52 protein-coding genes and 5 pseudogenes (2 of these 57 cut by a window edge) are annotated in these 56,492 nt (G+C 60.2%); 25 read left to right on the top strand and 32 right to left on the bottom strand.

The genetic code is table 11. The features are described 5' to 3' along the window. On the top strand, window positions 1–1,202 hold the 3' portion of the coding sequence (locus ISN39_RS31290) for an amidohydrolase family protein (protein WP_194731769.1). The gene continues 16 nt to the left of window position 1, outside the view; 1,202 of the gene's 1,218 nt are visible here — the last part of the coding sequence; its start codon lies beyond the left edge, outside the window; it ends in the stop codon at window positions 1,200–1,202. A 320-nt stretch (window positions 1,203–1,522) separates the two neighbouring features. Here ISN39_RS31290 and ISN39_RS31285 read toward each other — a convergent pair whose 3' ends face one another. The 6 genes from ISN39_RS31285 to ISN39_RS31260 are packed head-to-tail and all read right to left on the bottom strand — an operon-like array spanning window position 1,523 to window position 8,780. Then, window positions 1,523–2,107, bottom strand: a complete 585-nt coding sequence (locus ISN39_RS31285; protein ID WP_194731768.1) for an amino acid synthesis family protein — start codon at window positions 2,105–2,107, stop codon at window positions 1,523–1,525. Beyond that, window positions 2,104–2,688, bottom strand: a complete 585-nt coding sequence (locus ISN39_RS31280; RefSeq protein WP_194731767.1) for an amino acid synthesis family protein — start codon at window positions 2,686–2,688, stop codon at window positions 2,104–2,106. Before ISN39_RS31280 ends, ISN39_RS31285 begins: the two co-directional genes overlap by 4 nt. Beyond that, complete coding sequence (locus ISN39_RS31275) at window positions 2,633–3,592, bottom strand: UPF0280 family protein (RefSeq protein WP_246763481.1); 960 nt, start codon at window positions 3,590–3,592, stop codon at window positions 2,633–2,635. The genes ISN39_RS31280 and ISN39_RS31275 overlap by 56 nt, the downstream gene beginning before the upstream one ends. A gap of 47 nt (window positions 3,593–3,639) precedes the next feature. After that, window positions 3,640–5,133 carry a 6-hydroxynicotinate reductase gene (locus ISN39_RS31270; RefSeq protein WP_194731765.1) on the bottom strand — a complete coding sequence of 498 codons (1,494 nt, stop codon included), beginning with the start codon at window positions 5,131–5,133 and terminating at the stop codon, window positions 3,640–3,642. 12 nt (window positions 5,134–5,145) lie between these two features. Further along, on the bottom strand, window positions 5,146–7,932 hold the full coding sequence (locus ISN39_RS31265) for a molybdopterin cofactor-binding domain-containing protein (RefSeq protein ID WP_194731764.1): 2,787 nt from the start codon (window positions 7,930–7,932) through the stop codon (window positions 5,146–5,148). Further along, a complete protein-coding gene (locus ISN39_RS31260) occupies window positions 7,929–8,780 on the bottom strand; it encodes an FAD binding domain-containing protein (protein WP_194731763.1) in 852 nt (283 codons plus the stop codon). The genes ISN39_RS31265 and ISN39_RS31260 overlap by 4 nt, the downstream gene beginning before the upstream one ends. Window positions 8,781–9,098: 318 nt before the next feature. Between ISN39_RS31260 and ISN39_RS31255 the strand changes: the two genes are divergently transcribed. Continuing rightward, on the top strand, window positions 9,099–9,560 hold the full coding sequence (locus tag ISN39_RS31255; protein WP_246763480.1) for a MarR family transcriptional regulator: 462 nt from the start codon (window positions 9,099–9,101) through the stop codon (window positions 9,558–9,560). Window positions 9,561–9,562: 2 nt separating this feature from the next. Here the strand turns inward: ISN39_RS31255 and ISN39_RS31250 are convergent, their stop codons facing one another. The 5 genes from ISN39_RS31250 to ISN39_RS31230 form a co-directional block, all read right to left on the bottom strand. Then, on the bottom strand, window positions 9,563–10,261 hold the full coding sequence (locus ISN39_RS31250) for an ABC transporter ATP-binding protein (RefSeq protein WP_194731761.1): 699 nt from the start codon (window positions 10,259–10,261) through the stop codon (window positions 9,563–9,565). A 3-nt stretch (window positions 10,262–10,264) separates the two neighbouring features. Further along, entirely contained in the window at window positions 10,265–11,008 is a 744-nt protein-coding gene (locus ISN39_RS31245) for an ABC transporter ATP-binding protein (RefSeq protein ID WP_194731760.1), read from the bottom strand. After that, a complete protein-coding gene (locus ISN39_RS31240; protein ID WP_194731759.1) occupies window positions 10,996–11,958 on the bottom strand; it encodes a branched-chain amino acid ABC transporter permease in 963 nt (320 codons plus the stop codon). The genes ISN39_RS31245 and ISN39_RS31240 overlap by 13 nt, the downstream gene beginning before the upstream one ends. Beyond that, window positions 11,955–12,836, bottom strand: a complete 882-nt coding sequence (locus ISN39_RS31235) for a branched-chain amino acid ABC transporter permease (protein WP_194731758.1) — start codon at window positions 12,834–12,836, stop codon at window positions 11,955–11,957. The genes ISN39_RS31240 and ISN39_RS31235 overlap by 4 nt, the downstream gene beginning before the upstream one ends. A 176-nt stretch (window positions 12,837–13,012) precedes the next feature. Next, a complete protein-coding gene (locus ISN39_RS31230) occupies window positions 13,013–14,326 on the bottom strand; it encodes an ABC transporter substrate-binding protein (protein ID WP_194731757.1) in 1,314 nt (437 codons plus the stop codon). Between the two features lie 911 nt (window positions 14,327–15,237). Here ISN39_RS31230 and ISN39_RS31225 point away from each other — a divergent pair. Continuing rightward, the gene (locus ISN39_RS31225) at window positions 15,238–16,629 is read left to right on the top strand and encodes a hypothetical protein (protein ID WP_194731756.1); all 1,392 of its coding nucleotides are present in this window, start codon (window positions 15,238–15,240) and stop codon (window positions 16,627–16,629) included. A 647-nt stretch (window positions 16,630–17,276) separates the two neighbouring features. Here ISN39_RS31225 and ISN39_RS36960 read toward each other — a convergent pair. Beyond that, window positions 17,277–17,378 (bottom strand): lyase family protein, encoded by a 102-nt coding sequence (locus ISN39_RS36960; protein ID WP_246763514.1) that lies wholly within the window; start codon window positions 17,376–17,378, stop codon window positions 17,277–17,279. A gap of 224 nt (window positions 17,379–17,602) precedes the next feature. Further along, on the bottom strand, window positions 17,603–18,256 hold the full coding sequence (locus ISN39_RS31215; RefSeq protein ID WP_194731991.1) for a TetR family transcriptional regulator: 654 nt from the start codon (window positions 18,254–18,256) through the stop codon (window positions 17,603–17,605). A 289-nt stretch (window positions 18,257–18,545) separates the two neighbouring features. On the opposite strand from ISN39_RS31215, the gene ISN39_RS31210 reads away from it, so the two are divergent. The 6 genes from ISN39_RS31210 to ISN39_RS31185 all read left to right on the top strand — a co-directional run bounded on the left by ISN39_RS31210 (window position 18,546) and on the right by ISN39_RS31185 (window position 25,808). Beyond that, entirely contained in the window at window positions 18,546–19,106 is a 561-nt protein-coding gene (locus ISN39_RS31210) for a TRAP transporter small permease (protein WP_194731755.1), read from the top strand. 10 nt (window positions 19,107–19,116) lie between these two features. After that, window positions 19,117–20,397: a TRAP transporter large permease subunit gene (locus ISN39_RS31205; RefSeq protein WP_194731754.1), complete on the top strand. Its 1,281-nt coding sequence runs from the start codon at window positions 19,117–19,119 to the stop codon at window positions 20,395–20,397. Between the two features lie 77 nt (window positions 20,398–20,474). Next, a complete protein-coding gene (locus ISN39_RS31200; RefSeq protein ID WP_194731753.1) occupies window positions 20,475–21,491 on the top strand; it encodes a TRAP transporter substrate-binding protein in 1,017 nt (338 codons plus the stop codon). A gap of 64 nt (window positions 21,492–21,555) precedes the next feature. Beyond that, entirely contained in the window at window positions 21,556–22,416 is an 861-nt protein-coding gene (locus ISN39_RS31195) for a shikimate dehydrogenase (protein WP_194731752.1), read from the top strand. Window positions 22,417–22,577: 161 nt separating this feature from the next. After that, window positions 22,578–23,645, top strand: a complete 1,068-nt coding sequence (locus ISN39_RS31190) for an IS110 family transposase (RefSeq protein WP_194731751.1) — start codon at window positions 22,578–22,580, stop codon at window positions 23,643–23,645. 273 nt (window positions 23,646–23,918) lie between these two features. Then, window positions 23,919–25,808 carry a sugar phosphate isomerase/epimerase and 4-hydroxyphenylpyruvate domain-containing protein gene (locus ISN39_RS31185; RefSeq protein WP_194731750.1) on the top strand — a complete coding sequence of 630 codons (1,890 nt, stop codon included), beginning with the start codon at window positions 23,919–23,921 and terminating at the stop codon, window positions 25,806–25,808. Between the two features lie 158 nt (window positions 25,809–25,966). Here ISN39_RS31185 and ISN39_RS37710 read toward each other — a convergent pair whose 3' ends face one another. The 4 genes from ISN39_RS37710 to ISN39_RS31170 all read right to left on the bottom strand — a co-directional run bounded on the left by ISN39_RS37710 (window position 25,967) and on the right by ISN39_RS31170 (window position 27,645). After that, window positions 25,967–26,098, bottom strand: a complete 132-nt coding sequence (locus ISN39_RS37710) for a hypothetical protein (RefSeq protein WP_022712966.1) — start codon at window positions 26,096–26,098, stop codon at window positions 25,967–25,969. Continuing rightward, window positions 26,095–26,430, bottom strand: coding sequence for a type II toxin-antitoxin system PemK/MazF family toxin (locus ISN39_RS31180; protein WP_194731749.1), 336 nt, complete (start codon window positions 26,428–26,430; stop codon window positions 26,095–26,097). The genes ISN39_RS37710 and ISN39_RS31180 overlap by 4 nt, the downstream gene beginning before the upstream one ends. Continuing rightward, complete coding sequence (locus ISN39_RS31175) at window positions 26,427–26,726, bottom strand: hypothetical protein (RefSeq protein WP_194731748.1); 300 nt, start codon at window positions 26,724–26,726, stop codon at window positions 26,427–26,429. Before ISN39_RS31175 ends, ISN39_RS31180 begins: the two co-directional genes overlap by 4 nt. A gap of 76 nt (window positions 26,727–26,802) precedes the next feature. Then, window positions 26,803–27,645 (bottom strand): LysR family transcriptional regulator, encoded by an 843-nt coding sequence (locus ISN39_RS31170; protein WP_246763479.1) that lies wholly within the window; start codon window positions 27,643–27,645, stop codon window positions 26,803–26,805. A gap of 83 nt (window positions 27,646–27,728) precedes the next feature. Here ISN39_RS31170 and ISN39_RS31165 point away from each other — a divergent pair. The 5 genes and pseudogenes from ISN39_RS31165 to ISN39_RS31150 form a co-directional block, all read left to right on the top strand. Continuing rightward, window positions 27,729–28,205, top strand: a pseudogene (locus ISN39_RS31165) (alkene reductase); the annotation flags it as partial. 153 nt (window positions 28,206–28,358) lie between these two features. Beyond that, window positions 28,359–29,327 (top strand): SDR family oxidoreductase, encoded by a 969-nt coding sequence (locus tag ISN39_RS31160; protein WP_194731990.1) that lies wholly within the window; start codon window positions 28,359–28,361, stop codon window positions 29,325–29,327. 82 nt (window positions 29,328–29,409) lie between these two features. Next, window positions 29,410–29,802, top strand: coding sequence for a hypothetical protein (locus tag ISN39_RS31155; RefSeq protein WP_194731747.1), 393 nt, complete (start codon window positions 29,410–29,412; stop codon window positions 29,800–29,802). Next, a pseudogene (locus ISN39_RS36955) lies at window positions 29,787–29,927 on the top strand (alpha/beta hydrolase); the annotation flags it as partial. The gene ISN39_RS31155 and the pseudogene ISN39_RS36955, both read left to right, overlap by 16 nt. Before the next feature lie 302 nt (window positions 29,928–30,229). Further along, window positions 30,230–30,863 (top strand): annotated as a pseudogene (locus ISN39_RS31150) (tyrosine-type recombinase/integrase). A 183-nt stretch (window positions 30,864–31,046) separates the two neighbouring features. Here the strand turns inward: ISN39_RS31150 and ISN39_RS31145 are convergent. Next, window positions 31,047–31,781: a phosphotransferase gene (locus ISN39_RS31145; protein ID WP_194731746.1), complete on the bottom strand. Its 735-nt coding sequence runs from the start codon at window positions 31,779–31,781 to the stop codon at window positions 31,047–31,049. A gap of 477 nt (window positions 31,782–32,258) precedes the next feature. Here ISN39_RS31145 and ISN39_RS31140 point away from each other — a divergent pair, with 477 nt between their 5' ends. Continuing rightward, window positions 32,259–32,777, top strand: coding sequence for an AAA family ATPase (locus tag ISN39_RS31140; RefSeq protein ID WP_348652001.1), 519 nt, complete (start codon window positions 32,259–32,261; stop codon window positions 32,775–32,777). Between the two features lie 371 nt (window positions 32,778–33,148). Here ISN39_RS31140 and ISN39_RS31135 read toward each other — a convergent pair whose 3' ends face one another. The 4 genes from ISN39_RS31135 to ISN39_RS31120 all read right to left on the bottom strand — a co-directional run bounded on the left by ISN39_RS31135 (window position 33,149) and on the right by ISN39_RS31120 (window position 35,866). Continuing rightward, complete coding sequence (locus tag ISN39_RS31135; RefSeq protein ID WP_194731744.1) at window positions 33,149–33,934, bottom strand: SDR family oxidoreductase; 786 nt, start codon at window positions 33,932–33,934, stop codon at window positions 33,149–33,151. A 212-nt stretch (window positions 33,935–34,146) separates the two neighbouring features. After that, window positions 34,147–34,773 (bottom strand): class I SAM-dependent methyltransferase, encoded by a 627-nt coding sequence (locus ISN39_RS31130; protein ID WP_194731743.1) that lies wholly within the window; start codon window positions 34,771–34,773, stop codon window positions 34,147–34,149. 249 nt (window positions 34,774–35,022) lie between these two features. Next, window positions 35,023–35,526, bottom strand: a complete 504-nt coding sequence (locus ISN39_RS31125) for an SRPBCC family protein (protein ID WP_194731742.1) — start codon at window positions 35,524–35,526, stop codon at window positions 35,023–35,025. Beyond that, window positions 35,510–35,866: a metalloregulator ArsR/SmtB family transcription factor gene (locus tag ISN39_RS31120; protein WP_194731741.1), complete on the bottom strand. Its 357-nt coding sequence runs from the start codon at window positions 35,864–35,866 to the stop codon at window positions 35,510–35,512. Before ISN39_RS31120 ends, ISN39_RS31125 begins: the two co-directional genes overlap by 17 nt. 261 nt (window positions 35,867–36,127) lie before the next feature. Here ISN39_RS31120 and ISN39_RS31115 point away from each other — a divergent pair. The 3 genes and pseudogenes from ISN39_RS31115 to ISN39_RS31105 all read left to right on the top strand — a co-directional run bounded on the left by ISN39_RS31115 (window position 36,128) and on the right by ISN39_RS31105 (window position 39,223). Then, window positions 36,128–36,759, top strand: a pseudogene (locus tag ISN39_RS31115) (tyrosine-type recombinase/integrase). 255 nt (window positions 36,760–37,014) lie between these two features. After that, a complete protein-coding gene (locus tag ISN39_RS31110; RefSeq protein ID WP_194731740.1) occupies window positions 37,015–38,787 on the top strand; it encodes an adenylate/guanylate cyclase domain-containing protein in 1,773 nt (590 codons plus the stop codon). Between the two features lie 169 nt (window positions 38,788–38,956). Continuing rightward, the gene (locus ISN39_RS31105; RefSeq protein ID WP_194731739.1) at window positions 38,957–39,223 is read left to right on the top strand and encodes a hypothetical protein; all 267 of its coding nucleotides are present in this window, start codon (window positions 38,957–38,959) and stop codon (window positions 39,221–39,223) included. A 400-nt stretch (window positions 39,224–39,623) separates the two neighbouring features. Here the strand turns inward: ISN39_RS31105 and ISN39_RS31100 are convergent, their stop codons facing one another. The 3 genes from ISN39_RS31100 to ISN39_RS31090 form a co-directional block, all read right to left on the bottom strand. Continuing rightward, a complete protein-coding gene (locus ISN39_RS31100) occupies window positions 39,624–40,733 on the bottom strand; it encodes a sulfite oxidase (protein ID WP_239602531.1) in 1,110 nt (369 codons plus the stop codon). 501 nt (window positions 40,734–41,234) lie between these two features. Then, window positions 41,235–41,606, bottom strand: coding sequence for a helix-turn-helix domain-containing protein (locus ISN39_RS31095; protein ID WP_246763477.1), 372 nt, complete (start codon window positions 41,604–41,606; stop codon window positions 41,235–41,237). 214 nt (window positions 41,607–41,820) lie between these two features. Beyond that, window positions 41,821–43,578, bottom strand: coding sequence for an adenylate/guanylate cyclase domain-containing protein (locus tag ISN39_RS31090; protein ID WP_281438329.1), 1,758 nt, complete (start codon window positions 43,576–43,578; stop codon window positions 41,821–41,823). A gap of 553 nt (window positions 43,579–44,131) precedes the next feature. Between ISN39_RS31090 and ISN39_RS31085 the strand changes: the two genes are divergently transcribed. The 3 genes from ISN39_RS31085 to ISN39_RS31075 all read left to right on the top strand — a co-directional run bounded on the left by ISN39_RS31085 (window position 44,132) and on the right by ISN39_RS31075 (window position 46,705). Beyond that, window positions 44,132–44,854: an RNA polymerase sigma factor gene (locus ISN39_RS31085; RefSeq protein ID WP_194731737.1), complete on the top strand. Its 723-nt coding sequence runs from the start codon at window positions 44,132–44,134 to the stop codon at window positions 44,852–44,854. Window positions 44,855–45,114: 260 nt separating this feature from the next. Next, entirely contained in the window at window positions 45,115–45,876 is a 762-nt protein-coding gene (locus ISN39_RS31080; RefSeq protein WP_083636074.1) for a ferritin-like domain-containing protein, read from the top strand. A 643-nt stretch (window positions 45,877–46,519) separates the two neighbouring features. Beyond that, window positions 46,520–46,705, top strand: coding sequence for a hypothetical protein (locus ISN39_RS31075; RefSeq protein ID WP_194731736.1), 186 nt, complete (start codon window positions 46,520–46,522; stop codon window positions 46,703–46,705). Between the two features lie 79 nt (window positions 46,706–46,784). Here ISN39_RS31075 and queE read toward each other — a convergent pair whose 3' ends face one another. Genes queE through queC form a run of 3 tightly spaced genes read right to left on the bottom strand, consistent with a single transcriptional unit; the run spans window position 46,785 to window position 48,585 of the window. Further along, entirely contained in the window at window positions 46,785–47,522 is a 738-nt protein-coding gene (gene queE / locus ISN39_RS31070) for a 7-carboxy-7-deazaguanine synthase QueE (RefSeq protein ID WP_194731735.1), read from the bottom strand. After that, entirely contained in the window at window positions 47,519–47,875 is a 357-nt protein-coding gene (gene queD, locus ISN39_RS31065; RefSeq protein ID WP_074073169.1) for a 6-carboxytetrahydropterin synthase QueD, read from the bottom strand. The genes queE and queD overlap by 4 nt, the downstream gene beginning before the upstream one ends. Further along, window positions 47,875–48,585 (bottom strand): 7-cyano-7-deazaguanine synthase QueC, encoded by a 711-nt coding sequence (gene queC, locus ISN39_RS31060; protein WP_194731734.1) that lies wholly within the window; start codon window positions 48,583–48,585, stop codon window positions 47,875–47,877. Before queC ends, queD begins: the two co-directional genes overlap by 1 nt. Window positions 48,586–48,772: 187 nt before the next feature. Between queC and ISN39_RS31055 the strand changes: the two genes are divergently transcribed. The 3 genes and pseudogenes from ISN39_RS31055 (at window position 48,773) to ISN39_RS31045 (ending at window position 51,601) form a co-directional block, all read left to right on the top strand. Next, window positions 48,773–50,215: an FAD-binding oxidoreductase gene (locus ISN39_RS31055; RefSeq protein ID WP_194731733.1), complete on the top strand. Its 1,443-nt coding sequence runs from the start codon at window positions 48,773–48,775 to the stop codon at window positions 50,213–50,215. Between the two features lie 282 nt (window positions 50,216–50,497). Continuing rightward, window positions 50,498–50,632, top strand: a pseudogene (locus ISN39_RS31050) (AAA family ATPase); the annotation flags it as partial. A 351-nt stretch (window positions 50,633–50,983) separates the two neighbouring features. Beyond that, entirely contained in the window at window positions 50,984–51,601 is a 618-nt protein-coding gene (locus ISN39_RS31045; protein ID WP_194731731.1) for a hypothetical protein, read from the top strand. 628 nt (window positions 51,602–52,229) lie between these two features. Here ISN39_RS31045 and ISN39_RS31040 read toward each other — a convergent pair. Next, entirely contained in the window at window positions 52,230–53,006 is a 777-nt protein-coding gene (locus ISN39_RS31040) for a phosphodiester glycosidase family protein (protein ID WP_194731730.1), read from the bottom strand. A 431-nt stretch (window positions 53,007–53,437) separates the two neighbouring features. Between ISN39_RS31040 and ISN39_RS31035 the strand changes: the two genes are divergently transcribed. Continuing rightward, a complete protein-coding gene (locus ISN39_RS31035) occupies window positions 53,438–53,671 on the top strand; it encodes a hypothetical protein (protein ID WP_194731988.1) in 234 nt (77 codons plus the stop codon). Window positions 53,672–53,753: 82 nt separating this feature from the next. On the opposite strand, the gene ISN39_RS31030 is transcribed toward ISN39_RS31035, so the two are convergent. The 3 genes in view from ISN39_RS31030 to ISN39_RS31020 are tightly spaced (at most 31 nt apart) and all read right to left on the bottom strand, a layout consistent with a single transcriptional unit that may run on beyond the window. Further along, the gene (locus tag ISN39_RS31030) at window positions 53,754–54,824 is read right to left on the bottom strand and encodes an alcohol dehydrogenase family protein (protein WP_194731729.1); all 1,071 of its coding nucleotides are present in this window, start codon (window positions 54,822–54,824) and stop codon (window positions 53,754–53,756) included. A gap of 11 nt (window positions 54,825–54,835) precedes the next feature. After that, window positions 54,836–56,215: an aspartate aminotransferase family protein gene (locus tag ISN39_RS31025; RefSeq protein WP_194731728.1), complete on the bottom strand. Its 1,380-nt coding sequence runs from the start codon at window positions 56,213–56,215 to the stop codon at window positions 54,836–54,838. Window positions 56,216–56,246: 31 nt separating this feature from the next. After that, window positions 56,247–56,492, bottom strand: partial view of an NAD-dependent succinate-semialdehyde dehydrogenase gene (locus ISN39_RS31020; RefSeq protein ID WP_194731727.1) — the final stretch only. Its footprint extends 1,251 nt past the window's final position; only the last 246 of its 1,497 coding nucleotides appear in the window; the start codon falls outside the window, past its right edge — the gene reads right to left on this strand; it ends in the stop codon at window positions 56,247–56,249.

The following is a 56,492-nucleotide window of genomic DNA, read 5'->3' as shown; positions in this document are numbered from 1 at the left end:
GCGGAAACGAAAAGGCTGGCAGGCTGGTCATCAAGAATATCGGCCTGATCCTTTCCGGCAAGATCGAGCAGCCGATCCTCGACGGGGACTGCATCGTTTGCGACGACGGGATTATCACCGCCGTAGGTTATGAGAAGGACATCGACACGGAAGGCGCCAAGACGATCGTCGACGCCAGGGCGACGACAGTCGCCCCCGGGCTCATCGACAGCCACGTCCACCCGGTGATCGGTGACTACACACCGCGCCAGCAGCAACTGAACTGGATCGACTCGACGCTCAACGGCGGTGTAACGACGATGATCTCGGCTGGCGAAGTGCACGCACCCGGCCGTCCGCGCGACATCGTCGGCCTCAAAGCGCATGCGATTGCCTCGCAGCGGTTCTACGAAAATTTCCGCCCCTCAGGGGTCAAGGTTCATGCCGGTGCGCCGGTCATCGAGACGGGCATGGTCGAACAGGATTTCAAGGATCTGGCGGAGGCCGGCGTCAAGCTGCTCGGCGAAGTCGGTCTTGGCAGCGTCAAGGACGCCGCCAATGCCAAGCAGATGGTGGCCTGGGCGCGCAAGTACGGCATCCAGAGCACAATTCACACTGGTGGTCCTTCGATTCCCGGCTCGGGCCTGATCGACAAGGATGTGGTGCTGGAGGCGGATACCGATGTGGTCGGCCATCTGAACGGCGGGCATACGGCGCTGCCGGACGACCAGATCGTCTGCATCTGCGAGCGCTGCATGCGGGGTCTCGAGATCGTTCACAACGGAAACGAGCGTGCAGCGCTGCTGACCGTCAACACGGCGCGTGAACTCAAGAAGCTCGATCAGGTCATTCTCGGCACCGATGGACCGGCGGGTTCCGGCGTGCAGCCGCTCGGCATCCTGCGCATGGTGTCGTTGGTCGCTAGTCTTTCCGACACGCCGGCGGAGGTGGCCTTCTGTTTCGCCACCGGCAATACGGCCCGCCAGCGCAATCTCGACTGCGGCGTCATCGAGCCCGGCAGGACGGCCGACTTCGTCATCATGGACCGGGCCCAGCATGCGCCAGGCGCGACCCTCCTCGAGTCCGTGAAGCTCGGCAACCTGCCCGGGATCGGCATGACAGTCATCGACGGCGTAATCCGGACGCAGCGAAGCCGCAACACGCCGCCGCCCACGGCGGTGCCGGAGATCGTCTTCGGCCGGTATGCCCAGTATGGGGGCTGACTCAGCGTCGGTCTTCAGGCGCACTTAGATCGCCGCAGCGCTTTGAAGTGCCGAGTGGTTCATGAAAGCAGGTGACTTGAGATTGATATTGTCGCATCGCTAGGGAATCCCCGCATTTTGTCTATATTTGGCGCTTGAACCCGGGTGCTCTCCCATACCAGCTTCTCCACACGTCACGATCAGACCACTTCGCACCGTCTTCCCTGTCGAGGCCCCGAGTGAGGAAAGGCGTGGGCGGGTTTTCGCAGGCACGACACCTTAACCTTTTAGATCGTTCACATTTATGATTTTTGGGCGGAATGGATCAAAATCACCGTGATCTAGCGCAGTCCGTCCTTGCCTTCGATCTCGTCCACCTTCAGGCCGCCGACGCGGGCAAAAGGCCGGCCGCTGTCCGTGACGGCGACCGCGACCATGATCTCGTCGGCGCGCGGGGAATCGTTTAGGCTTACCTCCATGCCGTCGAAGTGTGAGCGGACGAAGGCTGCATCCTTGTGGCCGAGGGGTATGTCGAGTGTCTGGCCAGGCCCGCCACGCTTCTTCGACGACGGGACCAGGGCCGCGCCTTTCTCGACGGCGGCGCGAAGCGGCTTGCCCATGGCGGGATGCAGTAGGGCGGCGGCATGTTCCAGCTCGCCGTCCTCGCCGACCATGGCTGCCTTGCCGTAGCTCTCGGCCTCGGAGGGCTCAATGCCCAATGCCACCACACATTTCTCCCCCAGCAGGCCGCCGAGTTCTGCGCCGATATCGATCAGCGGCGTCAGGTCCTCGACATAGCGTCCGGCAAAGGGGTTGCGGATAACCGCAATTGCGGCCGCCTTGCGGGTCGGTGGCGAAACCGTCCGGCCCATTTCAGAATGGGTTTCCTCGAGAAAAACGGCGAGTTTACGGATTTCGGCTTTCATCTCAGTCCATCCTCTCCCTTGATGTCTTCTGCTTTTAGGCCGCCGACGCGGGCGTGAATGCGCCCGCCGGTGGTCATTACCAGCGCCAGTACGATCTCGTTAGCGCGCGGTGCGTCGGCAAGGCCGACCTCCATGGCGTCGAAATGGCTGCGGACATAGGACGCATTGACATGGGTTACCGGAACGTCGAGCCGCGTGCCGGCGGCGCCGACTTTCTTCGTCGAGGGAACGATCGCCTTGGCGTTGCCCAATGCCTCGCGCATGGCATAGCCGCCCGGCACATGCCATAGGGCGCCATGTTCCAGTTCGCCGGCCTGACCGACAATCGCGCCCTTGCCATAGCCCTCGATCGCGTCCGCGTCGCCGCCGAGCGCTTCTATCAGCCGCCTCGCCATGTCGAGGCCGAGAGGCTCCAGATCTTTCATGAAGCCCTGAATATCCTCATGATAGGCGCCCGCGAACGGATTTTCGATAACGGCAAGCACGGCGCCGCGCTTCAGCGGCTTTGCAGGTGGCGTGCCGCCTTCATGGCGGATTTCCTCCACCGCCGTAAGGATTTTCCTGATCTTTGGTTCGGCCATGGCTGACGTGCTCCGTTGCGTTGATTGTGATTCCGGTGGAGTCCTGATCGCACGCCATTGCCAGGCGCCCCTGATCCTGAAGAAAAAGCGCGGCTCTTTCGATGAAACCGAGCGCTATGAAGCGTTCAGCTTCCGCGCCGCCGCGTGACAGGGCTTCCTCGACCTCGTTGGATGCCAGCCTGCCGCAATTGCGGACCACGAGCCTTGTTCCGAGATCGCTGTCGTCGCGGACATCGACGGCGCGGACGCGTTCGATTGCGGGATGGCCGGGAAGATCGACGGCATTGGCGATGAGCGTCGCGGCGGCATCCGCCTCGGCCGCGGTGCGGGCAATGACGGTAACGGATTCGGCAATGCCGAGCGAGAGGCTGCGGCCCCCCCTGCCGCTGGTGGCGATACCGCGGCTCTGGCAGGCGGCCTTCAGCTCGAAATGGCCAAGCGAAACGTTGTCTAGCCGCGCGAGGCGGACGCGGAAGGAGGCGTCACCGTGGAGATGGACAGCGATGTCGCCGCCATTGTTGACGTAGATCCGGGCCGGTCTTTCGACCGGTGAAAAAGCGGCAACCATTGACTCTAGAATCTCCTCCGCGACGGCGCCGGCAACGGCGGCCATCGGTGTTATGAAACGGTATCGCGAAAGCGGCTTCACTGCCGCGACCATCCGTCTGGCGACGCTTCCGCCGGGATCGGACATGTCCGGATCCGCTTCGGCGCGAAGCAGCGGCAGCTCCGACGTCAGCTCCTCAAGCACCGTTTCGAACCTCGCCGTTGCGACGTCGAAGGCACGGGCGCGCATATCTGCCGCGTTGCGACGCAGGCGACCGCCGTCATCGGCGCCGATGACGAGGTCGATCGGGCCGTGCTGCAGATGCAGCCTGCCACCCGATCCGTCTTGATCCGGCAAGTATCTCGCCTGAGGACCCAAGGTTCGTCACTCCGTCGCTATCCGTGTCATGCCTGCCACTTGAAGTTTTGCCTTTCGGTTGGCCAGGGTGCGTCCTGGCGCTGAGCGACCTTGCGTTCCGCCACCTTCAGCGCCTCCTCGATCGGTACGACCGCTTCCATATGGCCGCCGAGCGCACGGTAGTCGTCAAGCCGCATAGTGAATTCGATTGGCGCGACGAGTGCGGGGGTCGGCACGTAGCCGAAGGAATTGGCCGGCATCTGCGTCACGTCTGCCATCACGGTAATGCCGCCGCCGGGCCAGACATAGGCCGGCGCGCCGCCGCACGATACGTAGGTCAGTGCGTCCTTGACCGAGCGGGTGAGCTGCACCGGATTGCGCGTGACCCCTGCGCGCAAGCTGCCTCCGGCGCCGCCCATGAAAAGCACCGAGCAGACGGCCGGCTCGCAATTTTCGGCGATCTGCTCGACCGACAAGCGGATATCGTCCGGCAGGCTCGTCTGGAGAGCGGGCACGAGGTTTTCGTCGAGAATGTAGTAGCCATATTGCTCGCCCGTGGTGGAGACCATCAGGAGGCGCAGGCCGGGATAGGCGGTCTTGGGATCGAACGCGCCGAGGATCGAGAGCGGATCGGAAATGTTGGTGCCGCCCCAGCCGGTGCCGGGCTCTGCCACCTGGAAATAGCGACCCGGGGTTGAACGGCGGCCCTTGATCCTGATGCCGGTCGCTGGGATGTTGAGCACGCGGCCCGCCTGGTGTTCGGAAAGAACGCCGGTGATGTGGTCGTCGACCACGACAACCTCGTCCACATGCCGGGCCCATTGCTTGGCAAACATGCCGATCGTCGCCGAGCCGCAGCCGACGCGCATTCGCTGTTCCTCGACGCCGTTGATGACCGGTGCCGTACCCGCCTTGACGACGATCCCAGCGCCGCCGTCGATCGTCATCGCCACGGCCTCGCCGTTGCAGAGTCGCAGAAGTGCGTCGCAGGTGAGGCGGCCCTCCTTCTTGGTCCCGCCGGTCAGGTGATGGACGCCGCCGAGCGAGAGCATCTGTGAGCCGTATTCTCCGGTCGTGACATGGCCAACCGGCTCGCCTTCAACGCGCACGGCCGAGGTTTCAGGGCCGAGATAGCGGTCGGTATCGATCTTCACCTTGGCGCCGCAATAGCTGAAGATGCCTTCGGTGACGACCGTCACCATGTCGACGCCGCGTTCTTGCTGCGAGACGATGAAAGGGGCAGGCTTGTAGTCCGGGTAGGTGGTGCCGGCGCCGACGGCGGTGACGAAGGAGCGCTTCGCCTGAACAAGATCGCCGTCCCAGTCCTTGTCTTCGGCGCCTGGCAGGAAGGAAACGAGCTGGCCGCCATTGTCCTTCCGGTTCTCGATGATCGTTAGGGGATCGACGCGAATGAGGTCGCCGCCGACATTGGCGTAGCGGTCGCAGGCGCCGGATTTGCCCTCTGAAATGTAACACATCACGGGGCAGGCATCGCAGCGGATCTTGCCGTCGATTGTGCTTTCGATCACTTGTTTGACCATTGGGATTTCCCGTCAGTTCTTCACTACGGTGCGGATCGCCGCCATCACCTTCGCCGGCGTCGCTGGCAGGTGGTGGATGCGCACGCCCGCAGCATCGCGGATTGCGTTGAGGATCGCCGGCGCAGTCGGGATCAGTACATGCTCCCCGAGCCCCTTGGCGCCGTAAGGCCCATGGCCGTCCTCGACCTCGACGATCAGGGTCTCGACGGGCGGAATGTCGCCGAAGGTCGGGATGAGGTAATCGTGCAGGTTCTCGGTGCGTCCCGGAACGAATTCCTCCATCAGCGCAAAACCCACACCCTGAGCGATGCCGCCCTGGATCTGTCCCTCGATCAGCAGCGGGTTGATGGCCCTGCCGACGTCATGGGCGGCGGTGAACTTCCGCAGCTTAACCGTGCCGAGCGCCATGTCGACACTGAGTTCGACCAGTTGCGCGGCATAGCCGAAGACCGCGTAGGGATCGCCCTGGCCGTTCTCGTCGAGCGGTCTTGTCGGCGGGTCGTAGCTTTCCTCGGCCATGAGGACGTAGCCGTCCGCGTCGGCAGGCAGGGCTTCGCCAAGGTGAACCGTCCGGCGCACCTCGCCGTCGGCGAGGCGGATGACGCCGTTGCCGATCTTAATCTCGGCATCGCCCGAGACATTGCCGAGCCTTAGGATCTGTGTTCTCAGCGCTTCGCCACAAAGCCTAGCCGCATTGCCAGAAACATAGGTCTGTCGGGAGGCGGAGGTCTTGCCGGCATCGGGCGTCAGGTCGGTATCCGGGCCGACGAGCATGCAGGCAGAGACAGGCACACCCAGCGTGGTCGCGAAAATCTGGGCGATAACGGTGTTCGAACCCTGGCCGATATCGGTTGCGCCCTGGTGCAGGACGATGGTGCCATCGGCGCGAATGCCGGCTTTGATGATCGAGGGATTGGGCAGCGAGGTGTTGCCGCAGCCGTACCAGCCGGACGCGATGCCGATGCCCCAGCGCAACGGGCTGCCGGAACGCGCGGCTTCGGCGTTGAGATCCTTTGCTTCCGCGACGGCGCGATCCCAGGCCGGTTGCAGGGCCTCCAGACAGGCGCCGATGCCGACGCCCTTGTCGAAGATCTGGCCCGTTACCGTCGGCTGGCCGTTGTCGAGTGCGTTAAGCCGGCGCAGTTCCAGGCGGTCCATGCCAAGCTTCAGCGCCAGTTCGTCGAGCAGGGACTCCTGTGCCACTGCCGCCTGCGGCACGCCGAATCCGCGGAAGGCGCCGGATGGCGGACAGTGCGTGTGGATCGCCCTGCTCCGTGCGCGATAGTTCTCGATGAAGTAGGGGCCGGAGGCGTGCACCGGCACGCGGTTGGCGACCGTCGGCCCCCAGGAGGCATAGGCGCCGGTGTTGAAATCGCCGTTGAACTCAAGCGCAGTGATCTTTCCGTCTCGCGTCGCACCGATGCGGATCGTGATCTCGCTGGGGTGGCGCTTTGTGGTGGACTGCATGGATTCGGTGCGGGAATAGGCCATGCGCACCGGCCGGTTGGTGAGCCAGGCGGCAAGACCGATATAGGGCTGGATGGAAAGATCGAGCTTGGAGCCGAAGCCACCGCCGCAGGCCGAAGGCACCACGCGCACGGCCTCCGGCGACAGCCCCATGATCTCGGCTATGCTGTCGCGGTCCATGAAGGGTGCCTGCGTGCAGCCATAGATTTCCAACCGATTGCCAATGCGGATAGCATAGCCGGCTTCCGGCTCGATATAGGCGTGTTCGACGAAACCGGTTGCAAAATCGCCCTCGATGACGATGTCGGCGGCGGTGAAGCCGGCTTCGACATCCCCACGCTTGACGAAACCGCTGCACATCACGTTGCCCGCGCGGTTCCCGTGGAGGACGGCTGCCTCCGGCAAAAGCGCTTCTGCGACAGTCATTGCCGGCTTGCGCTCTTCCCAGGCGATCGGGAAACACTCGAGATCGAGTGCGGCGATCGCGTTCGCCTCACCGACAACGGCCGCGACGGCCTCGCCCCGGAAGCGCGCGACTCCCTCGGCAAAGACCGGCTGGTCGGCAAAGGGCGGGATGACGCCGAAGCAGTTCTTGCCGGGAATGTCTTTGGCCGTCAGCACCAGCTCAACACCGGGATTGGCGTCGCGCCAGGCCTTCAGATCGCCGAAAGCGAAAGCCGCATGCGGATAAGGCGAGCGGATGACGCGAAGCGACCGCGCATCGTTGGGTGCAACATCATCGCCGAAGGCCTCGTGGCCCATGACCTTTGCAAGCCCGTCGATGCGGGCAATCGCCGCGCCGACGCCGCCCTCGGTTAGCGTTGCGGGTCTTGCGAGCGCGCCGCCGGCATCCAGGATCGCGTCGATGATCTTGCGGTAACCGGTGCAGCGGCACAGCACGCCGCCGAGCGCATCTTGAACAACGGTCTCGTTCAGCTGCGTACAGGAGCGCAGCAGCGCGGTTGCCGTAACGATTATGCCCGGCGTGCAGATGCCGCACTGGGCGGCGCCGTGCCGCTGGAAGGCTTCGGCGAGACCTTTTGCGACCGCATCCGTGTCGACAAGCCCACGCAGCGTCTCGACCGCACGGCCATTGGCCTGCGCCGACGCTGTGGTGCATGAGCAGACGGGCTCGCCGTCGAGTAGTACGGTGCAGGCGCCGCAGTCGCCGGCGTTGCAGCCGATCTTGACGTCCTTGCAGCCGAATTCCTCGCGCAGCGTTTCGGAAAGCCGGCGCGCGGGATGGACATGGGCAGCGACGGCTTCGCCGTCGAGGGTGAAATTAACTGCAACGGCATTCGCCGCGATCTTGGCTTCAGCGATCTGGTTCATGCCGCAAGCTCCCAGGCTGTCGCAAGCGCAGCGCGCAAAGCGCGGCGGAGCAGCTCTGTTGCTGCTTCGAGCCGATAGGCGCGATCGGCGCGGACGTCGTCGATCGGCGAAAGGACGGAAAGGTGGCGCAGTTCGACGACTGACGCCAGGATCTCGCCGTTCATCGGCTGGCCCGCAAGCTCGCTCTCCAGTGCCTTTATGCGGCGGGCGATCGGCGAGCAGGCACCGACGGCGATTCTCGCCCGCGCGACGCGGCCCGACCCGTCGGCTTCGAGCAGAACGGCAACCATGGCGATGGAGATCACCAGATATCTGCGGGCACCGAGCTTGAGGAAGGCGGAAGCGGCGTTCCGGTGCGGCACGAGGATGGCAGTTACCAGTTCGCCGGGGCGCATAACAGTCCTGCGAACGCCCGTTATGAAGGCAGACAATGGAACGGTGCGCCGCCCCTCGCATGAGGCAATTTCGACCTCGGCGTCGAGCGTCAAAAGCGGCGGCACGCCATCGGCGGCCGGTGAAGCGTTGCAGATGTTGCCGCCGATCGTACCGGCGTTCTGAACCTGCAGCGCACCCACTTCGCGAGCGGCAGCCTGCAGGCCATGGAAGAGTGGGGGAAGGTTTGCGCGAGCCACATCGCTCCAGGTGGTGACCGCACCGAGGCGCCAGCCATCGCCTTCCCTTCGGATTGTACGAAGCTCGTCAATACGGGAAATATCGATCAGATCGCGCGTCGCCGGGCGGTCGCGAAGGGCAGGGTAATAGTCGGTGCCGCCGGCTAGCACGTCATGCTGGCCAGATGCGAGAATCGCGACGGCCTCCTCGCAGCTCCGCGGAGTGTAATAGCGCATCTCTGTTCCCAATTTTTTATTTGTATACGAATAAGTATCGGATGACATCCCTACGCTGTCAAGCGCGCTTTTGGAGTGATGCCCCCAAGCTTGACGGGATGAATATGGGCGTTACTACAATGATTTACGCCCTGTGTTACGGCGGATTTCCCGATGGGGCTTTCCTTTGTCACCACGTTGTCGCATAACGTCAAACGGGCAATTCGGCTAAATTCGGAAAATCAGGTGCCGAGGAGACGGTCAATCGCATCGAACGTTGCCCGCAGTTCATTTGTATACAGGCAAAATTTAAGAGAAAAAATGCGAGAAGGCCGAGCCGTGGCGGAGAAGAGAGAAAAAAAAGCAGCGTCGATCGCACCAGAGGCGCCGCGCGACTACGTACTGCACGAACAGATCGGATTTTTTCTCCGCCAGGCGAACCAACGCCACGTGGCGATCTTCGCGAGCCTTATCAACGATAAGCTGACGACGACGCAATGGGCGGCGCTGACCAAGCTCAAGGAAATCCAGCCCTGCTCGCAAAATAGGCTTGGCCGGGAAACAGCGATGGACGCGGCGACCATCAAGGGAGTTGTCGATAGGCTGGTCAAGCGCGGCTTCGTCAGCACCCTGCCGGACAGCAACGACGCGCGCCGGCTCGTCCTGTCGCTGACCGAAGACGGGCTCGAAGCGATCTCGCACAATGTCGTTGCAGCGCTTTCGGTTTCGGAAAAGACGCTGAGCCCGCTGACGGCGGGCGAGCGGCTGATGCTGCTGGAGCTGCTGCGCAAGATCTGCTGAGGTCAGGCGATCCCGACATATCTGTCGAGCAGATGCGGGTTGCCACGAAGCTCGTCGACCGGAACCGTCGCCTGAACCCGGCCGTTCTCCACGAAGGACACGCGATCGGCGACCGACAGCACGGCATCGACGCGCTGCTCGACCAGCAGGATCGCCTTGCCCTGGTCGCGCAGCCTTAGCACCACATCGCGGATGGCGGCGATCATCGAGGGCATCAACCCCTCGGTCGGCTCGTCCAGCATGATCACAGACGGATCGATGCAGAGGGCGCGTGCCGTCGCGAGCATCTGCTGCTCGCCACCGGAAAGCGTTCCCGAGACCTGATTGAGCCGCTCGCGCAAGCGGGGAAAGAAGGTCAGTGCTTGCTCGAGAATATCGCGCGAGGTCTTGCGCGTCATCAGCCCGATCTCGAGATTGTCCCGGACGGTAAGCTCCGAAAAGAGCCGCCGGCCCTGCGGCACGTAGCCGATGCCGTGCCTTGGCACTTCATGAGCGGGAAGGGCATTCAGTTCCGTACCGGCAAGCTTGATGCTGCCGGAACGCGCCGGCAGGAGACCCATGATCGCCTTCAGCGCGGTTGTCTTGCCGGCGCCGTTGCGGCCGAGCAGGCAGAGCACCTCGCCGGCACCGACCGATAGAGAGAAATCCTTCAGCGTCTGGCTGGTGCCGTGATAGACGTTCAGCCCGGTAACAGTCAGCATGGGTCAGGATCCCAGATAGGCCGCCTGCACGGCGGGATTGGCACGGATGACTTCCGGCGTGCCGCTGGCGAGGATCTCGCCAGCGTTGAGCACGGTGATCGTATCGGCAAGCTGCATGACGACGGGCATGTTGTGCTCGATCAGGAGGATCGTCGCAGTTTCCGCGATCTCGCGGACGAGGGCGCAGAAATTCTCGATCTCGCCGTCGGAGAGCCCTTGGGTAGGCTCGTCGAGTATCAGCAGTTTCGGTTCGAGGGCAAGGCCCATCGCGACCTCCAGAAGCCGTTGATGGCCGTAGGAAAGTTCGCCGGCCCTGGCGGCTGCACGATCCTGAAGTCCGACGCGCCGCAGCGCGAAATCGACCCGCTCGGCAATCTGTTCGCTGTGTAGCCGCGCGAATGGCTCTTTCACGCGGCTGAGTGCGCTCTGGGCAGAGAGCGCGACGTTTTCGTAAGCACTGAGTTTCGAGTAGACGCTGGTGATCTGAAACGTATAGGCGATACCCTGGCGTACGCGCTTGAAGGCGGGTTCGCGCGTGATATCGCGGCCGAGGAATTCGACGCTGCCTTTGCTCGGGGCGATACGGCCGGAGAGCAGCGAGACGAAGGTCGTTTTGCCGGCCCCGTTCGGGCCGATGATCGCGCGGATCTCGCCGACCTCCATCTCGAAATCAACATTCTGGACCGCTTTCAGCCCTCCGAAATTCCGACACAGGCCCTTGGTGCTGAGTAACGTCAAGGCAGCCATGATACCCACCTTTCGCGGATGGTCCCGACAATGCCCTTCGGGAAGAACAGCACCAGTGCGATTAGCGCCAGACCGGTTACTAGCAGGTAGGCGGCGGTGTATTCGCTGGCGATATCGATCATGTAGAACATGGCGATGGTGCCGAGCAGCGGCCCGAGAACCGTGCCTGCGCCGCCGAGCAAAGTGAAGAGCAGCGCGTCGATCGAATATTGGATCGAGGCGAAGGACGAGCCGACATAGGCAAAGAGTAGTGCATAGGCCGAGCCTGCCATCGCAGAGAGCGTGCCGGAGATCACCAGCGCCTTCAGCTTGATCCGGAACGTGTCGTAGCCGAGCATTAGGGTGCGCGGCTCGTTTTCGCGGATCGCGATCAATGTGCGGCCGGTCGTTCCGCGAACAATGGCGAAGATGACGACGGTCGTCAGCGTCAGCAGCGCCAGCGCGATATTGTAACGGACGGTGGGATCGGTGAGATCGAAGCTTACGCCGAATAGCTCGAAGCGGCGGGCTGCATCCGGCATCACCAGACCCTCGTCGCCACGGGTATAGGTGGTAAAATAAAGGCTTGCGAGATATGCGACCTGCGCGAACATCATAGTGACGATCATGAAGGCGACGCCGCTGGTTCTCAGCGCGATCAGCCCGATCAGCAGCGATGCGAGAAAGCCCGAGCCAGTGCCGGCAACAAATGCCGCCGGTACGCTCCATCCGAGATGATAGGCCGTGAGCCCCGCACCGTAGAGCCCGGCGGCGAAGAAAAGTGCATGACCAAGGCTGAGCAGCCCCGCATAGCCGAAGAGCAGGTTATAGCCCATGGCAAAGACTGCGAGCACCATTATGCGAGCGATCGCCAGGTGGTGGTAAGCCGGCAGGACGAACTGCAGAACGAAGAGCGACATGATGACAAGCAGATGAAGCCCGGCGGCCTTGATGAAGCTCGGTGATGTCATCGTGCCCTCGCTCCGAAAAGGCCCTCGGGTTTGAAGACGAGGACAAGCGCGACCAACAGCGTCGAGATCATCTTGGCGAGCGTCGGCGAGAAGAAGACGGAGATGACGCCGTCGCTGAGGCCGATGATCAGCGCGGCGATGACCGTGCCGCGCAGGCTCCCGAGGCCGCCGATGATGACGACGATGAAGGAAAGCAGCAGCGGATCGAGACCCATCAGGTAATGCGCCTGCCGGATCGGCACGATCAGTACTGCCGCGATCGCAGCGAGCATGGCGCCGGCGGCGAAGACATAACCGTAGACCTTGCCGACCGGGATCCCGAAGGCCTGCGCCGTTTCGCGATCGAACTGGGTCGCCCGCATGATAAGGCCAAGCCGCGTTTTTGTAAGGATGTACCAGCAGATGCCGAGCAGCGCGATCGCGGCGGCTATGACAAAGAGATTGTAGCCGGAATAGCCGAACCACGGGAACTGGACGCGGAAGAAGAAGGGCGCCTCGACCGGGCGCGCATCCGGGCCATAGGCGATCAGCACCGTCTGCTGGATGACATAGAGCATGCCGATGGTGGCCACGATCGTCGCTTCCGGATCATATTCCAGCCGCTTTAGGATCAGCCGCTCGCAGGCATAGGCGATTGCGCCCACCAAAAGCGGGCTGATGACCAGCGCCAGAAAGAAACCCGCAGCCGGATTGGACGACAAGAGCGATGCGGTCCACCAGGCAATGACGGCGCCCAGCATGTAGAATTCGCCATGCGCGACGTTGACGATGCGCATGACGCCGAAAACCAGGCTCAAGCCGAGAGCCGTCAGGGTCAGTACCGCCGCCTGTAGCAGGCCTTCGAGTGTTGCCAGCAGCAAAAAAGGGCCAAGATCCACGACTATGTCCTCTGCAAGGGTTATGCCAGCGCCTTGCTCGGGAATGCACAAATCCAGCTCCCCGCGCAACGCCGCACGTATGGCCCTCCCGTCGCCTTGCGGCTCGGACCGGACCCGAGCACAATCGGCCGCGACGGGATTGCTCTTAAACTGCCGCGGCCCTTAGCCTTTGGAGGCTAGAGGGACATTTTCGTGTAGTCGGCACTGACTTCGTAGAGCCCGTCCTCGATAGCCGTCCTGTGGACGAGTTCAAGGCGCCCGCCGGTCACCTTGGAAATGTTCTGGTGACCGTAGCACTGGTGGTTCTTGCCGTTGAAGATCTTGTCGCCCTGCGGATGTTCGCGGCCCTCATCGAATTTCTGGATCGCCTCCATGGCCTCGATGAAGCCCTGCTTGTCCTTGGGCGTCTGGCCCTCATAGCCGCTGGCTTCCATCGCCTGCTTGATGGCAAAGAGCGACTCCCAGCAGCCGAACATGTGGGAATAGGTCGAGATGTCCTTGGGATCCGAGGCGCTGGCGCCATTGGCGTCCACGCCGACCATCTCGCGGTAGAACTTGTCGTACTCTGTCTGGTCCTTCTGGGCGTAGCGCGGATTGCCTTCCCAGAAATAGGTGCCTTCCAGGAATTCGAGCTGCGGCGTCGCAAGGTCAACCGCCTCAAGGCTGTCGATGAAGCCGAAGATCTGCGGCCGGGTGGAGCCAAAGAATTGACCGAGCTCCTTGACGAAGGTGAGCACCGCCGGGCCGACCATGACGTGGTAGAGCACTTCGGTGGAGGAGGAGATCTGCGGCAGATAGCGGGTGAAGGAGGATTCGGTCGGAGGGATGGCGATGAGCCCCGCGACCTCGCCGCCCTGCGCCTTGATCGCCTCGGAAAAATAATCGCGGTGATCGTGGCCGAAGGCAAAGTCAGGGAAGATCATTGTGACCTTCTTGCCGAGATTCTTGGAAATCCAGGGCGCCATTGCGATGACCTGCGAACGTACATCGGTAATGCCCGGCTGGAAGACATAGCGATTGAGCTTGCCGGAGGCTACGTGATGGCCCTCCGAGACGACGACATAGGGCATCTTCAGTTCGCCGGCGCGCGGCGCAGATCCGATTACCACATGCGAAAAGAGCGTGCCGTACGCCACGTCGACCTTGTGCTGCGTCGCGAATTTCTCGAGGACTTCGGCGCCGCGCTTGGGATCGGTGCCGTCATCCTCGATGATGACCTCGACCGGTCGGCCGTTGATGCCGCCGCCGTCATTGATTACCTTTACGGCAGCCGCCGTCACGCGCTCATACCAGCGCCCGTAGGAGGCGCCGATGCCGGTACGGTGGAGCTGGAGGCCGATCTTCACCGGCTCTGACGTGCCCGCCTGACTGTAGCGAACGAAGCCGGGCATCGCCTGCAAGGCCAGGCCGGTACCGGCGGTAGCACCCATTCCCTGCAAGACCGAACGTCTGGAGATGCCCTTTTGGGGCTTGATAATGCTGTTGGACATTGTTGGTTCCCCTGTGCTGAAAGCGGACGTCTGCCGTCTGTTTATACCGTGTCAGATCGTTCGTTTGCCAACAAATCACGAGAAAATGTAATTGACAAGGGTCAGGCGTCTGCGCTCCTTCGTGGAGGTTGAACAGCCCGTTAGCATCGCTGACTTCGGGCTCTCGACGATCGTTACGCCCGCCTCGCGCATGGCTGCCCGAGCCGCACAGACCAATACTCCGGCAAGCCGGCCACATGATGCTGGGCTTGCAAGCCCGTACAGGCGGTATCGAGCAACCCGAAATCAGTCGCAAGCTTGGACAACACGGCCTTGCGGGATGCCGCGTTCGCCAATGAGAACCGCCATGCTCAATCGGTGTCTCGCGGTCGTTCTGGCGGAAGGCGAAATGGTTGCCGATCAAGCCTTGCGGATCACGATTTGCTCCTCTCAGGCGTGCCAGCGTGAATTGTCGCGCAGTCAAGGGAGGCAATGATCCGGTGGAGCGCCTGCTCGCCGTAGGGCGATGGGATCATGCGGCAGGCGCAACCGTCGTGGTTGCTGGCAAAGGACGAATGGCTCGCAGGCTGCCGGTCCACGGCGAGAACCACGCTTTTTCATGGCCCCACTAGCTCTTCGAGTTTGAAGACGACCTCATAGCCACCCGCTACCGAAAGATTGCCGCCAGGGCAGATACCGCTCTTAGGGTCGATGACGAGCGGGGCTGATCCGAAGGCCTTGCCGCATGCGCATTTTCGAGGTTCGGCATGGACATTCGCCTCTTATTTGTGTTCGTATGCAAACGATAATCTGCGGGGGCAGGGATGACGATCAGCATTCCTTGGTACACTGGATCCGCCGCGTGCGGGGGCGTTGCGTCGATCCTTCCGGTTTTGCAAAAAAGCACCGCCCTTGCCGCCGGTAGTGTGGCCATGGCCGTCTCAATTGCTTGCCCCGCCTTTGCCCATGGCAGCGAACGCGGTTTCGTCATGCTGCTGCCGACCGGTTATTACCGAACAGGCGGGGCGCTGGCGGTCGCGGCCTCCTTCGTGACGCTCGCCATCCTGCCCGCGGCCTGGTTCAAAGCGCTCACGCGCACTGAGCTGACCTGCGCGCGGCTGCCTCGCGTACCCAGAAATGCCGCCAGTCTCTTCAGTTTCTCGCTGCTCGCGATCCTTTTTGTCGCTGGCCTTGTCGCCACGCCGGATCCGCTGGAAAACCTACTGCCGCTGATGGTCTGGACGGTCTTCTGGGTCGGGTTCACACTTCTGCAGGCGCTTTTCGGCAATCTGTGGCCGTGGCTCAATCCCTGGACGGGGCCACTTGCGGCGCTGAGGAGCATGACGGGCAGCCATCTCGCACGGACGGCGCTCGTCACTATGCCGAAGACCGTAGGCTACCTCCCGGCATTGTTGATGTTCCTATTGATTGCTTGGTACGAACTCGTTTCCCTCGCGCCTGACAATCCGCCGGAACTGGCCATCGGGGCTGCGATCTACTGGCTTTTCAATCTCGTTGCGATGATCGTTTTTGGGCAAGGCGAATGGATGCGGCGGGGAGAGGCGCTGTCGGTCTTCTTCCGCTTTGTCGGCACGGTCGCTCCGTTCTCGGGGCGTCGAAGACAAGGCCGCCGTTGGCTCGTGCTCACATGGCCTGGCCGGCGCTTTGTCGTCGGGCGTCCGCTCTCCGTCAGCGCCACGCTATTCGTTCTTCTGACGCTTGCCACTGTCTCCTTCGACGGGTTTTCGAAGACCTTCACATGGCTTGGATTGATTGGCGTCAATCCGCTCGAATTTCCCGGCCGCAGCGCGATGATGACGGTCAATACGTTCGGGCTTCTGGCCGCATTTGTCGCGCTTGCCGTCGTCTTCTATCTCACGGTATATCTGGGAAACCGCGCTGCAGCTGAGCCCCGCGGGGCGGCACTCGAGGCTTCTGCCGGGCTGTTCGTCGTCTCCATCATTCCAATCTCGATCGCCTTTCACGCTGCCCATTACCTGACGGTGCTGCTTGTCAATGGCCAGTATTTTGCCGCGGCGATATCCGATCCTTTTTCGCTCGGATGGAATTTGTTCGGGACGGCGCATTTGCATCCGACGACATCTTTTCTCAGCAATCTGGAAAGGGTTTCGATCCTCTGGACGGTGCAGACCGTCATCGTGGTGGCGGGACATATCGCCGGCATGATGCTCGCCCACATGGTGGCAATCGAGCACTTCGGCACAACCAAGCGCGCCGTCCGCAGCCAACTTCTTCTCGCAGCAGGGATGATCTTTTATACGGTCTTCGGTTTATGGCTGCTGTCGACGCCAGTGGCAGGATAGAAAAGACAGTGCCCCGTCTCCATCGGCCTTGTTGAGCGCCAACCGCGCGTCGGCGACGTCCAAGGTGAACTTCTCCAACACACCAGACAATCCTTGGGCCAGCGTGTCAGAAGCAGGGTTTTGATTCCGCTCCTCTTAATCGAGGAGGAAACACTCTCATGCGGAGCATGTCGTCTACCTCGAGGTCACGAAGCCCGACTGGGTCGGGCGCGGCGTGCAACGATCAGAGAGCTTTTCCGTCCGTCAGCGGCGCACCTGGATCAGGAGCTTTATATTTAGCGGTCACCGGTTCGAATCCTATCAAGGCCACCAAGTTTATTCGGTCCATTCCGGATAACTGCTTGTGATTTTCCGTTCATACAGATCAAGCAGTTGGTCAAGATAGTCAGCTTTTGGCCTTGCGACCTGCTCTCGTCAGCGTCGCGCGATCTCTTGTCGATCCATGTCCGTTCTACCCGCTAATCTGTCCAAGGGCGCAGACATAATCGCTGACGCGATCATAGGAGGATCGGATCGGCAGGACTGCAGGCTCCAAGTCGAGGATAGCAGCATTTCCACGTCCACTGCCGGGCCCTTATCGCCCATAGCCGCAAATGTTCCGATCGCTCCGCCGAGGCAGGCGACGAAGGACGATCTCAATCGGTCTTTTAGACGTTGACGATCGCGGCGGACCTCTTCGAGCCAGCCGTCACCTTGAACCCGAACGTCATGGGCAAAGCGTGTTGGCCGTGGGTGCGGCCTGCTTGCAACGTGTCCCGATGTTTCGTTGCCAAGCTGTGCGAGCGCGCTTTCGACTCTCGCGAGACTGTCGTCGATAAGCGTTTGCGTCCGCTTCATTTGCAAGGCGGCGCCGGTGTCAAAGATATTCTGCGTCGTTGCACCCCAGTGGACATATCCGGCAGCCGGCTCGCCGCTGAATTCTTCCAGTTGGCGGCAACAATATGGTTGATCGCCGCCGCAAAGCTGGCCGGCGTCAATCCGGCGACGGGCAGGACTTGAGATAGCTTACGACGGCATCGGCGATCATTCCGCGGTGCCGGTCGATTGTCTGGCTTTCCGAGAGATCCCGCCTGAAGATCGTGCCGAAGGTATAGCGGTTCGAGACGCGGAAGAAGCAGAAGGCGCTGATCATCATGTGGACATCGATCGGATCGGCCTTGCGATGAAATACGCCCTGTTCGAAACCACGTTCCAGGATTTTAGCGATCGTCTCTATGACCGAGACGTTGAGGTCGCGGATGGCATCCGAGCGCAGCATATGCGTGGCGTGATGAATGTTCTCGATGCTCACCAGCCGGACGAAATCCGGGTTGGCCTCGTCGTGATCGAAAGTCGTTGCGATGAGCGTGCGTAGCGCTGCTTCCGGCTCAAGGTTCGAAAGCTGAAGGTCAGCTTCCAGCGAGCGGATCTTGCGGTAGGACTGCTCCAGCACGGCGAGATAGAGACCCTCCTTACTGCCGAAATAGTAATAGATCATCCGCTTCGAGGTGCGGGTCTTTTCCGCGATCGCATCGACGCGCGCACCGGCGAGGCCATGGGTTGCGAACTCCTTCGTCGCGACAACGAGAATATCCGCCTGCGTCCGCTGCGGATCGTTCTTTCGTCCGTTTTCAGCCCGCTCCGCCATCTCTCTCACGACCATATTCCCTAAACCGCTGTTTCCAATTGTCAAAACGGAAGCCTGAACGTGGGAGGGCCGCCATTTCATGCGCTCGACGACAAAGTCATATTCACCTTGCACGTCCGTTTCAATAGATCACCGCTTGACATTCGAACTAGTTAGTACATTTTGAAGACAAGGCAACATGTCCCCGGAGGAGGGGGCGCGAGGTCTCCGCTTAGATGCGCGTCCCCGCGCGACTTACGGACGTTGGAAAGATCACTGGATCTGTGAGCCCACGCTTTGGGAGGAGCGAATGACCCGCATCATCGATTTCTATTTTCTCGTGCTGAAGGCGACGATCGCGCTCTTGCTGGCAGGCATGGTCGTGCTCGTCTTCGGCAATGTCGTCCTTCGCTATGCCTTCAATCAGGGCATCACGTCCTCCGAAGAGTTGTCGCGGATGTTCTTCGTCTGGCTGACATTTCTCGGCGCGGTGGTCGCAATGCGCGAGCATGGCCATCTCGGTGTCGATTCAGTGCTGCGGCGCCTGCCACCCACGGCTGCCAGAATGGCTGCACTCGCCGGGCATGCACTGATGCTGCTGGCGACCTGGCTGATGATCAGCGGTGCGTGGACGCAGACCCTGATCAACGTTCATGTGGCAGCGCCAGCAACCGGTATTTCGATGGCATTCTTCTACGGCGCCGGTCTGGCGTTCGGCGTCCCGGCATTTCTCATTCTCTTGTGGGACGCGTTCGCGATCGCCACGGGCCGCATCGATGTCACGACGGTCGAACTTGTCCGCGACAGTGAGGAACAAGTCGCGCTCGAGGATCACGATCCGGCACTTGCCAAGCTCGTGACAAAGCATTGAGGGGCGGGAAATGACTGTATCCATCTTCCTCGGAGCGCTTCTCGGTCCCATGGCGCTTGGGGTGCCCATCGCCTTTGCGCTTATCATCAGCGGCGTTGCGTTGATGATGTATCTTGACATCTTCGATGCGCAGATCGTGGCGCAGAACGTGCTGAACGGCGCCGACAGCTTTCCGCTGATGGCAGTGCCTTTCTTTCTTCTTGCCGGCGAGGTCATGAATACCGGCGGACTTTCTCGCCGCATTGTCGACCTTGCCATGGCGATGGTGGGCCATGTCCGAGGCGGCCTCGGTTTTGTCGCCATCTTCGCCGCCTGTGTCCTTTCGAGTCTTTCCGGGTCGGCCGTTGCCGACGCCGCGGCCCTGGGAGCGCTTCTTTTTCCGATGATGCAGAAGTCCGGACACGACCCGGCGCGCACCGGCGGCCTCCTCGCCTCAGCTTCCGTTATCGGGCCGATCATTCCTCCGTCGATCGGTTTCATCCTCTTCGGCGTGGTCGGCGGCGTTTCGATCACCAAGCTTTTTCTGGCGGGAATTTTCCCGGGGCTTATGATCGCAGCCGCACTCTGTGTGACCTGGTTGATCGTCTCACGAAAGGAGCAGTTCGCACTTCCCCCGAAGCAGAGCGGCGCGGTGCGTCTCAAAGCCTTCATCGACAGCATCTGGGCCCTGATGCTGCCGGTCATCATCATCGTCGGCTTGAAATTCGGCGTCTTCACGCCAACCGAAGCCGGCGTCGTTGCCGCTGTTTATTCGCTTTTCGTCTCGATGGTCATTTATCGCGAACTGCCCCCCGCGAGACTGTTTCATGTCTTTGTGGCGGCCGCGAAGATCACCTCCGTCGTCATGTTCCTGGTTGCCTGTGCGGCGGTTTCCGCCTGGCTGATCACAGTTGCCGACGTGCCCGGCGAGCTCGCGGCCCTGGTCGAACCGCTGATGGACAATCAGACCCTTCTGCTGCTCGCCATCATGGTGCTGATCGTCGTCGTCGGAACCGCCATGGACATGACGCCGACGATCCTGATCATGACGCCGGTGCTGATGCCGATCATCAAGCAGGCGGGCATTGATCCGGTCTATTTCGGCGTGCTTTTCATCATCAACAATGCGATTGGCCTGATCACGCCGCCGGTCGGCACCGTGCTCAATGTTATCTGCGGCGTCTCGAAGCTCTCGATGGAAGAGTTGATGAAGGGCGTCATGCCCTTTCTCATCGCCGAACTGATCGTTCTGTTTCTGCTCGTCCTGTTTCCGCAACTGGTGACCGTCCCGGTCTCCTGGTTCGGACACTGATCGCAGTTTCGCCGGCAACGGCGAACGAATTTCAACGCGGCCGGAGGGAGATGCCGGCCACAACCTGGGAGGAAGACATGCTCAATAAATTGACGAAGCTGGCATTGGGATTGGCGTTGCCGATCGCATTGCTGGCAACCGGCCCGGCCATGGCCGAAATCCGCGAGCATCAGCTCAAATTCGCGTCGGCGAACAATAAGGGCCATCCCCAGGTCATGGGAATGGAGAAGTTCGCCGAGCTCTTGAAGGAGAAGAGCGGCGGCAAGATCGAGGTGAAACTCTTTCCCGGCGGCGTGCTTGGCGGCGACGTTCAGACCGTCTCGGCGCTGCAGGGCGGCGTGATCGAAATGACGGTGCTCAATGCCGGCATCCTTGCAAGCAATGCCAAGCCGTTCGGCGCCGTCGATCTGCCCTTCCTCTTCAATAGCGGCGAGGAAGCAGACAAGGTGATGGACGGACCGTTCGGCTCCGGTCTGATGAAGCTTCTGCCGGATACCGGCCTCGTCGGTCTTGCCTATTGGGAGCTCGGTTTCCGCAACCTGACGAACAATCGCCACGCAGTTACCAAGCTTGAGGACATCAAGGGCCTTAAGATCCGCACGATCCAGTCGCCGATCCCGATCGAGCTCTTCAACAGCCTTGGCGCCAACGCCGTTCCGCTTCCATACACCGAGCTCTATACGGCGCTCGAAACCGGCACTGTCGACGGCCAGGAAAATCCGGCTGCGAACATCATCAATGCCAAGTTCTTCGAAGTGCAGAAGTACATGACGGTGACCCGCCATCAGTACAATCCGCAGATCGTGCTCATCAGCAAGAAGTTCTGGGATGGGCTCAACGATGAAGAAAAAGCCCTCTTCCAATCGGCCGCAACCGAGGCGCGCGACTATCAGCGCAAGGTTTCGCGCGAGATGGACGCCAAGGCGATTGAAGAGATCAAGAAGACCGGCATGGAAGTCAGCGAGCTGAGCCCGGAAGAGACGCAGAAGCTGCGCGACGCCGTCAAGCCGTTGATCGACAAGTTCAGCCCTCAGATCGGCGCAGAAACGGTCGCTCAGCTCATGAAGGAACTCGACACCGTTCGCGGCAAATAAGCAAAGGATCGGGCCCGCAGCTGCGGGCCTGGTCCCTTTCTCATCGGAACCACGGAAAAGACGGATGGCCGAAACAATCATAAGACCGCTAAAGGCCGGCCTGATCGGCGCCGGCATCCAAGCGTCGCTGACACCCGCCATGCATATGAAGGAGGGTGCCGCCCAGGGTCTGAACTACGAGTATGAACTGATCGACCTTAACCGGATCGGCGCCTCGCCAGCCGACCTGCCGAAACTTCTGGCTAAGGCCGAGGCTCAAGGTCTTGCCGGCCTCAACATCACCCATCCCTGCAAACAGATCGTCATCTCCTGTCTGGACGACCTGTCATCCGAGGCGCGGGCTCTCGGGGCCGTCAATACCGTCGTTTTCAAGGATGGGCGGCGATATGGACACAATACCGATTGGTGGGGCTTTGCCGAAAGCTTCCGTCGCGGGCTGCCGGACGCCGATCTTTCTTCGGCCGTCCAGCTCGGTGCTGGCGGCGCAGGCGTTGCGACCGCTTATGCAATGCTCGTTCTTGGCTTGCAGAGGTTGGCCGTCTTCGATCGCGACACGCAACGTGCTGCGGCCTTGACGGAAACGATGGCGCGGCTCTTTCCCGCTGCTTCCATCATCGCCGGAACGGATCTGGCATCCGAGATGGGGCAGGCAGCCGGCCTCATACATGCAACGCCGACCGGAATGACGAAGTATCCGGGCATCCCCTTGCCGCCGGACCTGCTTGAGGAACGGCACTGGGTCGCCGAGATCGTCTACTTCCCCTTGGAGACCGAACTGCTGAGGCAAGCCAGACATCGTGGCTGCCGGACGCTCGATGGCGGAGGCATGGCGGTCTTCCAGGCCGTTGGCGCTTTTCGTCTGTTGACAGGACGAACACCGGATGCAGCCCGAATGCTCGCCCATTTCAAGGCCATGACCGAATGACCCTCCATACGACAGCACAAGGGAGGTGGCATGAAAGATGTCGCGTCCGCTGCGAGAACGGATCATTTGATATGCAGGTGATGATCGAGGGACAGTCACACTTCCAGCCTTTCGGCTTACCTTATTGGAGTTTCGAAGATCTCAATAAGGGAGTTGAAAGCATGACTGCCTCTTATGATTACCATATCGGCGTCGACTACCACAAATCCTATAGCCATCTGGTGGTGCAGGACAGCAGTGGCAAGACGCTCAGATCCGGCCGGGTGAAGAACGACCGCCAGTCGCTGGGTGGGTTTCTGGAGCGATACCGTGAGAATTCGCATGCGGTGGTCGAGGCGACCCGCAACTGGATGGTGATGTACGACTGGCTCGACGACATTTGTGATGATGTCGTCCTCGCCCATCCGTTGAAGGTCAAGGCAATCGCTGACGCCAAGATCAAGACCGACAAGATCGACGCGACGGTGCTGGCGCATCTGCTCCGAGCCGACCTGGTGCCGGAGGCCTGGGCGCCGAGCGACAAGGCCCGAGAACTGCGTGTCGCGCTGCGTGAGCGGATGTTCTACGTGCGGCTGCGGACGATGACGAAGAACCGCATCGTCACGGTGTTTGATCGTTATCCGGAGCAGACGGCGCAGTTGAAGAAGCTCGGCGACCTGTTCGGCAAGGCCGGCCGCCTCCAGCTGGCGCAGGTGAAGGTCTCAGAGATCGACCGCATCCAGATCGACCGTGGCCTCGACTTCATCGCCGACATCGACGTCCGGATCAAGCAGTCGGAGACGACAATCCGGGCGATGACCAAGGCCAATCCCAATGTGAAGCTGTTGAAGACCATCCCCGGCATCGGCGAGTTCTTCGCCCGGCTGATCGATGCGGAGATCGACGACATAGCGCGGTTCCGCAACCCGAAGAAGCTCGCCGCCTATGCCGGCTTGGTGCCGTCGACCTATTCCTCCGGTGGCAAGACCTTCCACGGCAAGATCATCAAGCAGGGCAACAAGTGGCTGCGCTGGGCTTTCGTCGAGGCGGTGGCTCCGGCCATCGCCAGCGATGCGCAGCTGCGCGCCCAGTACGATCATCTGAACATCAGAGGAACCAACAAGGCGCGCGTTGCCATTGCGCGCAAGCTTTTGACGATCGCCTTCCACATCCTGCGTGACCAGCGCGCTTACGAGCCGCGCAGCGAAAGCATCACGGAAGGCGCGTCGACGATATCCCGGTTGTCCTGATGGCGCTTTAGCGAGCCCGGCAGGACTGGGCTGCGCTCTTGAAGGAGAATGGGAAACCGGGAGCCGAACGCCACTCTGTGACCGAAGCCAGGAACGGCATCAGGTTACGAATTGGAGAATGGTTCAAGACCGCAGGACGCAAACAACGCTGTCCAGCGGAAGGAAGAGATTTAGCCGATCGGCAAAGCAGCCGGTCAAAACATAACCGAACCCAAGGAAAAGCCGCCAGTTAAAGGTGTTTTGCCCCTTGTGTTCTTTCATTGGAGCAGGCTGATGAAGACGTCTATAGCGACCGTATCGTTGAGCGGCGATCTCCGCGACAAGCTCGAAGCGATCGCCAAGGCCGGTTTCGATGGCGTCGAGATATTCGAAAACGACTTCCTCATCTTTGATGAAAGCCCGCGTCAGGTCGGCAAGATGGTGCGAGATCTCGGGATGGAGATCACATTATTTCAGCCGTTCCGTGATTTCGAGGGCATGCCCGAGCCGCTTCGCAGCCGCACATTCGATCGTGCCGAGCGCAAATTCGACGTCATGCAGGAAATGGGCACGGATCTGGTACTCGTCTGCTCCAATGTGTCGCCGGCATCGCTCGGCGGTCTCGACAGAGCCGCGGCCGACTTTCATGAACTTGGCGAGCGCGCGGCAAAACGCGGGCTGAGGGTGGGTTACGAGGCGCTTGCCTGGGGGCGGCACATTCACGATCACCGCGACGCCTGGGAGATCGTGCGTCGTGCCGACCATCCCAACATCGGCCTTATCCTCGACAGCTTCCATACGCTGTCGCGCAAGATCGATGTCAACTCGATCCGCTCGATACCGAAAGAAAAGATCTTCATCATCCAGCTTGCCGATGCGCCCCTGATCGACATGGATCTGCTTTTCTGGAGCAGGCATTTCCGCAACATGCCTGGCGAGGGCGACTTGCCGGTCCTGGACTTCATGAAAGCCGTGGCGGCAACCGGATACGATGGATATCTGTCGCTGGAGATTTTCAACGATCAGTTCCGCGGCGGCTCGCCCACGGCAATCGCAGTCGATGGCCGGCGCTCTCTGATCTATCTCGGCGATCAGGTAAAGCGGCAGGAGCCGGAAAGCTCCTTGCCCGTCCCCGCGATGCCGCCGCACGCCTCCGTCGAAGGTGTTGCCTTCGTCGAGTTCACGGTCGACGAGGACGAAGCGCCGCAACTCGAAAGGTTGATTGCAAGCCTCGGTTTTCGAAAGATTTCGAGACACAAGACCAAGAGTGTCACAGTCTTTCGCCAAGGCGGTATCAATCTTGTCGTCAATACCGAGCAGAAGGGCTTTGCCGGCGCGTCATACGCAGTCCACGGCACGACGGCTTATGCTGCCGGCCTGATGGTCGACGATGCGAAGGCGGCAGTCGAACGCGCCGTGGCCCTGGGCGCTGAGCACTTTCGGCAACCCCTCGATGCTGGCGAGATCGAGATGCCGGCCGTACGCGGTGTCGGTGGCGGCATCCTCTACTTCCTCGACCCCAAGACGGAGCTTGCCCGCATATGGGAGATCGAGTTCGATCCGGTCGAAGACACGACAGCGCCTGAGCCTGTCGGGCTTCAGTCGATCGATCACATCGCCCAGACCATGAAATATGAGGAATTGCTCACCTGGCTGCTGTTCTACACATCGATCCTCGATGCTCATAAGACGCCGATGGTCGACATTATCGATCCGTCCGGCATAGTGAGAAGCCAGGCCATAGAAAATGCCGACGGGTCGCTGCGCATCACCATGAACGGTGCCGAAAACCGTAACACACTTGCCGGCCACTTCATCGCCGAAACCTTCGGCTCCGGCATCCAGCATCTGGCCTTCAAAACGCAGAATATCTTTTCCGCTGCCGCTGCCCTTTCCGCAAACGGCTTCGTATCCCTTGCGATCTCGCCGAACTATTATGACGACTTGGAAGCCCGTTTCGGTCTGGACGCGGAATTTGCGGAACGATTGAAGGCGAACAACATCCTCTATGACCGCGACGAGCATGGCGAATATTTCCAGCTCTACAGTCCTACCTACGGTGAAGGTCTGTTCTTCGAGATTGTCGAAAGGCGCGGTTATCGGGGATACGGTGCGGCAAACGCCATTTTCCGCATCGCTGCGCTCAGAAAGCATCTGCGGCCGGCGGGCGTACCGCGGGCCTGACGGCAGACTTACTGATCATTGACGAAAATACTGGTCAGTTATCACGCTTTCGTGTGGCGCCCAGTCGCTCGGCGGCCGTGGCAAGGTCCTGAAAGATCCGTCCAAATCAGAGCCATATTCCAGGGGTTGTCGGATTCTCTCATTGTCGAATTCTGCCTTTACGCTTTGCCGATGATGGTTATTTCCGCGCCGAGCTGTGCGCCGTTCTTTTCGATCGTCGACCGCGTCCCTTGCCGCATCGACCGCGCTGTCGTCTTGAGACACGACCTTCCCTTGCCGTTGTTCGTCATAGGCCGCGGCTTCCTAAACCGAAGAACCGGGCCATCGCCGCGTCGACTATTGCCATCGTATTCGAATCCAGCCTGCCGAATACTGCGCCTGTCTTTGATCGCGGTACGGTCATGGTGCGGTCGACCATCACCTGTGAAGGTTTGAGCAAGCCATTGCCGTCATCGGGCTGCACCGTGATTCGGATCAAGTGTTCGTCATGGACGTCGCTGGTTATTTGCAGCAAGGTCACGGAAGGCAGTTCGGCAAATGCGTCGTCTTGCACAATGAGCGCAGGGCGCGGTTTGCCATAGTCACCACTGACGGCAAACGTCACCAGGTCGCCGCGCTTCATGCCTTCCATTCGTCCCTGAGCTGTTCTTCATTGATGAGTGCATCCAGCTCCTTCAGAGACTTTGCCTCGTCGCTCTCGGGGTTGCGGGCGCGTTTGGCCACGGCAAGCGATTGCCGCCGCGCCTCGCCCTCAAATGCCTTGCGCTTCTGGCGTTCGACATAGGCCCGCATAAAATCCCGCAATAGCTGGGCGGCGGGCCGGTCTTCAGATTCCGCCGCCTGTGTGAATGCGGCCTTCAAGGCGGGATCGATTCGGAAATTGAACGTATCACCCTTCGGATGACCGGCGCGGGGCATGGCAACCTCATTATGTTTTACATTTAGCACTTATAATGTAGTTACAATTTTGCCTCTGGCAAGCTGTCATTCGAGCTCAAGATTGCGGCCGCGCACCAACTGCCGTTATCTCACGGACCGAGATAACTTCGCTACCGCTTCGTATCCCGCGGAATTTGCGGAACGATTGAAGGCGAACAACATCCTCTATGACCGCGACGAGCATGGCGAATATTTCCAGCTCTACAGTCCTACCTACGGTGAAGGTCTGTTCTTCGAGATTGTCGAAAGGCGCGGCGCGGCCGCGAACGGCGACATCGACCTTGTTTACCTCCTGGTGCAAAGTCCAGGTCGGGCTCCGCAGCATGCCGATGCATTCATGCTTCGCCAGGTCCGCCGGTGTGGCGGGCTCGCCTGAAGCTTCGATATAGCCAGGAGACGCATAGAGGTGGCGCGAATGCCGCCCGATCAGACGAGTGATCAGACTGGAATCTTCCAGTTTGCCTATGCGGATCGCCACATCGAACGGCTCGGCCGCCAAATCGACACGGCGTGGGGTCAGGTCGAATTCGAACGTGATGCCGGGATAGTGCCGCGCGAAATCGCCGATGATCGGTGTGAGGTAAAAAATAGCGAGGTCGACTGGGAGCGAAACCCGCAGGACACCGCTGGGCTGCTCAAGCATCGCGCCGAGCTGTTCGTGCGCGAGCCGTGCCTCGTCAACGATTCGCTTGCTTCGTTCATAATAGAGCTGGCCGGCCTCGGTGAGCTCGATCTTGCGCGTCGTGCGATGCAGGAGCCTCAAGCCGATTGCCTTCTCCAGTTCGCTAATGCGTCGCGACAGAGTAGAGTTTGGCATGCCGAGAGCCTCCGCGGCCTTCCGAAAGCTCCTGGCTCTAGCGACCTCCACGAACAGCGCCATGTCGTTCAAATGACTCATCTGATTGCTCCATAGATGGAAAACTGATTTCAATTCTGCTGGATTTATCCCGAGATTGGAATAGTGGACAAGAACTCCAACGAATGGAGACCCTAATGAATCCACTGTTCACCCCGGCCCGCATTGGCCGCTGCATGCTTCCCAACCGGCTGGTGATGGCGCCTATGACCCGCAGCCGCGCTGCCTTCGACGGTACGCCAGGAGAGTTGGCTGCCGAATATTATGCCCAGCGCGCCGACGTCGGTCTGATCGTCACTGAAGGCACCCAGCCCTCGGATGACGGCCAGGGCTATCTCACTACCCCGGGCATCTATACTCCCGCACACGTCACCGGCTGGCGGAAGATCACCTCTTCCGTGCACGACAAGGGCGGCCATATCTTCATCCAGCTCATGCACGCCGGACGCATGTCGCATCCCGACAACACGCCGCATCATCGCCAGGGCGTCGCGCCGGGGACGGGTATGTTCACGGTGACCGGGATGCAGGACATTCCCACGCCGCGCGCGCTGACGACCGAAGAAGTGCGCCAGACCGTCGCCGATTTCCGCCACGCGGCAGCCTATGGTCAGATGATTCGTTGCGCGGCTGAAGGCTGATGCGGGATGAACGAGCCAGACCATAACACCTTCTTCGGCGGTACCGCGCGAGGCTACATCGATTACCCCGCCCTGAGCGCCCGAACCGATACCAGACCATCACAGGAGATTAGATTGACTCAATCACCCCATCCCTCCACTGCCTCGGATAATAAGGCACTTGCCGAGACCGCAAGTTCAAGCGCGACGGCGAAAAAGAAGGTCTTGGTCGTCGGCGCAACAGGATTTCTCGGAGCCAAGATTCTCCGCAACCTTGCGCATGATGCGAATGTGGCCGTCGTTGCGATGTCGCGTAAGGGCGCGCCCTCAAATGAGAGCGCCGATGTCGAATGGGTGCGCGGCGACATGATGGATCCAGCTTCATTGGATCGTGCTTTGCAGGGCGTGGACGTCGTCGTCAGCTCGGCTAACAGTTACATGAAAGGAAGCCTCGACACGGACTTCCAGGGCAACAAGAATCTTATTGAGGCCGCAGCAAGAGCCAATGTTGGCCGATTTGTCTTTCTCAGCATCGTCAGCTGCGAGGCTGCGTCAGCAGTGCCGCATTTCCACGCCAAGAAAGTGGCAGAGGATCTGATCAAGGCCTCCGGTGTGCCATATGTATTTGTCCGCGCCCCCACATTTCTCGATCAAAGCTCAGACATCATTGCGAAGGGTGTGAAAGCTGGCCGGTTCCTGGCGTTGGGCGATAAGACCACGAGATGGTCCTATGTTCTGACAGATGATCTGGCGTCATATCTCGCCAAAGCCGCGACGTTTCTTGGTAGCGAGATGAACAACCAAACGATCGATGTCGGCTGGCGCGATGGCCCCAAGAGCCAGCAAGAGATCGCCGATCTCGTCTCCGAGGTTATAAAGAAACGTCTCAAGGTGCGGGTTGTGCCCTGGCTGGTTTTCCGCTTGCTCGCGCGCCCGGTAAAGCTGTTTTCCGAGCTTGGGTACGATCTGATCCAGATGTTTCTGTTCTTCAAGAAGGGCGTCTATGTTTCGAACATTTCGCAACAAGAACACTTCTTTGGACCTGCCCCTACATCCAGAGATGCGATCACGCGATGGGCGAAAAGTCAGCAGCTAATTTCGTGAAGCATAGTGTGCCGGTATTTCAAGAGTAGCGAGATGGGCGCCTGTCTTTCGGCTGAATCAGAAAATCATGGAGGAAGGACTTATGATAAGTGATCCGACAGCGCTTAAACGGCCGGAGCAGGTGATCCCCATGCCGACGAATTTAAGTCCACAGGCCCAAACCTATTTGACTCAGAGGACCGCTCAGCGGGCCACTTCCGGGCAGACGCACGTAGAGCCGCCAGCGCTCTCGGCATTTATGGAACCCATGCTCGACATGATGGGACCGTTCGCAGCCGGGTTTCAGGGATCGGCGACGGTGATTGCGTTGCCGAACGGCGCAGAACTCCGCCGAGCCAATCCGGAGGGAACCAGGGGGCGCCTCGCGGAAGTAGCCTATTTCGACATCCATGGCGGCGGCTTCGTCGTCGGCGGTGGCGAGATGTGCGGCTCTGACCGCGAAGCTGAAGATCGCCGAATAGGAATGCAGGCGTGACGGCCGAACTCCACGTTATCGAAGCTGGTCCTCACGGCGGGTTCTTGGGAGCTACCCCTGAAGACGCCGAGATCATGGCGGAGGCTCGTCGGCGCACCTATTCGGCATGGGGCGTTTCAACCTGATGTAGGAGCTTCGGTTGGTTAACTCATTCCAACTCGGGTCGCATGCGGTTCGGACAGCGAGCCGATGCCTTAGAGAGCGTCAAATATTCTGTCATGCCGTCAGCCAGGGTTCGCGGCCATACCTGTCGTTCAGCTCCAGCGGGTGGGCTCGCACTGAATGGCCGCAGTTCTCACAAGGCTGTCTCGGATCGGCAGCTTTCATGGTCTCAGTTCTCGAAAGCTGTCAGTCCGCTTCCGGCCCCGTGAATCCTTGAGATCATGCGTTTTCTTGAAGGCCAATGGTGGCCGAAGGGAGAACTCAAATGGGTATTGCACAATACGATCCTGCCGCACTGGGCCGACCGGCATGGAACGCCGGCCGAAAGGTCGGCGTCAAGAAACCTCTGAAGCAGCGCCAGATTTGGGCGATCCGCTTCTTCCTCGACCGGGAGGGGCGCATGAGAGATCGCGCGCTGTTCGATCTCGCAATCGACAGTAAGCGACGAGGCTGCGATCTGGTTAAGATCAAGATCGGAACCCTCATCACCGGTCAAGAAATCCGAACCCGTGCCATGGTCGTCCAGCCAAAAAACCGGACGTCCCGTACAGTTTGAGATCACCGCCGACGTCAGGGCAAGTCTGCTTGCATGGCTTGAACGGAGAGGCGGTTCAATCGCTGACTACGCCTTTCCCAGTCGAGTCGATCATTCCGATCATCTCAGCACTCGCCAATATGCACGATTGGTCGATGAGTGGGTAACTGCAATTGGGCTAGGACGCGAAGACTACGGCACACACTCCCTCAGACGGACCAAGGCCGCGATGATCTACAAAGCGACCGGCAATCTTCGTGCAATCCAGATCCTGCTCGGACATACCAAGATCGAGAACACGGTCAGGTACCTGGGAGTGGACATTGAGGATGCACTGGAGCTAGCGGAGCATACTGAGATCTGAGCGCGTACGGCCCCGCCCACAGTGGGGCTGCACGTATCAACGGAACGTTGCCAATTCCAAATTTTGTGATTGAGCGGATATGCGCCCCATTTCGGTCGTAGGGCCCGCGGTGGCGTCTTCCCGAGAGCAGACGTCGATCAAGCTAAGCTTCGACGGCATCAATGCGCCAGGAGCGGCCGTCGCTTAGACCGCTCGAACTTCGGCAAGTCGCTGTTTCGCGTATTCGTCATCCCAACAGACGGCGGCTTCCCATGCGGCCGATGCTTGCGCGGCGATGTCATACGCCCCGGCTTCCAGATCGGCAGCATTGTGGGGCAAGACGAGGTCAAGGTCGGGGACGTCGACATGCGACTCATCCCAGTCGATCAGTGCGATGCGGTCCGTGGTCATGCGGATGTTGGCAGGGTTGTTGGGATTGCCGTGGACGACGCTTGTCTCACGTCCGATAAGCCGTGCCCACGCCGCGCGGCATCGAGCGACGCCATCTGGCGGCATCGCGGCAAGGTCGATCCTCGTCCCCGTCTCGGCATGCAGGAGGTCCGTCGAGGATCGCCACCCTGGGCGCTGCGGCCAGCCTTGCGTCAAACGATGCAGTTCGCGGAGGGTCTCGGCTACGCGACGCCAGTCGCCCTCGGTCTCGGGTGGTCCGCCATGCATGTATTTCATTACCATCAGGCCATCCGCGAATAGCCGGCCGTCGTCCGCCGGGATCGGCACCGGCACGCTCAGACCTTCACGGTCAAGGTGCCGGAGGAGCTCAACCTCCCAAGCCAGATCAGCGTCGCTCCTGGTACCCAGACGACCGACTGCAAGTTGCCCGTGGACGTGCACGCTCCAGACGTCATTGGCAACCCCGCCAGCGAGCCGTTCGATGCGAGCCGCATCTTTGCCCCACAGCTCTAGTGCTTCCCATCCCACTCGCGGCATCCTTGATCAACCCTATTGAGACTTGGGTAAACCAAGCGCAGGATCGGGACAACGTGGATCTGCTCGGCTACGATGACGCTGTTAAGCTTGTGCGCATTAGTCGCGGACCGAACGGCAGCCCCGGGTCACCAGCGTCCGACTTGGCCCGGTAGCATTGCGCCCTCTAGTCAGCCGATCCGGGGGCTATGCCGAATCCCCGAAAGCAGACGCCGGGGCTCGGGCCGTCTCAACATCCGAGCTGGGGTGGGATGCTGACAGTCAGCTTATTGTTGGAGGTACCACAAGGCAGCCAGTGGGTTAGACGACCTCATCTGTGAGCTCACCCATGCGCGCCGTCTTGACCCCCGAGCAGAGCGGTCCTACAAAGTAGACTATGGCAACACACCTCTGATTGGCCGCGCCTTGCGGCATTGAGCGAAGCGCAGTCCCGCACGACACCGCGGGGCCAGTTCCACTTGCCAAGCCAAAATCAGAGATTTTCCAATGCCCACGCTCTACCTTACTTGCGGTCTTCCCGGTTCGGGGAAGACGTCGCTCGCCAAGATAATCGAATACGAAGCATCTGCCCTCCGTCTGACCGGAGACGACTGGATGCACAAGCTTTACCCCGGCATCTCTACTCCAGAAGCCGAAACTGGCCCGTGCCGAGGTAGGGTCGAGAGCCTACAATGGCAGATCGCTCTGCGTGCCCTCAGGCTTCAGTGTAACGTTGTCGTGGATTGGGGAGTGTGGTCACGGGCAGAACGCGAAACCTGCCGGGAGGAAGCTCGCGCAACTGGTGCCCGCGTCGTACTCTGCTTCCTCGACGTTCCCTTTGATGAGCTTTGGGACCGGGTCTCCCGGCGAAACGCCGAGTTTCCAGTCGGCACGTTCGACATCTCGCGGGCGGACCTGCTTAGGTGGTCGAAGCTGTTCGAGCCGCCAACCGCCGAGGAGTTGGCGCTTTACGATCGACAAATCCATCCAGCCATCACCGCCCTTACATGAAACGCCACAGCGCCAGGGTATTCTCAGTCTGCGGTAGGCGGGTCCGGACCAGCTCGTTCATTTCTCGTAAGATGACAGCGCAATTATTTATAGCAGCTTTCTGGCCGTCGTGCTCATGCTGCGAAGGTCTGCTTTGGGGTCGCAACGGGGCAGACTGCTTTGCGCCCGCACGTCGGTCATAGAGGCAGTTGTTGCCTCTGCCTAAAAGCAGCCGTTGTATCGGGCTGGCGCGACGACATCTGTGCGCCATGAGCCACTACTACGTCCAACTTGAGTCGGAAGTGGACGGCAAGTTTCGGGGACGCTTAGCGGGAAGCTATCGTACTGGCTGTCCACACTGTGTCTATGAGTCCCGATACGCGACCAGCAATTCAGTCGATCTGTGCGCCTCCTGTCGCATTGGCCATCGTGGCTGTCATGCCGGCCGCCAAGTCGCTGGCCAGGAGTACCGCCGCGTCAGCTATTTGCGCGAGCGGCGTCACACGCCGCAACGGGCTATCCTTGGCGAACTCTTTATGGATTTCATCGAAAGTCATACCACGCTCACGCGCAGCCATCGACCAAACGTCGTGAACGCCGGGAGAGTCTGGGGAGCCCGGTGAACGAACCCACGTGACCCTCACTCCTAAGGGCCCGTTCTCTACTGCTAACTGTCGCAAAAAATGCTCGACGGCAGCACAGGCAATTCCAAACCCGCCCACGTTCGGGAAAGCTTGGCGTCCAGCGTTCGCACTGATACCGACGATGGAACCACCACCGTTGCGCGCCATATGATCCGCAACTGCAGTTCCGGTGTAGAACCACGTTGTGAGACCGGTTTGAACGGGCCGAAGGACTTTCTCTAATGAAATCGTCCCGAGTGGCTCACCTTGTGTGTCGCCCCAATCGATCGCGTTGAACATTATCTTGACCGGACCCGCCTTATCGGAGATCAGCGCGAGTTGCGCCTCAACAGCTTGCTTGTCCGTTGCATCCACAGGCATCACCTCCGCCATTCCACCCCGCGTCCGAATATCGTCCGCAACCGCATCCAACCGATCCTTGTGACGGGCCGCCAGGAAGACGCGAGCGCCTTCTCGGGCAAATGCCTTTGCCACGGCCGCTCCAACAGCCCCACTGGCACCATAAACAATTGCATTTCGATCTTTCAGCAACATGCACCTCTCCTTTTTGCCACCGTTTACATAAGCTGGCACTAGACGACGATCGCGAGTTCCGCCTTCCGACATTAGCAGCTCTAACGGCGGCTATGCGCCCTCATGTCGGCCACAGAGGGGATCTTTGTCTTCGCCCGGAAGCCGACATTGCGGTGACCACCTAGAGTTCATAGTCGCGCCACAACCGGCCGTTCCCGCAAGTTCTGTGTGCGTCACGCCCGACTCGCCCGAACGCTCAGCCACCGATCATGGGGCTTTCCGACGCACCGACGTACCTCGCTGACGATCCAGCCGGCGTCTGTGAGTGCGGATCGCAGGGCAGACTCGCGCCAGTACGTCTCGACGTAGCGCCGGGGCGCTGCAGCACTGCCGTGTGTGGACACATCCTCGCCTTCGCCCTCTCTAACCGAGGCGTGCAACCGGCCACCCGTCCGGGTCGCCTCGGCAAGCCGTCCAAGCACCGTGCCGAAATCCTCGTGCGCGACATGAATCAGGCAGGCACAGGCCCAGATCCCGTCGTACGGCGTGCCGGGATGCTGCGGATCGGCCAAGTCTTCGGTCAGCGGGTCCAACAGGTCGGCCTCGAAGCCACTTTCGCGAAGCAGTTCGACGAAGCCCTTTGAAATGTCGGTGCGCCGGACGCTAATTCCCCGCTTCTCAAGCTCAAGTGCATCTCGCCCGCCACCGCTTCCGATCTCCAGCACCCTGCCCGAGCCGCCGAGCTCGGTCACGAACGCATCGATCTCGGTCGCGACCCATTCGGGCATCGCCGCGGCCTCGGCAGCGTACTCCGCCGCGACCGTATCATAGGACCGCACGGTATCCAGGTCGGTGCTCATTCTAGCGCTCCTCCTTCAAAACAAGAGGCCTGATGAGCGAGAGGCCCATCAGCCCGTTGCGCCCTTCACGCTTCGCCAGTAGGTGACATCGCGGGCGATTTGCTTCCCACCTTTAGCAGAAATGCTGTCAGAGACACCACCGACCGAGCCAATGCTGCCGGGCGGCAATGCGCCCCCGCTCCGGCCAGAAAGGCCGGTGGAGTCACTTCCCAAGAGCAGACGTTCTCGAGGCGAGTTTCCCGACCCGCGCTACTCGCCTATGCTGGAAAGCAATTCGTCGAGCTGCTCCAACTGCTCCGGCAATGCGGCCGCCGAGCCCTGTAGTGCTTCCTCAAGCGCCTCCTTGGACGGATAGACTTCGTGGAAATTCAGTAGTGTCCTCCCGCCTTGGTCCTCGAAGGTCACGGTCGTGATCGCGCCCTCTTCGCCCTCGTCGTTGGTCCAGACGATGCGCTCGTTCGGCACCACCTCGAGATACTTGCCATAGAAGGCCATGGTGTCCGAACCGCCGGCGCCGAATTCCAGCCGATATTTGCCGCCGGTACGAACGTCCATATCGCACGATACGAGCGAAACGCCGGATGCCGATTTTGGCACCCACCAGCGCTGGAACAGCTCGGGCTGGCTCCACGCCCTGTAAACCGTGCTCGGCGGCGCATTGAATGTCCGCGTTACGACGAGTTCGCGATCCCCTCTGCGCTCGACTGACGTGCGGTTCTGCGCACCACCTGCACTGTCAAGTTGCTGATTCATCGCTTCCCTCCTGTTTCATTTCGCTGATGATTTCGTCCAATGCTTCGAAGCGGGCCTCGAAGAGCTTGCGATGCGCCTCGATCCATTCGGCCTCCGCTTTGAGGCCGCGTTTCCCAAGCTTGCAGGTTCTCACCCGTCCGACCTTCTGCGTGACGACGAGCCCCGCCCGCTCGAGAACCTGGACGTGCTTCTTCATGCCGGTCAGCGTCATCTGGAACTTATCCGCGAGACTGGTGATCGACGCGTCCCCTCGCCCAAGCTGATCGATGATCCCGCGGCGGGTCGCATCGGACAGCGCCGCAAACGAGAGATCGAGGGGAGGACTTAAATGCTGAACCATCTAGTTCAGTGTATAACCTGGTCGCGCAGGAAGCGCAAGCGTCCCGAACTTCCCTGCAGTAGACCGGTCATCCGAGGTCATGCACCGCGGCGGCGGGCAGCAAAATCGTCTGCTGCGGGTCAAGTGGACCTTCGAGCCGCTAATGAACGAATGTCAGCTTTCAGCGCCTGCTCCCCGAAAGCAGTCCGCCGGCTACGGCCCCGTCGCTCCTTGCGTTCGCACGTTTTTCCGACGGCCAATGGTGGCCGAAGGAGAACTCAAATGGGTACCGCGCAATACGATCCTGCTGCACTCGGTCGACCGGCATGGAACGCCGGCCGGAAGATCGGCGTAAAGAAGCCCCTGAAGCAGCGCCAGATTTGGGCAATTCGTTTCTTCCTCGATAGGGAGGGCGCATGCGAGACCGGGCGCTGTTCGATCTCGCAATCGACAGTAAGCGACGAGGCTGCGATCTGGTTAAGATCAAGATCGGAACCCTCGTCACCGGTCAAGAAATCCGAACCCGTGCCATGGTCGTCCAGCAAAAAACCGGACGTCCTGTCCAGTTCGAGATCACCGCCGACGTCAGGGCAAGTTTGCTTGCGTGGCTTGAACGGAGAGGCGGTTCAATCGCTGACTACGCCTTTCCCAGTCGAGTCGATCATTCCGATCATCTCAGCACTCGCCAATATGCCAGATTGGTCGATGAGTGGGTCACTGCAATTGGGCTACGACGCGAAGACTACGGCACGCACTCCCTCAGACGGACCAAGGCCGCAATGATCTACAAAGCGACCGGCAATCTTCGTGCAATCCAGATCCTGCTTGGACATACCAAGATCGAGAACACGGTTAGGTACCTGGGCGTGGACATCGAGGATGCGCTGGAACTGGCGGAGCATACAGAGATTTGACAATGTGCGGCCCCGCTGCGTGCGGGGCCAAGCTGCTTGGGGAAAGCATTCTGGATTTTCGCAGTTCTATCGAGCGGCTATGCGCCTCATGTCAGCCGTTGGGGCAAGCTTTGCCGTTGCCCGAAAGCAGACATCGTCGGCGAACACGCTGTAGGTCGCAGATGCACCAGAGAACTTGATCTCAGCCGAGATCGCTCCGGGCAGAAGTTCCCCTGTCTCTGTCTTCCTGCTATCGTGGAGATGAGGGACGGCTCTATGAGTGAGAATCGCAAACTGGCCGCAATTCTGGCCGCGGACATAGTCGGATACAGCCGACTCGCCAGCGAGGACGAAGATCGCACCCTGGCAAGGTTGCGGGCACTGCGCAGCGACCTGATCGATCCAACCATCGCCGTGCACAACGGCAGTGTCATCAAGCGCACCGGAGACGGAGCGCTGATCGAATTCCGCAGCGTTGTCGATGCCGTGCGCTGCGCCATCGAGGTGCAGACCGGCATGGCCGAGCGCAATGCCGGCGTTCAGCAGGATCGGCGCATCGAGTTCCGGATCGGCATCCATCTGGGGGACGTAGTAGAGGAAAGCGATGGCGACCTGATGGGGGACGGCGTCAACATCGCCTCGCGTATCGAGGGTATCGCGGCCCCTGGAGCCATTTGCCTGTCCGAGGACGCCTATCGCCAGGTCAGGGCGAGGCTCGATCTCTCCGTCAGCGATCTCGGCAACACGCATCTCAAGAACATAGCCGAGCCGATCCGGATCTATTCGCTCCAGGTCGGCGCAGCCGCGGAGGCAAAGCCAGCAGTGACCGCTGGCGCCGTTGCTCGTGCGCCGGCCGCATTGCCGCCGGAGCTCTCGATTGCCGTGCTGCCCTTCGTCAACATGAGCGGCGATGCCGAGCAGGAGTACTTCGCCGACGGCATCTGCGAAGATATCATCACTGCTCTGTCGAAGCTGTCGCAGCTATTTGTCATCGCTCGCAACTCGTCGTTTACGTTCAAGGGCCGGAACGTGAACGTGCAGGAGGTGGGCCACAGCCTCAACGTGCGCTACGTGCTGGAAGGGAGCGTCCGCAAATCAGGCAACAAGGTGAGGATCACCGCGCAGCTCATCGATGCAATCACTGGCGGGCATCAGTGGGCTGAGCGTTTCGATCGCGACCTGAGCGATATCTTCGCGGTGCAGGATGACGTCACGCAGCAGATCGTCGGCGCTCTGGAACTCAAGCTCGCGGCCGGGGACAAGCAGCGGCTCGCGACCGAGCAGACCCAAAATCTGGAAGCCTATGACTGCTTCCTCCGAGGCCGTGAACAGATGTGGCGGCTGACGAGAGAGCAGAACATTCAGGGCCGCCTATTGTTGCAACGCGCCATCGATCTGGACCCGAAATTCGCCCCGGCCCACGCGTTCCTCGCCGTCGCGCACGGGCTGGCCTACGTCAACCAGTGGAGCCAATCGCCGTCGAAATCGCTGGAACAGGCGACCGGGTCTGCGACGCAGGCGGTGGCGCTCGACGATCGATATCCGTACGCACATTGGGCGCTGGGCGTCGTCAACTTGTACCTGCGACGGCTCGACGTGGCCATCCGGGAGGCTGAACGCGTGATCGCGCTTGCTCCCAATCTTGCCGAGGGCCACGAGAGCCTCGGCAACGCGCTCCACTATGCGGGCAGGCCCGACGAGGCCCTCGGCTGTTTCGAGCGGGCAATGGCCCTGAATCCATATTATCCGGATATCTTTCTGCACTTCCACGCGCAGGCGATGTTCCAGCTAGGCAGGTACGAGGAGGCCGTTGTCATCCTGAAGCGACGGCTTGTCCGCAATCCAGCCACCGACATCTCACGTGTGTTGCTGGCGGCGAGCTATGGTCACCTGGGCCGCTTCGTGGAGGCGCGTGGGGAGTGGGAGGAAGCGTTCCGGATTAATCCCGATTATTCCCTGGAGCACAGGCGCAAAGTGCTGCCCTACAAGAACCCTGCCGATTTCGAGCGCATTGTGGACGGCCTGCGCAAAGCTGGCCTCACCGAGTGATTGCATTTCATCGCCGGGCAATCGTCCACAATCCGTGCGGCTCCACAAAAGCACGCCGCGTGGTTTCGCGTTCGCCTCAGATTGTGCGAGACTTGCTCATGGTTTGACGGGATGGATTTTGGCACTTTTGGTTGATGCCGGCCCTCGCCGTCACGATAGGGAGGATGCAATGCCGACAGTCATTGGCCACCATAACATCACAAAGGGCACGAAGCACTGGCTCGACTCGCCAAAGCGGAAAGAGCTTTTTGGTCCGCTCGGCGTGACCAACATACGAACATTTGTAGATCCAGAGAATCCGTCTCGGGTGGCCGTTCTTATGGACGTTCCGGACATGGACGCCATGATGAAAGCTATGCAGAGCAAGGAAGCCGCGGATGCGATGGCCTTCGATGGAGTGGTGCCAGAGTCCTTGGTGATCCTGGTCGAATCGTAAAGGTGATTGCTCTGCTGGCCAGGGTTAGTAGGGTTTGGTCAGCGGTTGCCGTGCGGTTCTGGTCGCCCGTTGGCCACTGGCTTCAAGAGCGCGCCCTGCGCGAGCGCGACGTTAGTCGCGGTCACGCTAACATCAAGCGCTAAAGCCTGCGCAACCTAATGCCGGAATAAGTTTTTGAAGCAGCTATTCCGCGCGTTCACGCCAGACTGCCGCTTCCCCGTTTTGCGGACCTTAAAGTTGCGGGTGGAACGGCAGCTTCCGGCCCCGGAAGTGCCGGGCGGCAACGCGCCCTCATAATGGTCATCGAGCCACCCGTCGCTGTTGCTGCAAAGCGGACATGACGCAGTGACAACGCGGGTCGCAGTTGCGCCAAAGCCGCCATTCCGCCCCATGCGGGTGATTAGATCACGAATTCCTCCTCGTACGTCTGTGGCTCGGGAACGACCGTAACCTCCACCGGAACGATCCAATTGGCCGCGTAGCTCTCGCAGTCGGAACGCTGGAGGTCGGGCTGCACGCACCCCGCCCCATCGATCGCGCGACATCGCAGTATATATCGCCCCACTTCTTCAGGGGTCCACATGTACTCCCACAAGCGCCATGCAAAGGGACGTTCTGTTTCGAGGAGCCTTCCCTCGCGCCAGCCTCTGCCATCTCCGGTGCAGACCTGCACCTGCCGGATAACAGCCTCTCCGCTCCAGGCGGCTCCGAAAATCCGGTACGGTTGGCCGGCGATGAGATGCGCCCCCTGTACGGGACGCGCGATCTGCGCTTTGACCTCCATCTCCGCAAGGGGGACCAGCCTGGGTTCCCCGAGGCTGCGCTCCCAACGGAAATAGTCGCGCGCCTGCCAGTAGCCAAGGAACGGTTGCTCCACAACCGTGATATGCGTGATCCACTTGACCCAAGCCATGCCGAACCAGCCACCCACGACCGCGCGTAGCGGGTAGCCGTGATCGCGCGTCAACGGCTCCTCGTTCATCGAATAGGCAAGGATCGTGCTGTCAGCGATGGCCTTCTCAAGCGGTAAACTGCGCGCAAAAGCGATGGGGCCGGGAGAAGCCGTTTTCTTGTTCGTGTCGACGACGCCGCTGTCGGCGCCTGCGAGCAGAACCTCACGTGCGGTTCGCTTAACGCCCGCCATTTCCAAAATCTCGCGCAGAAGAACACCTGTCCACGCGGCATTGCCGACGGCTCCGTTCTGCCACTGCAACCCCTCCTTCGGCGGCACATAGTAGACGCGCCCGTTCCCTGCACACTCGACGACGGCGGTGAAAGTCGTGCTCCGCATCGCCTTGATGCTGTCGAGGTCAAGTTCGATCGGCCGCTCCACCGCGCCGCCAACGCGCAATCTCCAGTCTCGCGCATCGAGGTCCGGCGACGGGAAATGGTTTCGCACGAAGAACAGCTCGGTTGGGATCAGCCAATCGGAGAGCGACGCAAACGGAAACTCGATGTTCTGTGGGGATTTCTGTCGAACTATTAGACTGGGTTGCTGTGGTGTCGGCATCGTCCTCGTCTCCCCTTTCAAGAGCACAACGTCGGCTCTCGGTCGCGCGAAGTCCGGTACGATCACACCGCCCCTCGCAGTGCGTCTGTCGCATTCCGCCTTCGGGCCGCATTCTAGCACATACCGCACGTTCCTCGGATCGACCTCGAACGGCAGCAAAGGGGCCGACTGCGGTCTTGACCGCTTTGCGCCCTCATTTCGGCCATTCGGGCTGCTTTTTAGCTGTACTGTGAGCTGCCGATCCCCTGGGCCAGATTGACGAGCATCAACGAACTGTGTGAATTGCAGCGATGGGAGTGAGCAATGTTTAAAGAGCCCCCTCGCAGGTTTCACCGCTGCTACATTTCGGCGCCCTTTGGCATCGACCTGGGATCGTTGCCGAGTCTTTTGGGTCAACGTCAAATCGCCTGGAACTGGGCCGCCGCCGCCGTCCCGAGTGAACTAGGTTACGCGACGGGGATCGAACGATGCGATTTCGTCGTTGCCGATTTAGATGCCCGGCTAGCAATTCGTCCGCACATCCCGGATCAGTTGCGAAACTGTCGGACGGTTTCGCGTCAGGTAGTATTTGCTAAGGGTAACGCGGATGATCTCTTCCCGCTTTGCATCCAGTACCCAGTAACCCTCAGGCCGGCCACGTTTACGGTCGACTAGAGAGGTGACCGTCCCACCTGATCGAAACAGTTTGATAAGGCGGTAAACCGTTGATCGGCTGACGTCGAGCTCAGTTGTAAGTTGTTTCACGTCTGCGGCGGTCATCAGACCAGTTCGATGCTTCAGGAATTCCCGAATGCCGTCTGCGCGTTTGCACGCTTCATCCCAAAGCGCTTCATCGACTTCATCAGGAAATGCGTCAATTTGCCAAGGCACCATCGATTATCTCGATCGCCTGAATCTCCCAAAAGCCAAGTCAAAATCTCACATTAACTGCTAAATCCCAAATTAAGTGGCACGGCAACCAATTGAAATCATTGGCCAACGAGTCTTACATTTAAAGATAAAGCGACAGTCCTCGCAGCCCTACCCGCCGGCATGACCGCGACATCGTCGAATTACGGTCAGGTTTCTCGCATAGCGAAATGAGCCGTCACGGTGGCAGGCCTGCGTTTCGCAAACCATCGGCCCATCGTGCGGCGTCGTCCGGTCGCCGGATCGGGAAGAAATCGTTGAGGCTGGAGAGGCGGAAGTCGGGATCAAGCTGACGCAATCGTGTCATCGCCTCCGTGGCCTCTGGAGCTTGTCCAGCCAGTGCGTGGCTTGCTGCAGCGACGCAGGTTGCGATGAAGTGGACCGGCTGCTCACGAATGGCCGCGTGCGCCCATGATGACGCATCCGCGTATTGGCCAGCAAAGAAGTAGGCGGCGGCCATTGCGGCGTGCGCATTACAAATCTGGGGGTCTTGTGGGTTCAGCCGCATGGCCCGCGTGAGATGATCGATTGCCCCCTCCGGTTCGCCAAGCCAAATCCTGGCCCACCCGCTGAACAGCCATGCTGAGGCCAAATTGGGATTGAGCCCAAGAGCACGTTGCAATAAATCTGCGCCATAATCGTGTGCGCCAAGAACATACGCGAAGGCGATTCCAGCGGTGCAGAGCGCCACCGCATCATCCTTGCCCAGGGCCGCTGCATGCCGGGCCAGCCGCTCGGTTTCGGCAGCCTCCTGCGCGTGATCGACCATCCAACCACTTGCCTTCCGCTGAGAATAGCAGCGCGCCGCCATGCCGTAAGCCGCAGCAAATTCCGGATCGAGTTCGATGGCGCGGTAAAAGAGCCGCAGAGCCTCATTGTTGGTTTCTCGGCTCCAGCAATGCAAGGCTGCCAAGCCCCGCAGGAAGTAATCGTAGGCGTCGAGGTTCTCGGTAGGCTTGTGCTTGGCCCGCTTGATCTCAGCCTGCTCGAGCTTCGGTCCGATGGCGCCGACCACGCTCGAGGTTACTCGGTCCTGCAGTTCGAAAATGTCTTCCAGTTCCCCTTCAAAGCGATCCGCCCAAATATGTACGCCCGTCGTGGCCTCAACAAGCTCGGCAGATATGCGCACTCGATTGGCCGCCCTGCGAACGCTGCCTTCCAGCACGTAGCGCACGCCTAATTCGCGCCCGACCTGCTTCACGTCGACAGCGCGCCCCTTGTACGTGAAGCTGGAATTGCGGGCGATAACGAAGAGCCAGCGAATGCGCGACAGCCCGATGATAATCTCTTCGACGATGCCGTCGCCAAAATAGTCCTGTGCTGGATCGCTGCTCATGTTCCCAAACGGCAGTACTGCGATCGATGGCCGGTCCGGTAACGCGGGTCCAGGCGCCCGCAACGGGATGATCTGCTCGAGGTGCGCTCGGAAGGTCCTCAGCGGGCGCGCGATATTCTTAAGGTGGTGCAAGCCCATATCGGCAAAACTAATATCGACCTTGCCATCGATCTGTCGGTATACGTCTTCGGAGATGCAGATTCCGCCGGCCTCGGAAATCTCCTCAAGCCGGGTCGCCACGTTGACACCGTCTCCCAGAATGTCATCGCCCTCGATCAGGACGTCGCCGAGATTGATTCCGATGCGGAACAGCATCCGTTGATCGGCGGGTGCCACCGCATTTCGCTCCGCCATCAACTTCTGGATGGCCGCTGCGCACGCGACGGCCGCGACGACCGAGGGGAACTCCAGTAGCACGCCGTCGCCTATGGTCTTTACAATCCGACCGCCGTGGTCTGTGATAATCGGCGAGATGGCTTCGCGGTGGCCCCGCAGCGCACGCGCCGTTCCGGCTTCATCGACTCCCATCAGCCGACTGAAGCCCACGACGTCGGCAGCCAGAATAGCTGCCAGTCTGCGTTCCACCTGGGGCTGGCCCACGGACTCGTACCTTTCTCCCAGTTTTAAGGCACGCACTATAGCACGAGCCTCCCATGGGGCGCTCGGCTCAATTTCGAAAGTCCTTGGAAGAAGGCCGGTGCATCGCCATCCAGCCCCTCTCTTGCTTTTCGACTAGGGTGTGAAGGCAGCTAATCCTGCTTTGTCACGTTCATTTCGCGCACCGTGCGCATGGCAAACAGGTCGCAATGCCCGCGTTGGCGGAGCTGCCTGCCTCTGATCTGAATGGCCGCTATTGCAGTTCGGGCCTTGAAAGCGGACAGCCGGCTCCCGGCCCCAACGCCGAAATAGTTTCTTCGCGCCTCATGTCGGCTGTAGAGATCATCTTTGCCGCTTCCTGAAAGCAGGCATCGCCGGCGACCACGCTGGAAGTCTCAGTTGCGCCGAAACCGGAAGATGGAACTGCTCCGCAACAAGTCCGATTTACTTGGTCAGCAGACCTCTGGTCCGCTAGAGTCCCAAGTCTCCACCTGGCCGCAGACCGAAAAGCCGGAAAACGCTTATCTCATAGTAAGCTGATGCATCTGGAGCGCCTATGATGAAGCCGAGCGGATCCACCGAGGCAGTGAGAATCGAGGACCTTGACGACGCGGGGCTGGTTGAACACGCGCGACAGCGTGACCCCGCCGCATTCTGGCTAATCATCAAGCGTCACAATCAGCGGCTTCACCGGGTCGCCCGCGCCGTCCTGAATGACGACTCCGAGGCGGAGGACGTACTTCAGGAGACCTATATCCACGCCTTCACCCATCTGGCCGAATTCCGCGCGGAGGCGCGGCTGTCGACCTGGCTCACCCGGATCGCGCTGAACGAGGCGCTGGGACGCCGCCGGAAAAGGCGACCCACCGTAGACGCGAAAGCCATCGAAGCCATGGTCGCTCCGTTCAGCGCACACAAGCCTGATCCCGAAGAGGCGGCCGCTCTCGCTGAAATCCGCGGCCTCCTGGAGCGAGCCGTCGGTGACTTGCCAGAGCCCTTTCGCATCGTCTTTGTCATGCGGGACGTCGAGGAAATGAGCATTGAGGAAACGGCTTTTCTTTTGGCATTGCGACCTCAGACAGTGAGCACCCGTCTTTATCGCGCACGCCGGCTGCTCCGCGAGGCGCTGCGGGACAAGCTCGCCACCGTGTTCACGGATACGTTTCTCTTCGCTGGCGCTCGTTGTGACCGCCTCGCGCAATCAGTCCTCGATCGGCTCGCAATCCGCCTGGTTCGAAAGGATACTCATCTGTTGAACGCGGCGACTGAGCGCACGTAGACGCCGTCCACGCCGAGATTACGCCGGCTCCTTTCGCAGGGCCTTTGTAGCGGGACACGGGAATATTTTGGCGGCCCGGACCATCTAATCGTCAGGCAAATGCATTCGGTGCCGCGGTGCTGACAGCGGTGTTGAATCAACAAACATAGGAGACCGCCATGCAGGGCGCACTTCACCTATCCCGGCGTCAGTCGCTTCAGGGACTTATCGTACTCGGTGCCGGAGCGGCACTCAGCAGAATCGCGCGGCCTTCTCCGGTATTGGCACAGGACATATCGGACGAGGACATTTTCCGCTTTGCGCTCAACCTCGAATATATGGAGGCTGAATACTACCTCCGCGGCACCACCGGAATGGGCATCGACGCAGCCGATGCCGGTTCGAAACCCGGCGACGTCGTTGGTGGAAAGCAAGTCTCGTTCGAGACGCCCGCCATCGGCGAATTCATGCAGGAAGTCGCGGAAAACGAACTCGCGCACGTCCGCTTCTACCGCAAGACGCTTGGAACCAACGCGGTTGACCGGCCGGCCATCGATTTCGGTGCGGGCTTCAAAGCCGTCGCGGAAGCAGCGGGCCTCGGGCCGGACTTCGACCCCTTCGGCAACGAGACGAACTTCGTTCTCGGCGGGATGTTGTTCGAGGATGTCGGCGTCACCGCCTATGCCGGTGCGGCGACAGTTCTGAAAAACAAGGACTTCCTCGCCGCAGCCGCAGGCATCCTGGCGGTCGAGGCCTATCACATGGGAATGGCGCGATCTACGCTATACCGAAAGGGAGAGGAAGCCTGGAAGGCCGCCAACGCTGTCTCCGATGCCCGAGACAAAATCGACGGATCCGACGATAAGGACCAGGGGATCCAGGGGGACGGAAAAGCCAACATCGTTCCCTCGACGCCCGATGCGATCGCGTTCACCAGAACGCCGCAGGAGGTGCTCCGGATCGTCTACCTCACCGACAAGGACGGAGTGAGCAAGGGCGGCTTCTATCCGGAAGGGATGAACGGCACGCTCAAGACCACCTGAGCCAGTTGCGACGAGTGACGATTGGTCACCGGAAACTGAGCGGATTGGTATCCGCCGCTCTCGGAAAAAGACCATGATAAGGATGATGATGTGAACCACGGATCGGCAGCTTCAAGCCGAGTGCTGTCTCGCCGCAAGTTCCTGAATGTCTCTGTGACCGGTGCGGCGATTGCCAGCGCCGGCGGGCTTTCAGCCTGTATGTCTCGACCGATGGCAGCCGGAAAGACAACCAAGCGCTGGCGCTTTACCAGGACACCCCAAGTCGCGGCGAACGCTGCGCCGGGTTCACCCATTTCCTAGAGCCGAACGGGTGCGAGATCGTTGCCGGTGCAATCAGCGCAAATGGCTGGCGCCGTTTCCACGAGCCGCTGCCGGCTTGATACAATAAGTTGCGGTCTCCCGCCTTATGTCTCGGGCGGGAGCAACGCGACGTCAGCTTCCACGTCCAGTGCAGACGTTGGCCGGCCATCGGCAAGCGTCTGCCTACGGGTCAGTCAGGGACCTCGGACCTACTGGACCGAATGTCCGCTATCGCTTAGCGCATGAGGTTGAGCTCGTCGAAAGGCGTTCCTGTCAACTTTAGAGCCACCTAATGAACGATTTGTGATCGTCAGGCGTTATCCTCACGAGGAGGAAAATGACCATGAAGAATATGAACAACAGGCAAGTGCATGTGCCAGGCCCGCACGATCGTGACGTTGCCGATCACTGCAAGAAACTTGGGGTTGATCCGGCAGAGGAACGCAAGCGCTTGCGGTTGCTTGGCAAGAACGCACCCCTTCATGAGATTCGGGCGAACGTCTCGCCGAAACAGCCGCGCTTCCGCTGATCGATGTCCTTTGTGCCTCGGGATCGGCGACGAATGGCTGAGCCCTGCGACGCCATCTCCGGCGTGCCCGAAGGAATCGTCAGACGCCGCGCTTGTTGCCCCACAGCAGCACATGTAGTTGCGGCAGCACGCGCGCCTCGAACCACCGATCTTCCGTCACCTTGTCGATCAGCCAGAGCATCCGGTCCATGATGCCGTCGAAATCGACGCTTGCGTCTTCGTCTGCGGGCGGGGGTGGCGTATGATTGCCGGGTTGAAGATAAACGGGAAGCGTCGGGTAACGTGCCGCGGCGGTCCGGGCGAAGAGGTAATCGCGATCGTCGAACACAACGATCTTCAGCGCAAGCTGCGGCTTTTCGGCAGCCATTTTCAGGCAGGCCTCGAACGCGCGCCAGTCGGTCTCCATGCCGCTTGACGGCGGCTTTGGGCTCAGGACAAGAACATCGAGATCGGCAAACCAATCCTTGGCAATGCTGCCCTGGCTTTCCAGCGCGAAACGGAAACCCTCGCTGTGTCCGCGTTCTATCAGCGGCCCGAGCGCTTGGATCGCCGGATTGCCTCCCGACAGTGATACCGTCAGCGGTTTGTTGCCCGAAAGCCGCAAGACCTCCTGCCAGATATCGTCGACCGACATCGCACGCCATTGATCACGATACTCGCTGTCGACGGCATGCAGCGTATCACACCATGAGCAGCGGTAATCGCAGCCCCCCGTCCTGACAAAAACGGTCGGAAGGCCGATCAAGATACCTTCCCCCTGAATGGTAGGCCCGAAGATTTCGCTGACGCGAATTTCGGCCTTGCGGGCGACGGTCATGGCCGGTATTCCGCCCAGGTCTTCGGCGTCTCGCTGACGCGCACGGCCGAGGTTTCCGGCAGGCGATCCTTGCACCAATCGTAGAAATGCTTCGCCAGACACTCAGCCGTCACCTGATCATGACCGAGGACCTCGTTCAGGTGCCGGTGGTCGAAGGACTCGTCAATATAGGACTTCAGCGGCGCAAGCTCGTGGTAATCGCGGACAAATCCGTGGCTGTTGAGGGTTGCTGCTGAAAGTTCCACCTCCACGACGTAATTGTGTCCGTGAAGGCGGCCGCATTGATGGTCGGCGGGCAGGCTTGTGAGCCGGTGCGAGGCGGAGAAATGAAACTCCTTGGTGATGCGGAACATCATTTCACCTCTTCAGCAGCAAAGCCCGCGGTTGCGGCCACCCAGAAGTCCGGGTCCTCGTAGTCCGTCGGATCGTCTATGCCGGCCAGATGAAACGCTTCGCGCCGTTCGACACAGGTGCCGCAGCGGCCGCAGTGGCGCGAACCGCCCTTGTAGCACGACCAGGTCTGTGCGAACGGAGTGGCGTTCCTGGCGCCATCGGTTACGATATCGGCCTTCGAGACGGTGACGTAAGGTGCAAAAAGCGAAACGCTGGCATAGCCGTCGAGCGCCTGGTTCTGCATGTCCTGGAAGGACTGGATGAAACCTGGCCGGCAGTCCGGATAGATGAAGTGGTCCCCGCCATGCACAGCGACTGCGACCGCATCGGCCTTCTGCGCCGCCGCAAGCCCGAAGGCGATGGCGAGCATGATGGCGTTGCGGTTCGGTACGACGGTCGCCTTCATCGTCTCTTCGGCATAATGCCCGTCCGGAACATCGATGTCGTCGGTCAGCGCCGATCCCGTCAGATGGCTGCCTATGTTGCGGATGTCGATGATCTGATGGGCCACACCCAGGCGTTTGGCGCATGCAGCCGCGAAATCGAGTTCCTTGCGGTGCCTCTGTCCGTAGTCGAAGGAGAGAAGGCCGATGAGTTCGTGTTCCGCGGCAACCTTGTGCGCAAGCGAAACGGAGTCCAATCCGCCGGAGCAGATGACGATGGTTTTCATGATGTCGGATCCCTTGTTTTGACCGGGTGGGCTGCGACCGGATTACGGGAGCGCTTTTAAAGCAATAAACCCAGCTTGTGAAGGGTCCCGGCAGGAATGTTTATTAGCATTATCTTGCGTAGCAAAGGAACGAAGCGCAAGATGCTGCCACGGCGGAACGGGGCTCTGCCGCCTTGGGGAGGAAATCATGGACAACTTGAACCTTACGACCCTGCAGAAGGGCCAAACGGCCATGACGGACGTTGCGCTCAATGCCTTCGCGGCAGGTCTGCGCGGCAGATTGCTCACGGGAACGGACGTCGATTACGACGAGGCGCGGGCCATATGGAATGGGATGATTGACCGGCGCCCGGGTCTCATCGTGCGCTGCGCTGGTGCCGCCGACGTTATGAGATCCGTCCGGTTCGCGCGCGAAAACAATCTTCTTTTGGCTGTCCGCGGCGGCGGGCATAACATTGCCGGCAATGCCGTCTGTGAAGGCGGCCTGGTCATTGATCTGTCGCCGATGAAATCGGTAAGGGTCGACCCGGGCACACGGCGTTTACGGGTCGAGCCGGGCGCAACGCTTGCTGATGTCGATAACGAAACACAGGCTTTCGGGCTGGCTCTACCGACAGGAATCAATTCCACGACCGGCATTGCCGGACTGACACTTGGTGGCGGTTTCGGCTGGCTTACACGCAAGTTCGGGCTGACGATCGACAATATCATTTCGATGGAGGTCGTAACCGCTGAAGGCAAGCTGGTACGCGTGAGCGAGAACGAAGAGCCGGATCTGTTTTGGGCGCTACGCGGCGGCGGCGGCAATTTCGGCGTCGTAACCTCCTTTGAGTTCCGGCTCCACGACCTGCCGGGCGAGGTTCTGGCAGGTCTGGTCGTCCATCCTTTTGCCGACGCGGAAATGGTGCTCAGGCAATATCGCCAGGTGCTCGAAACGGCGCCGGACGAACTCACATGCTGGGCGGTCATGCGCAAGGCACCGCCGCTGCCTTTCCTGCCCGCCGAATGGCACGGCAGGGAAATCCTTGCACTCGCCATGTGCCATTGCGGCGACATCGAAGCGGGCAAAGTCGCTGCCGCGGCGCTTCGTGACATCGGCAATCCGATTGCCGATGTTGTCGGTCCGACAGCTTTTGCCGCCTGGCAACAGGCATTCGACCCGCTGCTGACGCCAGGCGCGCGCAACTATTGGAAGAGCCAGGATTTCGCAGAGCTCTCGGATGCGACGATTGCTGCTCTCCTCGATGCCGTTCGCAAGCTTCCGGGGCCGGAATGCGAGATCTTCATTGGCCATGTGGGCGGTGCAGCGGGCCGCATCGCAGTGGAGGATACGGCTTTTCCACAGCGCAACTCGCATTTCGTCATGAACGTCCATGCGCGCTGGCGCGAGAATTCGATGGACAGCACGTGCATCGGCTGGGCACGCGAGCTTTTCGAGGCAACGAAGAAGCACGCCATCGGCACAGCCTACATCAACTTCATGCCGGAGGATGAAAGCGATCGTGTCGAAGCGGCCTATGGCGGCAACTACAAACGTCTGACGGAGATCAAGCGGCGTTACGATCCTCAGAATCTGTTCCGTATGAACCAGAATGTGCAGCCACAAGCGGAAATGCGGGCCGCCGGCTGACCAGTCGGCAACGGCATAGATGAAACGCTAGGTGCCGCCGCAATGCTGATCCTCGGCGGTACCGCAATGAGTTGGGATCGCTCCATCCGTCTCCAAGCGGACCCAGGAGGCTTGGTCTATCGCGGCTTCGCCGTAAGTGCCGAGGCGCAATCCGGCTTTCGGACGGGGGCGCGACCGCAACCGCTTCAGAATGATGGTTTCAATTTTGATTTGCAGCCACCCGATATCTCCCGCTAAAAACACGTAAAAATCTCAGCTGTGCAGCCCAATGAAAAGGCGGCAATGGAAGACGCATCAGCAGCCTTCGAGCGGATTCTCGTTATGGGCAACGGGGGAACGGGCAAGGCATGGCTTGCCCGTCGCCTGCGCACGCGACTTTGCCATACAGTTATTCATCTTGATGACATGGACTGGGAGCGCAGAACGCATTTTTTGTTGAACTTTACGAAGAACTTCGTATATTGAGGAAGAAATGGCTTTCAAGGGCGTCAGGTATCGCGTCATCAGGGCACTGAAGGAAGGTACTTATCAGCACGCAGCACGTGGGAACATCGAGGACAAGAATGCCTTGATGACTGGGGATATTTCCCCCGAGCAACTGATAACGATCATCGACAGATGCAATGGCACGCATCATGCGAGTTCTGAACACATGAATTCGAGGGCATTGAAGTCCACATCCTCAAGCGAGATGGATGGTACATAAAGTTCTATTTCGTTGACCCGGATACGATCTTCATAAGTGTACATCCATCAAAGTAGGCGAACATGAAAATCTGGTATGCTGGAGATAAGAGCAAGGCGCTCTGCGAGAAGTGCCGGAAAGTCGTTACGACGACCTTCGACTACCACGATGTGCCTTTCGAGAGTGGGATCGGCGTGGCGAAGCAGATCATGGCGGCTACCTGCGACGAGTGTGGTACTGTTGTGGCTATCCCGCCGCAGTCGACGCCAGCAATCCGGGTTGCTCGCGAGATTGCCTGTAGGCCCCTGGAAGTGGTTATGGCTGCGCCGTTTATGGATATGTTGGACCTAGCGTCCTATCGGATTGATCCTTCAGCTGGCGTGATCCTGCGAAAATCGCTGATAGCGTACTTCGTGCACAGGTCTGTAAACGATGATTCCTTGGTCGAGCGGCTTCGCATAAACGCGGAGGTTCATCGAGCGAAGTGGAAAAGCTGGCACGATGCCCCGTCAAAACGGCTTTCGATGAAGGTAACCCCGCGCGTTGGCGACGAGTTTGACGAACTCGTCAAGAAAAGTGCATTGAATAAGACAACGTTGGTCAAGTCCATCGTGATGGATATTGGCTCGGAGATTGTTGAACCTGAAGAGCCGCGGATGATGCCTGAGTTGCGCAGGATGGCTGCGGCGCTTGCTGCCTAGTGGCAAGCCCCCTGATTTTCCTCCGATCGACTCCTGAGAGAATTCCAGCAAGGACCTGGGTCATGTTCAGGATGATACGAATACAGCTCTGATCTCCCGCGGCCGTGTTGGGCTGCCGATCGGCTGTGTCTGCCGTCGACTTACGTCATAACCCTTAACGCCATCGCTATCGCCGCCATTGCCCCATCGCTCCCACGCTGAGGGGTTGACCATCAGCGCGCGGGCGAAGGCTTTATCGGCTGGCGATTGCGTACGTCACAATGACCGCGAGCAGCGTCACGAGGGCGCTCCCATAGCGCCGTAGCGAGCGGGCAAGGCGGGCGTCCGAGCGACGACGGTGCGTACTCTCCCCGCAGATAGAGAGGCCTCTTTACTACAGCGCCTGTGCAGCGCGTTCCGAGACCCTTTCCTATCTGCGTAGTCGGCTGGAGCCAGCAGCGGGAATATCGGCAAACGTCGCCGGCGAGATATCCAGGCGGCGGGCCACGTCCTCCAGGTTGATCTCCGGATCGGCCAGGAGCGCACCGCCTGCTTTCAGATCGGCTGGCTTCAATTTTGCGGCCAACCGCCCCGGCGGCCCGGGTCGATGATGACCTTGCCGCGCTCGTCGTCGTAACCATTCGTGGGGTTATTCTACAACTCCAAAGATCGGGCCGAACCCGCCATGCCAGGATCTGTCATTGCGGCCCATCTTCGGGTTGTAAATCCCCACACCTCGTCCACCGTCGAGAAACAATGCATTGGGGCATTTTAAATGGTCGCGGAACAGGCGCGCAAAATCGTGGAAATTCACCATGTCGTCGCTTGCGGCAAGGCGAATGGTGCCACCGCCACAGACTCCCACGCCGCTCCGACGGGTTCGGTCTGTCGACCCTACAATAAAGGCCGAGTGCAGCTTGTTCTGAATGACAAGCATTGGACCAGACTGGGTGGCGAACCGCACCTTGGGCCGACGTTTCAAAAATTGATCTGTCGGGAGTATTCCGGCCCTTGTGTCGTCAAAAAAGAACACGCCGTTCGGCTTCTTATAGAAATTTGGCAGCAGACCGGCTGAGCCTTCACCTCGGGCCTCATTGGCGGGTCGTAGTTCTCGGCCGGCCTCGACATAAAGTCCTATCGGAGAAAAATCGGCGCGGTACATCCCTGCGTTCATCGCGAATGTCAGCGCTCGTCCCTCTTTCCCCACGGCTTCGGCGACGCTCGAGAAATAGCGGTAAGGCTCGCCATCCACGCCCTTCCAGAACAATCGCAGGTCAGCTTTCCCAGGTTCCAGGGTGCAGACAATGTATCGCGCCTCCTCGAACGTTTCTTGCTTACAATCTTTGGCAAAAGCCGGCGGCAAGGACGTTATCAATGCAGCCAGCATCACGGCTGCGATTAGCACTCCATTTTTCAGATACGTCATCGCGGCCGATACACCTTATTCAAGTCTTAATGGACCCATCTCGTTTGTGATTACATGATGCGGCTAAATTCGGATGTGACGGCCGAGAAACCGGTGGTCACTATGGGGAATTCCAGCAGTTCGAAGAAGACAGTTTCGAGTTTATTATTGACGGCGGTATGGAGCAGCACGTTCTCGGCTTCTCGAAGCGTATTCGCGGTGGTTTAGGCCATCGTAACATCAGGAATTCAGGCTGGTACGGTCGCTTGGCACCGCTGATGTCACCGGCGGTCGCCTGCTAACGCCGCAACGGTCCAGAGGAGTGTCGAAAGGTGCCCGCCAAAGCCGGTCCGGGCAGTGGTTTCGTTGACATGATGCGGTCTGCGGGATGTAGTGGAAGGCAGCATGGAACCGGTTCATCCGACCGCGGTTAATCCGAAAAGGAGGCTTTGATCATGGTGCCAAAGGAAATGGACGTTGTACTCGCCACTCTTCCGCTGCGCATCGGTACATATGTGCCGGACGATCTGCTTGAGGACTGGTTTGCCCCTGATACAGGGATGAATCCGGTCAGCGATCAATGCCTGAAGGCTGCCAAAGCCTACGGCCGGAAGTTTGAGTGCGAGTTCAAGTATTATACGGATCGCCAGGAAGGAGTGTTTTGGAAATTCGTCCCAGCCATGTGACAGCGCTGCGGGCAAATCATAATTGGAGCGGCCGGCGCCGAGAGCGAGAGCTGCGGCGCCGGGTCCAGACCGCAAATCTCGTTTAGTCGGGGACGACGACGAGCTTTCCGATGAAGTTCTTTGCCATGAAGTCCGTCTGAGCCCGATGGAAATCCGATAGCGGATAGACGCCGCCGACCAGGGGCCGGATTTTCTTGTCCTCGATATAGCGGACGAGCCGACGGAAGTCGGCGCGCGTACCCTGGCTCGATCCATGCAACTCCAGTTGCTTCAGGTACATTGTCCGCAAGTCGAGCTGAACCACCGGCCCGCCGATCGCACCGGCCGTCGTATAGCGGCCTTCGGGGCGTAGGATCTTCAAAAGATCGTTGAACATCGATCCGGCGACGAGATCGGCCACGACGTCGATCGGCCGGCCGGCTGATGCCCGATTGACGGCTTCGACGAGATCATCGCCGCCGCGTGTGACGACTGCTTCTGCGCCGATGTCCAGCACAGCCTGCTCCTTGCCAGGACCAGCTATCGCAATCGGGATTGCGCCGCGCGCTCTTGCGAGCTGGATGATCGCCGATCCGACACCGCCCGATGCCCCCGTCACCAGCACGTGTTCGCCCGCAGCAAGCCGCGCCCGCTCAAGCATCCGTTCTCCGGTCAGGTAGGCACAGCAGAAGGTTGCAAGTTCGACGTCGGTGAGATCGGTATCGACGATATGGGCGTTTTGCGCAGGCAGCGCCATGTATTGGGCATAACCGCCATCCCGGCCGTGACCCATATAGTCGATGTCGGCAAGGCTGTCGTCTTCGCGATTATAGATCGAGAAATCGACCATTACACGCTCGCCGATCCGTTTTGCGTCGATGCCGGCGCCAACCGCGACGATATGGCCGACAGCATCCGTCCCCTGGATGCGCGGGAACGTCAGCGTATTGCCCTTCCTGCGCCACGTGGAGACGGCCGACGGGTCGTCTTCGGTGCCGTAGGCGCCCTGGCGGACCCAGACGTCGGTGTTGTTCATGCCGCAGGCCGTGACCTTGATGAGCACTTCGCCTGCGCCCGGCATCGGGACAGGAGCGGATTCGTTATAGACCAGCTTGTCGAGCCCGCCATGACCGACGAGTTGTACGGCTGCCATCGTCTTCGGAACAACGGTCATCTCACACTCCTTCAGATGGATTTGAAGACGCTGTCGATGGCTTCGGCCGCAGCTTTGACCACAGTATCGGCCTCGCCCCGGGTCAAACAAAGCGGCGGCGCAAAACCGAGGATGTCGCCCTGCGGCATGGCGCGGCCGATCACGCCGCGCTCCAGCAGTGCAGCGGCCACCTGCGGACCGATTTTTTGCGAGGGATCGAAGAATTTGCGATCGTCCCGATCTGCAACAAACTCAACAGCCGCCATCAACCCGTCTCCACGCACCTCACCAACGTTCTTGTGACCGCCGACGGCCTTTGCCAGTTCCGAGCGGAAATAGGCGCCGGTCTCGCCGGCATTCCTCACGAGATCAAGCTCATCGATCAGTTCCAGGTTGGCAATCCCAGCGGCGGCGCAGATCGGATGTGCGGAGTAGGTCCAGCCATGACCAATCGCCCCCATCTGATCGGAGCCCTGGACGAGCACCTGCCAGACCTTGTCGGAAACGATCGTACCGGAAAGCGGTGCATAGGCCGAGGTGAGGCCCTTGGCGATGGTGATCAGGTCCGGCTTCATGCCGTAGTGGTCCGAGCCGAACATCGTGCCCAAGCGGCCGAAACCGGTCACCACCTCATCTGCAACCAGCAGGATATCGTACTTTTCCAGCACGGCCTGGATCTTGTGCCAGTATCCGGCGGGAGGCGGAACGATACCGCCTGTCCCGAGGATTGGTTCGCCGATAAAGGCGGCAATTGTTTCCGGGCCTTCGGCAAGGATCATCTCCTCCAGCTTGTCGGCGCAAAATTGCGAAAACTGCTCCTCGTCCATCGAGCGGTCGGGCCGGCGGAAATAATAAGGAGCTTCCGTGTGGAGAATGGGCGCGCGCGGCAGGTCAAAAGCCTTGTGGAAAAGTTCGAGCCCCGTTAGCGAACCTGTCATGACACCCGAGCCGTGATAACCGCGCCAGCGCGAGATGATCTTCTTCTTGTCCGGACGGCCGAGGATGTTGTTGTAATACCAGATGAGCTTGATGTTCGTCTCGTTCGCATCGGACCCGGAAAGGCCGAAGTAGACGCGGCTCATGGCTTCGGGCGCGCGGTCGATGATCATCTTCGACAGCCTGATCGATGCTTCCGTGCCATGGCCGACATAGGCGTGATAGTAGGCAAGGCTCTTTGCCTGTTCGGTAATCGCATCGGCGATTTTCTGCCGGCCGTAGCCGACATTGACGCAGTAAAGTCCGGCAAAGGCATCGAGACTGGAGCGGCCGCTCGTATCGGTGATGTAGACGCCTTCACCGTTGCCGATCACCCGCGTCGGCGTCTCGCCACGTGCGTGCATGCCCATATGAGTGGAGGGATGGAAGAAATGATCCCGGTCCCAGGCGTTGAGTTCGTTGCTTCGTTCCAGCATGGCATTATCCTTGATGTTAAACGGAAGGGCCTCAGGCGGCCGTGTCGATGCAGAGATATTTGAGCTCGGTGAAAGCTTCGATGCCGTGCCTCGAGCCCTCGCGCCCAAGTCCGGATTGTTTCCAGCCGCCGAAAGGAATGGGACCGCCGGTGATCTTCACCCGGTTGATCGCCACCATGCCGTATTCGAGCGCACGTCCAAGGCGCATTTGCCGGGCGCCATTCTCCGTGACGACATAGGCGACGAGACCGTATTCGGTGGCGTTCGCCTTAGCGAT

It is taken from the genome of Rhizobium sp. 007 (assembly GCF_015353075.1).
In the GTDB taxonomy this organism is placed as follows: domain Bacteria; phylum Pseudomonadota; class Alphaproteobacteria; order Rhizobiales; family Rhizobiaceae; genus Rhizobium.
Note: the sequence above shows the minus strand (reverse complement) of the source record. Positions and strands in the feature narration are given on the sequence as shown.

Coding starts and splice junctions, on each gene's coding strand:
- ISN39_RS31285 (WP_194731768.1), bottom strand. CDS start 2,107: ATGAAAGCCGAAATCCGTAAACTCGCCGTTTTTCTCGAGGAAACCCAT.
- ISN39_RS31280 (WP_194731767.1), bottom strand. CDS start 2,688: ATGGCCGAACCAAAGATCAGGAAAATCCTTACGGCGGTGGAGGAAATC.
- ISN39_RS31270 (WP_194731765.1), bottom strand. CDS start 5,133: ATGGTCAAACAAGTGATCGAAAGCACAATCGACGGCAAGATCCGCTGC.
- ISN39_RS31265 (WP_194731764.1), bottom strand. CDS start 7,932: ATGAACCAGATCGCTGAAGCCAAGATCGCGGCGAATGCCGTTGCAGTT.
- ISN39_RS31260 (WP_194731763.1), bottom strand. CDS start 8,780: ATGCGCTATTACACTCCGCGGAGCTGCGAGGAGGCCGTCGCGATTCTC.
- ISN39_RS31250 (WP_194731761.1), bottom strand. CDS start 10,261: ATGCTGACTGTTACCGGGCTGAACGTCTATCACGGCACCAGCCAGACG.
- ISN39_RS31245 (WP_194731760.1), bottom strand. CDS start 11,008: ATGGCTGCCTTGACGTTACTCAGCACCAAGGGCCTGTGTCGGAATTTC.
- ISN39_RS31240 (WP_194731759.1), bottom strand. CDS start 11,958: ATGACATCACCGAGCTTCATCAAGGCCGCCGGGCTTCATCTGCTTGTC.
- ISN39_RS31230 (WP_194731757.1), bottom strand. CDS start 14,326: ATGTCCAACAGCATTATCAAGCCCCAAAAGGGCATCTCCAGACGTTCG.
- ISN39_RS31225 (WP_194731756.1), top strand. CDS start 15,238: ATGGCCGTCTCAATTGCTTGCCCCGCCTTTGCCCATGGCAGCGAACGC.
- ISN39_RS31215 (WP_194731991.1), bottom strand. CDS start 18,256: ATGGCGGAGCGGGCTGAAAACGGACGAAAGAACGATCCGCAGCGGACG.
- ISN39_RS31210 (WP_194731755.1), top strand. CDS start 18,546: ATGACCCGCATCATCGATTTCTATTTTCTCGTGCTGAAGGCGACGATC.
- ISN39_RS31205 (WP_194731754.1), top strand. CDS start 19,117: ATGACTGTATCCATCTTCCTCGGAGCGCTTCTCGGTCCCATGGCGCTT.
- ISN39_RS31200 (WP_194731753.1), top strand. CDS start 20,475: ATGCTCAATAAATTGACGAAGCTGGCATTGGGATTGGCGTTGCCGATC.
- ISN39_RS31195 (WP_194731752.1), top strand. CDS start 21,556: ATGGCCGAAACAATCATAAGACCGCTAAAGGCCGGCCTGATCGGCGCC.
- ISN39_RS31190 (WP_194731751.1), top strand. CDS start 22,578: ATGACTGCCTCTTATGATTACCATATCGGCGTCGACTACCACAAATCC.
- ISN39_RS31185 (WP_194731750.1), top strand. CDS start 23,919: ATGAAGACGTCTATAGCGACCGTATCGTTGAGCGGCGATCTCCGCGAC.
- ISN39_RS37710 (WP_022712966.1), bottom strand. CDS start 26,098: ATGACGAACAACGGCAAGGGAAGGTCGTGTCTCAAGACGACAGCGCGG.
- ISN39_RS31180 (WP_194731749.1), bottom strand. CDS start 26,430: ATGAAGCGCGGCGACCTGGTGACGTTTGCCGTCAGTGGTGACTATGGC.
- ISN39_RS31175 (WP_194731748.1), bottom strand. CDS start 26,726: ATGCCCCGCGCCGGTCATCCGAAGGGTGATACGTTCAATTTCCGAATC.
- ISN39_RS31170 (WP_246763479.1), bottom strand. CDS start 27,645: ATGAGTCATTTGAACGACATGGCGCTGTTCGTGGAGGTCGCTAGAGCC.
- ISN39_RS31155 (WP_194731747.1), top strand. CDS start 29,410: ATGATAAGTGATCCGACAGCGCTTAAACGGCCGGAGCAGGTGATCCCC.
- ISN39_RS31135 (WP_194731744.1), bottom strand. CDS start 33,934: ATGTTGCTGAAAGATCGAAATGCAATTGTTTATGGTGCCAGTGGGGCT.
- ISN39_RS31130 (WP_194731743.1), bottom strand. CDS start 34,773: ATGAGCACCGACCTGGATACCGTGCGGTCCTATGATACGGTCGCGGCG.
- ISN39_RS31125 (WP_194731742.1), bottom strand. CDS start 35,526: ATGAATCAGCAACTTGACAGTGCAGGTGGTGCGCAGAACCGCACGTCA.
- ISN39_RS31120 (WP_194731741.1), bottom strand. CDS start 35,866: ATGGTTCAGCATTTAAGTCCTCCCCTCGATCTCTCGTTTGCGGCGCTG.
- ISN39_RS31110 (WP_194731740.1), top strand. CDS start 37,015: ATGAGTGAGAATCGCAAACTGGCCGCAATTCTGGCCGCGGACATAGTC.
- ISN39_RS31105 (WP_194731739.1), top strand. CDS start 38,957: ATGCCGACAGTCATTGGCCACCATAACATCACAAAGGGCACGAAGCAC.
- ISN39_RS31100 (WP_239602531.1), bottom strand. CDS start 40,733: ATGCCGACACCACAGCAACCCAGTCTAATAGTTCGACAGAAATCCCCA.
- ISN39_RS31095 (WP_246763477.1), bottom strand. CDS start 41,606: ATGGTGCCTTGGCAAATTGACGCATTTCCTGATGAAGTCGATGAAGCG.
- ISN39_RS31085 (WP_194731737.1), top strand. CDS start 44,132: ATGATGAAGCCGAGCGGATCCACCGAGGCAGTGAGAATCGAGGACCTT.
- ISN39_RS31075 (WP_194731736.1), top strand. CDS start 46,520: ATGAAGAATATGAACAACAGGCAAGTGCATGTGCCAGGCCCGCACGAT.
- queE (WP_194731735.1), bottom strand. CDS start 47,522: ATGACCGTCGCCCGCAAGGCCGAAATTCGCGTCAGCGAAATCTTCGGG.
- queD (WP_074073169.1), bottom strand. CDS start 47,875: ATGTTCCGCATCACCAAGGAGTTTCATTTCTCCGCCTCGCACCGGCTC.
- queC (WP_194731734.1), bottom strand. CDS start 48,585: ATGAAAACCATCGTCATCTGCTCCGGCGGATTGGACTCCGTTTCGCTT.
- ISN39_RS31055 (WP_194731733.1), top strand. CDS start 48,773: ATGGACAACTTGAACCTTACGACCCTGCAGAAGGGCCAAACGGCCATG.
- ISN39_RS31045 (WP_194731731.1), top strand. CDS start 50,984: ATGAAAATCTGGTATGCTGGAGATAAGAGCAAGGCGCTCTGCGAGAAG.
- ISN39_RS31040 (WP_194731730.1), bottom strand. CDS start 53,006: ATGACGTATCTGAAAAATGGAGTGCTAATCGCAGCCGTGATGCTGGCT.
- ISN39_RS31030 (WP_194731729.1), bottom strand. CDS start 54,824: ATGACCGTTGTTCCGAAGACGATGGCAGCCGTACAACTCGTCGGTCAT.
- ISN39_RS31025 (WP_194731728.1), bottom strand. CDS start 56,215: ATGCTGGAACGAAGCAACGAACTCAACGCCTGGGACCGGGATCATTTC.